Origin of the sequence: Pelomonas sp. Root1237, assembly GCF_001425055.1 — a bacterium.
Classification (GTDB): domain Bacteria; phylum Pseudomonadota; class Gammaproteobacteria; order Burkholderiales; family Burkholderiaceae_C; genus Pelomonas.
This window is the reverse complement of sequence record NZ_LMDK01000001.1, coordinates 1-54,049: the sequence shown is the minus strand read 5'-3', so window position 1 is coordinate 54,049 and position 54,049 is coordinate 1. Positions and strand designations below refer to the sequence as shown.

Sequence of the window (54,049 nt, the reverse complement as noted above, 5' to 3'; positions counted from 1 at the left end):
AGCCGGCAGGGTAAGCGATGTCCAGATGATCATCGGCCAACCAATGGAGATCGACGAGGCCGTCTCGCATGGACAGATGGTCGTCGACGGCCGAGCCCAGTGAGATGGCAAAGAAGCCGCGAGGTAGGGCTTGGGGATCAATGCGCCGCTCGGTCGTGGGGACGATGACCACCTGGCGCGAGAAACCGGTGGTCGCGCCGCAGTCGATTTCATAGACGATGGCCGTGAGTTTGCCGCTGGGCGATCGCACCTTGGTGAAGACCTCGGTTGCGCACAGATCGGCGGGGAACAGCTGATTCAGCAGCACCGAGCAGCCGCCGATCAGTGCGGCGATGGCCAGCGCCACCCAGGACAGTGCGCGCCTCCAGCGCATCAGCGGGTTCTCACCGCATCGTCTCGATCCGCCTCACCATCTCCTTGGCGAACTCGACAAAGGCCTGGGCCCCCTTGGAGCTGGGGTCGAACACCACGCCCGGCAGGCCGTAGCTTGGCGCCTCGGCCAGCCGCACATTGCGCGGGATGACGGTGTCGAAGACCTTGTTGCCGAAGTGAGCCTTGAGCTGGTCGCTGACCTGCTGCTGCAGTGTGATGCGCGGGTCGAACATGACGCGCAGCAGGCCAATGATCTGCAGGTCGGGGTTCAGGTTGGCGTGGATCTGCTTGATGGTGTTGACCAGGTCGGTCAGGCCTTCGAGTGCGAAGTATTCGCACTGCATGGGCACGATGACACCGTGGGCGCTGCACAGGCCGTTCAGCGTCAGCATGGACAGCGACGGCGGGCAGTCGATCAGGATGAAGTCGTAGTCCTTGCCAGCATCGAGCAGGGCGGCCTTCATGCGGGCCTCGCGGCGTTCCAGCGCCACCAGATCCACCTCCGCGCCGGCCAGTTCGCGGTTGGCGCCGAGCACGTCGTAGCCGGCCTTCTCGGCACGAGTCTTGGCCTCGGCCAGGGAGGCGGACTCCAGCAGCACGTCGTAGACCGTCAGCTCCAGCTTGCGCTTGTCGATGCCGGAACCCATGGTGGCGTTGCCCTGTGGGTCCAGGTCGACGACCAGCACGCGCTGGCCGATCTGGGCCAGGCCGGCGGCGAGGTTGACGGTGGTGGTGGTCTTGCCGACGCCGCCCTTCTGGTTGGCGATGCAGAAAATCTTGGCCATCTGTTGGTTTGTCGGGGCGTCGGGTTCGAGGCGCGAGGATAAAGGCGAACACAGCCACAGAGGCACAGAGACACAGAGGAGAGAAGCTGAATTTCTCCGTGCCTCTGTGTCTCTGTGGCTTTGTTTCTACTTAGGCCGCATCCAGATGATGCAGCGCTGGGCGTCCAGGCCCGGAACGACCAGTTGTTCCACGTGAAACACATCCACGTCGGCGGGCAAGGCAGCGATCTCGTCGGCCGGGTGCTGGCCCTTCATGGCCATCCAGACCGCACCTTCGGCCAAGTGTTGGCGGGTCAAGCTGGTGAAATCGACCAGCGAGGCGAAGGCGCGGGACGTGATGACGCCGAAGGGCTCGGTGCTCAGCGCCTCGACGCGGCTGTGCACACCGCGCAGGTTGGGCAGCTTCAACTCGGCTGCGACCTGCTGGATGAAGGTGGTTTTCTTGGCGACGGCATCGACGCAGCTCACATCGGTGCCGGGGCAGCAGATCGCGATGACGACACCGGGCAGGCCGCCCCCGGCGCCCACATCCATCAGCCGGGCCGGCACGCCGTGGCGTTTCAGCGGCGCGATGACGGACAGGCTGTCCACCAGGTGGTGACTCAGCATCTGCGCCGGGTCACGGACGGCGGTCAGGTTGTAGACCTTGTTCCACTTCTGCAGCAGGGCCAGGTAGGCCAGCAACTGGTCGAGTTGGGTGTCGCTGAGTTCGAGGCCGAGTTCGCGTGCCGCCGCTTGGAGCGTGTCCCTCATGCAGTCACCGCAACATCGGCAGCTTCCGTGAAGCCCTTGAACTTGCCCTTCTTCAGGTGCACCAGCAGCAGCGAGATGGCGGCCGGGGTGATGCCGGAGATGCGCGAGGCCTGACCCAGCGTCTCGGGGCGGTGGGTGTTCAGCTTCTGGCGCGCCTCGAAGGAGAGGGCGTGCACAAGGCCGTAGTCCAGCTCGTCGGGCAGTTTGAGGTGTTCGAAGTGCGCGGCGCGGGCGACGTCGTCGACCTGCTTGTTGATATAGCCGGCGTACTTGGTGCTGATCTCGACCTGTTCGGTGACGAGGTCGGCAAGCTCCTGGCCCAGCTCAGCGGTCAGTGTTTCACGTGAAACACCCGCCTCGGGGCGCGCGATCGCCGCGACTTCGGCGACGGTGTCGAACAAGACGCCGGGCCGGCGCAGCAGTTCGACCAGTGTGTATTCACGCTCCAGCGCCTTGCCGACCAGCCGCTCGGCGTCCGCTGCCGGCAAGATGCCGGGATGGACCCAAGTGCTCTTCAGCTTCTCCGTTTCACGTGAAACAGCGTCGCGCTTGCGGTTGAAGGCGGCCCAGCGCTCGTCGTCCACCAGGCCGAGCTGGCGGCCGGTCTCTGTCAGGCGCGCGTCGGCGTTGTCTTCTCGCAGCTGCAGCCGGAACTCGGCGCGGCTGGTGAACATGCGGTAGGGCTCGGTCACGCCCTTGGTGATGAGGTCGTCCACCAGCACGCCCAGGTAGGCTTGGTCGCGCGCGGGCGTCCAGGCATCGTCGCCGCGAACCTGCAGTGCGGCGTTCAAGCCGGCGAACAGGCCTTGCGCCGCCGCTTCCTCGTAGCCGGTGGTGCCGTTGATCTGGCCGGCGAAGAACAGGCCCTGGATGACCTTGGTCTCGAACGAGGCCTTCAGCCCGCGCGGGTCGAAGTAGTCGTACTCGATAGCGTAGCCGGGGCGCAGGATGTCGGCGTTCTCCAGGCCCGGGATGCTGCGTACGGCGGCGAGCTGGATGTCGAAGGGCAGGGAGGTGGAGATGCCGTTCGGGTAGAACTCGTGCGTCGTCAGGCCTTCGGGCTCCAGGAAGATCTGGTGCGAGTCCTTGTCGGCGAAGCGATTCACCTTGTCCTCGATGCTGGGGCAGTAGCGCGGGCCCACGCCCTCGATGACGCCGGTGAACATGGGGCTGCGGTCAAAGCCGCTGCGGATGATCTCGTGCGTGCGCAGGTTGGTGTGCGTGATCCAGCAGGGCACTTGCTGCGGGTGCATGGCTGCCTTGCCCATGAAGCTGAACACGGGCATTGGGTCCAGGTCGCCGGGCTGCGCCTCGCACTTGCTGAAGTCGATGGTGCGGCCGTCGATGCGCGGCGGCGTGCCGGTCTTCAGGCGCCCTTGGGGCAGCTTCAGCTCCTTGAGCCGAGCCGATAGCGACACGGCCGGCGGATCGCCCGCGCGGCCGGCGCTGTAATTCTCCAGGCCGACATGGATGCGGCCGTCCAGGAAGGTGCCGGCCGTCAGCACGACGGCGCGCGCGCGGAAACGGATGCCGGCTTGCGTGACGGCGCCCACGACGCGGTCGCCTTCCACCACTAGGTCGTCCACCGCCTGCTGGAACAGCATCAGGTTGGGCTGGTTCTCCAGCCGGCGGCGGATGGCGGCCTTGTAGAGGATGCGGTCGGCCTGGGCTCGGGTGGCGCGCACGGCCGGGCCCTTGCTGCCATTGAGGATGCGGAACTGGATGCCGCCTTCGTCGGTGGCCAGCGCCATCGCGCCGCCCAGCGCGTCGACCTCCTTGACGAGATGGCCCTTGCCGATGCCGCCGATGCTGGGGTTGCAGCTCATCTGGCCCAGCGTCTCGATGTTGTGGGTCAGCAGCAGCGTCTGCGCACCCATGCGCGCGGCAGCGAGCGCCGCCTCGGTGCCGGCATGGCCGCCACCGACGACGATGACATCGAATTCCTTGGGGTAGAGCATCTCGGTCCTGGAAAGAACAGCAGCCCGTGCGAGTGCTCGGGCAAACCCCGAATTTTAAGGAGTGGCTGTGGATAAGTCACTCGTCGGATTTCTCGGGCGCGAGCCTCACGCGCAGGCCGCCGAGGGTGGGCGAGCGGTCGGCCGACACGCCCCAGCCCTGCAGTGCCGCGATACGCAGCACGATGGACCAACCCAGGCCGCTGCCCGATGACGTGGCCTCGGCGCCGCGCTGGAAGCGTTGGCCCAGTCGCGCCAGCCCGCCCTCGTCCAGGCCAGGGCCGCCGTCTTCGACGCACAGCTGCCAGCCTCCTGTCGTGGCGTCCACGCTCAGCGTGACCGGGCTGCCGGGCGGGCTGTAGCGCAGCGCGTTGTCGAGCAGATTGCGCAGCAGCACCTGCGTCAGCAGCGGGTCGCCGCGGGCCGGGACCGGTCCGCGCGCATCGAGGGCCAGCGCATGGCCGCGCTGCTGCGGGCTCTCAGCGGCGTCCGCTACGGCTTGGCGGGCCAGCGCGGCCAGGTCCAGCGGCGCCCGCGGCGGCGCGGCGGCGGCTTCCAATCGGGCCAGCATCAGCAACTGGTCGACAAGGCGCGCGGCGCGGTCGCAGCCGGCCAGTGTGGCAGCCAGCGCCTGGGCGCGCTCGGCCCCGTCGCGGGCGCCCTGCGCGACCTGGGCCTGGATGCGGATGGCAGCGATGGGTGTGCGCAGCTCGTGCGCGGCATCGGCAGTGAGCCGGCGCTCACCTTGCAGCAGCGCCTCGATGCGCGCGAACAGCGCATTCAGCGTGCCCAGCAGCGGGGCCAGTTCCGCAGGCATGTCCGCCAGCGCCAGGGAGGCGAGCTGGTCGGGCTGGCGCGTGGCCAGCTCGGTGCGCAGGCGGCGCAGCGGTGCCAGCCCCCAGCGCAGCACGGCCACGGCCAGCAACAGCATCAAGACCAGTGCGGCGGCGCCCAGGCCCAGCAGCGGCCCGAGCATGGCCCACAGGATTTCCTGTCGCGCCGACTCGCTTTCGCCAACCAGCACAGTCACGTCTGCGCTGGCGCCGTGCGTGACGAAGACGCGCCAGCCCACGTCGCCGCGCGTCACGGCATGAAAGCCGTCCGCCAGCGGCGCCATCGGCTCGATAGGCGCCTGCGACGAGCGCAACGCCAGCCGGCCTTCGTGAAAGACCTGGAAGACGGCGCGCGGCGCATAGCGGTGCAGGCTGGGTGCGTCGAGCACCATGTCGTCGTCATGGGCCAGCTTGCGGCTGTGCTGCACGACGAGCAGGGCCGCGGCCTGGGTCAGGTGGGCGTCCAGCAATTCGTCGAGCTCGTGCTCGGCCTGGCGCAATGCCAGCGCGGCCGTCAGCCCACCGATGCCCAGGGCCACGGCCAGCACGCCGGCCAGCAGCCGCGCCTGCAGCGAGGCCAGCGCCTTCATGGCCGCGGCACCCGGTAGCCGACGCCGCGCACCGTCTCGATCAGCCCGGCGCCCAGCTTGCGCCGCAGATGGTGCACGTGGACTTCGATGGCGTTGCTTTCCACCTCCTGGCCCCAGGCATAGAGCTGGCCCTCCAGCTGCTCGCGGCTCAGCACGCGGCCGGCCTGGCGCAGCAGCAGGGCCAGCAGGTCGAACTCGCGCACCGACAGCGCAACCTCGGCGCCGGCCTGCGTCACGCGGCGGGCGGCTGGGTCCAGCAGCACGTCCTGCCAGGCCAGCTGCTCCTGCGGCTGGCCATGGGCGCGCCGCGCCATAGCGCGCAGCCGCGCGCCCAGCTCGAACAGGTCCACCGGCTTGACGACATAGTCGTCGGCGCCGCCATCCAGCCCGCGGATGCGGTCGGGCACGGCGTCGCGGGCTGTCAGCACGAGGACCGGCACCATGCAGCCCGCGGCGCGGATGCGGGCCAGCACCTCGAAGCCATCCAGGCGGGGCAGGCCCAGGTCCAGCACGGCTGCGGCATAGGGCGCGGCGCGCAGCTCGCGCTCGGCGGCCTCGCCGTCGCGCACCCAGTCCACCTGGAAGCCCTGCTGGCGCAGGCCGGCACGCAGGCCGTCGCCCAGCAGGGGGTCGTCTTCGGCGAGCAGGATGCGCATCTGGTCTAGGGTCAGTCGTCGTGGTCTCGTTCGTGATGATGCCGCCCTTCGCCATGGGCCGCCGTGTCGGCGTCCTGCCACGGCGAGGTCGGTCCCAGGCTCCAGGCCCAGAAGCCCAGCAGGGCGACCAGCACGGCCACAGCCAAGCTGCGGTGCATGACCCGCGTCGGCGGCGTGCCGGCCGGCACCGCCTTGCGCCCGGTCAGCATCGCCGGCACCAGGCGGTCGCGCGCCAGCCAGCTCGTCAGCAGCACCGCCGCCACGTGCACGCCGGCGAGCACCAGCAGCCCGTTGGCCAGGGCCTCGTGCACTTCTTCCCAGTCTTCGCCGCCCTGCCAGGCCAGCCAGCCGCTACCGGCGGCGAGCAAGCCGGTGCCAAGCAACGCCAGCACGGCCCAGCCGCCAGCCGGGTTGTGGCCGGCGTGGGGCCGCGCCCGGCCCGCCAGCAGCTCGCGCAAATGGGCGGCCACGGTCGCCGGCCCGCGCACGAAGCTCGTGAAGCGTGCGGGCGGCGTGCCGACGAAGCCCCACAGCAGGCGTAGCACCATGGCGCCCGCCAGCGTCAGGCCGAAGCTGATGTGCACGGCCCGCCAGCCGTCGGCCTCGGCGGTCAGCCAGGCGCCGGCCGTGCTCAGCGCCATCAGGGCGTGCAGCAGGCGTACCGGCGCGTCCCACAATGGCTGCGTGACAGTCGCGGGCGGGTTGGCGGATGGCGTGTCGTTCAGGGGTGTGTCCATGTTGGCCTCCTTGGGTGGCGCCATGCTGCCGGCGCCGGCTTAGGGTTTTCTGAAGCCGGCCGGACAATCGCGGCCATGGACTGCCGCCCTCACTGCGCCGCCTGCTGCATCGCCCCGTCGATCAGCTCGCCCATCCCTGGCCACCCGAATGGCAAGCCGGCCGGCGTGCGCTGCGTGCAGCTCGATGACGAGGACCGCTGCCGCATCTTTGGCCGGCCCGAGCGTCCGGCAGTGTGCGGATCGCTGCTGCCGCACGAGGAAATGTGCGGCGACAGCCGCGAGCAGGCGATGCGCTGGCTGGGCTGGATGGAGCGCGAAACCGCGCCGCCGGCCCCCTAGCAAACAGGTCGTAACGACTTGCGCGGGCTTGCGCCTCCGTCGGCCTCCTAGACTGCCGCGCCCGCGCTTGACGTGGGTTTGAAGTCAGGGAGAGACATGAGATCCGAACCACATCACCGTGCCACGGTGCGGGCTTCGCGCCGCCTGTTGGGCGCCATCGCCTTGCTGTTGAGCGTCGCCAGCGCCCAGGCGGCGGTCGACGAGCTGCGGCCCTATCCGCGCGCCAAGGCATTGGGCCGTTATGACAACCCGTTGGAGGCTGGCGCCCTGCCCATCAGCCCGCCCGAGCGTGCCAAGGGCGGCAACCGCACCAGCCGCGTGCGCCTGCCTTACGAGGGCGCGGTGAGCCTGGTGCAGTACAGGCACGAGGCCGACGACAGCCCGTTGTTGATTGCCCGCCACTACGCCGGCCTGCTGCGCGACCAGGGCTTCGAGCTGGTCACCATCTGCGACATACCCTGCAGGTCGCCCGATGGCGCCGAGGACGCAGGCGTCTACTGGTTCCACGAACTGGACCTGGCCAAGAAGCTGACGTGGAACTACTTCGGCGACCGCGGCATGTACCTGATCGGCCACCGCGCCGACGCCGTCGTGGCCATCCGCGTGGGTGCGGCGCACGCCGGCTATGCCTCCGTCATCAAGACCGTCAGCGCACCCCAGTTGGACCGCGGCCCGCTGCTGGCTTACATCGACGCCCAGCGCGCGCCAGCCGCCGACGCGCCGCTGCCGCCGCCACCTGGCCGCGTGGCCCCGAGCCCGCAACCTCCCGCATCGGCACCGGCGCCCAACCCCTTCGTCAAGGAGGTGGCGCCGGCCGAACTCGGCGCCTTCGTGCGCAACACGAAGGGTTGGGTGGTGTTGCAGCTGAGCTCCCATGAGCCGGGTTGCGGCTATTGCGTGAGGGCCAACCCGACCTTTAACGCGCTGGCCCAGCACGAGTCGCCCAAGGGCGTGAGCTTTGTTCGCGTGGCCTTCCAGCCCTGGACGTCGGTCAGCGGCAACGAGTTCGCCGTCCAGTACGGCGTCAGCGGCCTGCCGACCTTCTTCACGTTCCAGGACGGCCAACTGATGCGCCGCCACCAGGGCATTGCCGACGAGGCGACGCTGCGCAAATCGCTGCTCGATGGCCTGAAGTGACCGGCTGCGGCCTAGGGCGTTTACGCTCGCGCCCATGACGCCCTTGGACATGCCCCTGGACACGCCTGTTCCCGCCGACAGCCTGCTGGCTCGCCTCGCCGCCGAGCGTGGCGCCTTTGCCGATGCCTACATGCTGAAGTTCCCGCGCACCGTGACCCTCGCCGAGTTCGTCGAGGCTTTCTACACGACGCGCCTCTTCAAGGTCGAGCGCGCGCTGATCGCACTGTTCGGCCGCCCCTCCAGCGACGCGATGGCGCGCGCGGTGGCGCATGGCGAGGGCGAGCGCCTGGCGGTCTGGACCATCGAGGCGCGCAGGCCCGACGAGCTGCTGATGCACGAGGACAGCGGCGCCACGCGCTCCTGGTTCAAGGCCGAGGCGGGTGCGGCGGGTACCACGCTGTGGTTCGGCTCAGCCGTCGTGCCGCGCCGCCGCGAGCCTGGCGGCGAGCCGCGCTTCGGCCGGGTCTTCCACGCCCTGCTGGGCTTTCACCGCTGGTATTCGCGGGCCTTGCTCAAGGCGGCCGCTCGACAGCTGGGTTAGCGTTCGGTGCCCGGGCCAGTGAGCTTCTCTGTGACGACCTGCCCGGTCGCCATCTCCTCGATCCAGACTTCGCAGCGGTCGGCGGCGATGTGGCCGGCAACGGTGTAGCGCTTACCGTCCTGCGGCGTGAAGCTCACGTCACCCACGGTGCGGCAGCTCGGGTTCGACATCGCGACCAGCGGTGAGGCGTACTGGGTTGCGGCCTGCAGTCGCACCCGCGCGGACTGCGGCGGCAGTTCGTTGGTCAGCGCCACCGGCGCCAGCGTCATGGCGTTGCCCTGTCCGGCCCGCGCGCTGGCCATGCTGCTGCTGGAAAGTCGCCGCCCGTCGACCTCGGTCATCTCGAAGACGTGCAGCCGCTGTGGGCTTATTGCCGTGACCTGATCGGCGACGTTGACCGTGGGCCCGCTGTAGTCCGGCGGCGTGGCGGCTTCGAAGGCGGTGAAGCTTTTGAAGCTGGTGCAGCCGGACAGCAGCAGCGCCATGGCGGCGAGGGTGACGATGGGTTTCATGCGGCGCGCAGCTTAGCGCGCCACCGCGGCCCGCATCGAGCGGGCCACGTAAAGCAGGGCTACGGCCGCCAGCGCAAAACCAACGACGACGCCCGGCATGACCTGGCTCCAGCGCAGCGCCTCGCCCTTGAGCACGGCCATCATCAGCGTGTTCTGCGCAAGGCCTGGCACCCAGTAGTACCAGGCCGCCTCGCCACCCGGGTTGAGCAGGCTGACCATGGGCATCAAGGTGACGGCGGTGATGACCAGGGTGCTGCCGGCCTGGGCTTCCTTGAAGGTCTTGGAGCGGATGGCCAAGGCCATCAACAGAGCCGACAGGCCGGCGGCCAGCGGGATCTGCAGCAGCCAGAAGGCCAGCACCTCGGGCCCGCCAAAGCTGAACTGGGCCTGCAGCACGTCGCTCTTGAGCAGCCACTGCGCCGGCACGAAGCTCAACGAGGACAGCAGCGCCACCGCCATGCCCAGCAGCGCCACGGCGCCCCATTTGCCGGCCACGATGGCACCGTGTGGCGCCGGGTTCATCAAGAGCGGCTCCAGCGAGCCGCGCTCGCGCTCACCCGCCGTGCTGTCCAGCGCCGCGGTCAGCGCGCCGTAGAGCACGGCCATGATGATGAACATCGGGATGATGCCGGTCAGCCGCGCGGCGCGGGCCTGGGCGCTGGCGAGGTCGCGGTCCTGGATGTCGACGGGTTCGAGCAGCTCGGTGGACACGCCGCGCATCGCGAGGTTGAGCGTTGAGCGTTCGCGGTTGAAGCCCCAGAGCAGGCTCTTGATGGCACCAACGCCGGCATTGGCCCGCTGGTTGGCGCTGTCGCTCACCACCTCCACCGTCGGCGCCTCGCCGGCCAGCAGTTTGGCTTCGAAGTCCTTGGGCACGACGAGCACCGGCTCCAGCAGCGTGGTGGCGCGCAGCCGGGCCTCGTAGTCCTCGGGCGCGGCCTTGAGCGTGTAGGTCTGGCGCTCGATGAAGTTCTTCAGCGTTGGCGCGGTGTCGATGCCAACGGCCAGCACCTCGCGCTTGTCGGCGCGCTCCTCGAGCGACGCGATCAGGCCTGAAAGCGCCATCAGCAGCAGCGGCCCCATCAGAACCGCTGGGATCAGCAGACGCAGCAGCGTGCGCCGGTCGCGAAGCGCGTCGCTGAGCTCTTTGACAAAAACGATCAGTGCTTGTTTCATGCCGCCACCTCTTCCGGAAATGCGAGCTTGACGAAGGCGTCCTCGAAACGCGATTCGCCGGCCAGTTCCAGCAGCTGCGGCACGCTGCCATGGGCCACGCTGCGCCCCTTGGACACGACGACGACCTCGTCGCAGAGGTGTTCCACCTCCTGCATGATGTGGGTCGAGAAGACGATGCACTTGGCGCCGCCTTCGGGGCTGCGCAGCCAGCGCAGCGCCTCGCGCAAGGCGCGCGTGGCCAGCACGTCCAGGCCGTTGGTGGGCTCGTCGAGCACGATGTTGGCGGGGTCGTGCACGAGGGCACGGGCCAGGGCTGTCTTCATGCGCTCGCCTTGACTGAAGCCGTCGGCGCGGCGGTCCAGGATGCTGCCCATGTCGAGCAGCTTGGCGAGTTCCTCGGCACGCGCGTTGGCGGCATCGGGACTCATGCCCTGCAGGCGGCCGAAGTAGACGATGTTCTCGCGCGCCGACAGGCGCGGGTACAGGCCATGGGCATCGCCGAGGATGCCCATGCGCGACAAGGCCTTCAGCGGCGCGTCCTGCACGGCAATGCCGTCCACGCTGATGTGACCGGCGTCCGGCGGGAACAGGCCGGCCAGCATGCGCAGCGTCGTCGTCTTGCCGGCGCCATTGGCGCCCAGCAGGCCGGTGATGCGGCCGTTGGCGGCCTTGACGCTGACGCCCTGTACCGCGTGCACGACGCGCTTGCTGTCTTTGGAGTTCCGGCGCTTGAAGAGGCTGCCGCCGCTCTGGGCCGTGAACTGCTTGTGAACATCCTGGATGTCGATCATTGAGCGGCCCCTCCCTGAACCGGCTGGAAGGCGACGGGTCGCGGAATGCGCGTCGCGCAGGCGGCGTCCTGGGGCAGGGCGGCCTCGTCCTGCTTGGCGTCGATGAAGCGGAACATCAGGTCGCGCATGCAGCCCACGGCCATGACGCCGTGGCCCGCCTCGGCAACGACCACGTGCTGCACGCGCTCCGGATGGCCGGCGCCCAAGGCCTTGGCGACATGCTCGCCATGGCGTGGCGGCGTGGCGGGGTCGGCGCCGCCGCTCAGCACGAGGACCGGGCTGGGTGCAGGCGGCATCCTGTAGAAGTCCGCCGCCACGTCGCCGCGTGGCCAGGTCTTGCAGACGCGGGCGTACATCTCGGCGTCGATGGTGCGGAAGTCCGCGCCCGGCGTGTCCTTCGCCTCGGCTATGCGGGGCACGTCCTCCGCACACATGACCGAGAAATGCATGCCCATGGCCAGGCGCATGGAGGGGCTGGAGCCAAAGGCCGTCGTCAGGCCGAAGAGGCTGGCGAAGTTGCCGTCGCTGGCCGCCGCGTGGATGGCGGCGGGCAGGGCTGCCGCCAGGGCGGGCTGGTAGAGCGGCCCGCGCACGGAGCGCATCACCAACTCGCGGTCCACGGTGAAGCGCTCGGGCACGCCGGTCAGCGGTTGCTGCACATTGACCTGGCGCGGCAGCGAGGCAAGCAGCTTCTGCCAGTCGGCGCGCAGCTCGGGGTGGGTCTTGGCGTGGGCCTGGAAGAGCTTGTCCAGCGCCGCCTGGCCGTCGGTGGAGAAACTGGCCGGCAGGATCATGTCCGGCGGCGCGACGCCGTCGATGACGGTGCGGCGGACCTTGGTGGGGAACAGGCGCAGGTACTCCACCGCGGCGCGCGTGCCGTAACTGGCACCGACGAGATTCCACTGCGGCACCCCCAGCTGCTCGCGCACGGCGTCCATGTCCTGCATCGCGATGGTCGTCGTGAAGAAGCGCAGGCCGCCGTCCTTGCCGTAAGGCAGTTTTTCCAGCTCGGCGCGGCATTCGTCGATGCGGCGCATCTGCGCGCTGGGCTCGAGCTGCTCAGCGACGGAGAGCTTGCTGTCGTCGGGGCAGTCCAGCGGCGCCGAGCGGCCGGTGCCGCGCTGGTCGATGAAGACAAGGTCGCGGCGGTTGTTCAGCCTGGACAGGCGCGGCAGCACGCGCGCAGCCACCTTGATCGCACTCTGGCCAGGCCCGCCGGCCAGCAGCAGCACGGCGTCGGGCTGCTTGTTGCGCGCCAGCGCGGGCACCACGACGTAGTGGATGTCGATCTTCACGCCGTCCGGCCGGGCCGGGTCCAGCGGGCGCTGCAGGCTGCCGCATTGCAGCTCGTTGGGGATGCCGTCGATGCGGCAGGGCTTGAGCGGCCCTGCGGCCGCCACCGTGCACAGGCCGGCCATTGTCAGCAGGGCCAGCAGGCGTCCTCGCCAATCACGCATGCCAATCTCTTCTTGTCGTTGCAGTGGCGAGCAGTATCCGGCCCGGGCGGCGGCGTGGGGCAATGGGCCGGGATGAGTGGCGGTAGCAGCCGCGCGAGCGGCGGGAAAGCGCGCGTGGGTGGCTTCAGCCCCGGCCCACGCTGGCGACAACAAGGCGCGCCAGGGCCGCCGTCGCATCGACGACCGGCAGGCCGCAGGCTGCGGCGCCCAGCACGATGGGGATCTCCGTGCAGGCCAGCACGAGGACGGCCGCGCCGCGCTGGCGCAATGCGCGAGCCGCGTCGGCCAGCAGGGCCTGGCCGTCCTGCAGCCGGCCGGCCTTGACGGCCTCGATGCCGGGCATGACGCGCTCCAGCATTTCGGCGGCGGTCGGCAGCAGCCACTGCACCGGTGGCGCGTCGGCCAGGCGGCGGTTGATATACAGGCCCGAGGCGGTGGTCGCGTCGGTGGCCAGCAGGCCGATGCGGGCCTCGGGTCCGGCCAGGTCCAGCGCCTCGCGCAGCGCCGCGTCGACGAGGTGGAGCATGGGCCGCTGCAGCTGGGCCTGGACCTCGTCGAACCACAGATGGGCGGTGTTGCAGGGCATGACGATGAGGTCGGCGCCGGCCGACGTCAGCCGCCGGCCGCTGGCGACGATGGCCTCCAGCGGCGAGTCGCCCAAGCCCCGGAAGGCTGCGGTGCGGTCCGGGATCTGCGGCAGGCAGCTGACGATCATCGGCACGTGGTCCTGATCGCGCGCGGCCGATGTGGCGTCAAGCACCTTGCGCATGAAGTCGACCGTGGCCAGCGGGCCCATGCCGCCCAGCACGCCGATGACGTTCATGTCAGTTGTCCATTCCGCGGTCGTGGCACCCGCGACGCATGAAGGATTCTTCGGGCCGAGCGCCGGGCCGCCCCAAGCCGGCCCGGTGGGCGATGTGCTTGCCCGCGTTCAGCGCGGCAAGACTGGGCGAGGGGCGTACTTTCACTTCAGACGGCCGGCTTGTCGGACAGCTGCTTGAGGTTGTCGCGCAGCTCCGGGCTCATCGGCGCATTCAGGTTGATGCCGCGCGGCGCGATGGGCGACTGGAACCACTTCTTGTACAGCGCCTCGAACTCGCCGCTCTTCATCAGCCCGCCCACGGTGTCGTCGACGAGCTTCTTGAAGGCGGGGTCGTCCTTGCGCAGCATGATGGCGTAGGGCTCGACCTGCAGCGCCTCGCCGACGATGGCCAGCGAGGCCGGGTCCTGGGCGCTGGCGCGCAGGCCGAACAGCAGGATGTCGTCCATGCCGAAGGCGTCCGCGCGGCCTTGCTGCACGAGCAGGGCCGATTCGGCATGGTCCTTGGCTCCCAGCAGCTCAAAGCCCAGGTCGCGCTCGACGTTGAACCGGCGCAGCACCTGGACGTTGGTGGTGCCCGAGGTCGAGACGACCTTGCGTCCCTTCAGGTCGGCGAACCCCTGCACCGGTGAGCCAGCCTTCACGAGCAGCCGCGTGCCGGTGTAGAAGTAGTTGATCGAGAACGCGACCTGCTTGTTGCGCGCGCTGTTGTTGGTCGTCGAGCCACACTCGATGTCGATGGTGCCGTTGGTCAGCAGCGGGATACGGTTCTGCGAGGTCACGGCCTGCGCGGCCACCTTCAGGTCGGCGCGGCCGGTGGCTTTCTTCACCTGCTCGACGACCTTGGCGCAGATCTCCCAGCCAAAGCCCGTGGGCCTGGCGTCTTCGCCGAGGTAGGAGAAGGGAATGGACGACTCGCGGTAGGCGAGCGTGATCGTGCCCGAGGCCTTCACCTTGTTGAGCGTGCCGGGTTCGGCGTGGGCGCACAGGCATGTCAGGGCGGCGAGGGTGAGGGCGGCGGCGGAATGCTTCATGAAGTCCTCCATGGCGGGGCGTTGATCGATGGGCTGGATGCTAGGAAAACCGGCCCCGGCCGTGCATCGCGTTTGACCGCTATCTCATCAGCTGACCTAATGAAGCCCGCCATGAGAATCAAGCACGTCGAAGTTTTCCACGCCGTCATGCTGACCGGCAGCGTCGGCGCCGCCGCCAAGCTGCTGCACGTGACCCAGCCCGCCGTCACGCAGACCCTGCAGCACGCCGAGCTGCAGCTTGGCTACGCGCTGTTCACGCGCCAGAAGCGCCGCCTGGTGCCCACGCGTGAAGCCCAGGCCCTCTACCCCGAGGTGCAGGCGCTGATGCTGCAGCTGGAGTCGCTGCGCCGCATGGCCTCGGCGCTGCGGCAGGGCCAGGACCACCCTTTGCGCATCCTCATCGTGCCGTCGCTCGCGGTGCGTGCGCTGCCGGACGCACTGCGCATCTTCCGCAAGGCGCATGCGGGCATGCCGGTGTCGGTGCGCACGCTGCACTCCAACGACATCGCCCGCGCGATGGCGCTGCAGGAGGGCGATGTCGGCATCGTCTACGGCAAGCTGCCGCATCCGGCGTTGCAGGACGAATTCGTCGCGGCGGGGCGGCTGGTCTGCGTGTCCGCGCGCAAGACGCCGGCCGACAAGCGCACGACGGTGACGATGCAGGAGGTGCTGCGCGAGCCCTTCATCCGCATCGACGAGCGCGACCCGCTGGGCGCCGTGCTGGCCGATCACTGGTCACGCCTGGGCCTGGTCGCCAAGGCCGGCATGACGGTGCAGACGCACCATATCGCCATGGTCATGGCCGAGCAGGGCTTCGGTCCCGCCATCATCGACTCCTTCACTGCCCAGGCCGCCACGGGCGAGGGCCTGCACGTGCGCACCCTGCTGCCCGAAGTGCCGGTGGAGGTGCACGCCGTGCAGCCACAGGGCGTGCGCTCGCCGCGCGCCGTGGCGGACTTCATCGCCGCCTTTCGCACGGTCATCACGGCCTGACGCGGCCGTGGCGGCGTATGCTGGGCCGCAATCCCTCAGCCCGCCGGAACGCCAGCCATGACCCTCTGCCCGATCGCTGCCGTAGTCGGCTGCGCCAAGTGCCCGGCCTTCCGGGTCTGCCCACTCAAGACGGTCATCGGCGATGTGGCCAAGACGCCGCCCCCGCCGGCCAAGGCGCGCAAAAAATGATGCCTGAAGTCGCGGGCATGGCTTAGATTCCCATCCCACGACGGCGACCGTGCCGCAACGAAAGGCTGAGCGTGCAGACACTCGACGAGATGCGTGACCGTTGCCTGCTGACTGCCGAGCAGCATGCCGAGATCGGTGCCTGGGTCAGCCAGGCGCGCACCCCCGAGGCCATCCTGGCCATGCCCGAAGGGCTGTGGCGCACGCTGGAACTGGCCAGCGTGCTGATGGACGTGGACGCCGACCTGCGGCGCGACCCGCTGCTGTCCGATTCCTAGCGGTCAGGCCTTGCTGGTCGGCTTCATCAGTCCCTGGCAGGCCGACCTGGCCTTGGCATCGGCGGCATCCAGCTTGCCGCAGACGCCGTCGAGCTGGGCCTTGAGCCGGCCCACGGCGGCGGCTTGCGCCGGGCTCTGATTCCACGCGCCCAGCAGGGTCGCCACCTTTTTCAATGAACGCTCGCTGCGTTCGTAGAAGGCGCCGGGGTCCTTGTCTGCCTCGGTAAAGAGCTGGGCCGCCGCCTTCTCGATGCGCGGCGTGTCCTCGGGCGACAGCTCGACCAGCGCGCCGAGGTAGGTCGTGCCCCACTGCAGGCGCGTGGCCGGCCCCTCGCTCTTGTTGAAGGCCTCCTCGTACCAGCGCAGCGCGTCGGCCTTGCGGCCCTGTTTCTTCGCGTTGCCGCCGAGCTGGCTCATCAGGTAGTAGGGCGAGTGGCTGCGCGCCAGGGCTGACTTCAGCAGCTCGTCGCTTTCCTTCCAAAGGCCGGCGCGGCCGAGCAGGTGGGCGGCCTCGGTGACGACGGCCTGGCGCTCGTAGCCGTCGGTGATCTCGCGATTGGCTCGGCTGGCCTGTTCGCGCGCCTCGGCCAGCAGCGCGGCGGGGATGTTCTTCGGGTTCGGGTCGTCCTTGGGCGAGTCCAGCCGAGCCAGGTCGATGCGGCCCTGCAGCGCGTTCAGCCGGTCGGCGCGGGACAACGTGGCGTCTTCGTTGAGGCGTTTCAGCGCCGCGTCGAACTCGGCGACCAGCGCATTGCGCGCCTCACCGGGTTGCGGGGCGAGCGCCTTGACCAGGTCGGGCGCCTCGTTGGTCAGCACGTCCATGTGGGCACGGGATTGGGCTGCGTCCGCCAGCACGGCGCGCAGGCGTGGCAGCTGTGTGGGGTCGGCCGGCTTGCCCTCGGCCATCGCGCCGATGGACTTCAGCCACAGCCGCGTCGTCGTCTCGGCATCGGCACCTTCGCTGGCCTTGGCCAATTGGGACAGCGTCGCCGGGCGCTGCGCCACCGGCAGCAGTTGTTGCTCGTCGGTCTCCCAGCCATAGAAGCCCAGCAGCCGCCATTCATTGGCCGACAGCTTCTTGCCCGTGGATTTTGAATTGAGGGCATCGGCCAGCACCGCCTTGACCGGGCGGCCGCTGGACAGGCCGAGCTGCAGCACCTTCATGACCTGGGCCGCGTCGGCCTCGCCCGGCAGGCGGGTGATCTCGCTGCCGGCCGGGTTGAACAGGATCAGCGTCGGGTAGCCGCGTACCTTGAAGCGTGTGCCGAGCTTTTGCGCACCGGGCGCATCGCCGTCGATGCCCACGGCGACGAAAGCCTTGCTCTGCTCGATGAAGTCGGCGCGGTTGAACAGCGTCGCCTTGAGCTGGTTGCACGGCGGGCACCACTTGGCGCCCCAGTACAGCAGCACCGGCTTCTTCTCGGCCTTGGCCTGGACGAAGTAGCGGTCGATGTCGGCATCGGCCGCGGCGGCCTGCCAGGAAACGCCGGGGCCGGTGGCGGCGTGGGCGGGAGCGCAGCTCAGGGTCAGGGCCAGCGCAAGCGTCGAGAAGAGGGGTAGCAGCTTCATGGCAGGCGACGAGAAGGGGTGGCGCAATTGTCCTAGGCTTTGCGACAGGCCATGCGCGTTCGCCGAATGGGCTTATGAGCTGGCCGCATCAGTCATGGCCAGCGCCGCTCAGGGCGACCCGAGCACGCGGCAGGCGAGGTCGGTGTCCATGTACTCGGTCACCTCCTTGAGCCGGCCTGCCTGCAGGCGGAACACCATGCAATAGTGGTTGTTGTAGGCCTCGCCCGCGTGGGTCTGCACCTCGCCCTGGCATTGCACGACGACATGGTCGCCCTCCGCGATGAAGCGCTGGGCGCGGCTGCGGTAGCGCGTCGCAAAGCGCTGGAACAGCGGCTGCAGCAACTGCCCGCGCACCACGTCGCGGCCGGCCCAGCAGCGCGACCAGGGCGAGACGCCGGCGATGGTCCAGCTGAAGTCCTCGTCCATGGCGGCAACGAAGGGGGCGCCGTCGCCATCGGCCAGGGCGGCGTAGATGGATTGCAGCAGGGCCTTGTTGGCGGTGGGCGTGTCGATGTCGGTCATGGCTTGATTCCGGGGTTGAGGGGCTTGAGCGGATCACGGGCCGGGCGGTGTCCAGTGGCGATCCAGTCGTCATAAAAATCCAGCTTCTGGTCCAGCGCGGTCAGGGCCTCCTGCCAGCGCGAGATCGTCGCCAGCACGTCGGCGCGGTGGGCGGCGAGCATGTCGCGGCGCGCCGCCAGGCTCTTGCGGCCCTGGGTGACCAACTCGGTGTAGCGGCGCATCTCGGCGATGGACATGCCGGTGGTGCGCAGGCGTTCCATCAGCTCGAGCCACGCGACATGCTGCTCACGGTAGCGGCGCCGCCCGCCGGCGTCCCGCGCCACGCCGGGCACCAGGCCCTGGGCCTCGTACCAGCGGATCGCGTGGACGGATTTGCCGCAGCGCGCCGCCAGGGCGCCAATCAGCAGCAGGGGCGGGTCGTCTCGGGCTGGCATTAGGGCCTGTTCACACTACGGCAATGGGTCGCGAAGGCCCGCCGCCAGGGGCCAATCAAGGCGCAGCGCGCCGCCCGCACTCGCGTGCGGGCCAGCGACGCAACGCCGAGTGGCCCCTGGCGACGGGCCTTCCCGGAGGGTTGTGACCAGAAAGCCCGCATGCTGTGTTGCAGATCCTCGCTGGGTATGAACCCAGCTTGCGGTCTGCTGTCGTGCCTGCGACCTTTCTGGTCACAACGCGGCCCGTTGCCGTAGTGTGAACAGGCCCAGTGCCATTGGACGACCTAGAGTGCACTCGAAGTCAAGGACTCGTTTGATGAGCAGCAGCGACCGATTTGATCTCGCCCTCCAACGTTTGCGCGCGGCGGCCCGGCCCGAAGCGCTCGAAGCCATGGCCGGCTTCGGCCTGACCGGCGAGGGCCGCCTGGGCCTGGCCGTGCCGACGCTGCGCGCGCTGGCCCGCGAGTTCAAGCGCGACCACGGGCTGGCCCTGGCGTTGTGGGACACCGGCATCCCCGATGCCCAGATCCTGGCCGGCATGGTGGCCGAGCCAGCGAAGTTCACTCTGAAGCAGATGGACCATTGGGTCGCCGACATGCGCGCCTGGGATGTCTGCGACCAGGCCTGCACCAATGCCTTCGTCAAGAGTCCGCTGGCCTGGGATGCGATCCCGCGCTGGGCGGCGCGCGAGCCCGAGTTCGAGAAACGCGCCGGCTTCACGCTGCTGGCGGTGGCCGCGGTGCATCAGAAGCAGCGGCCGGATGCCGACTTCATCGCCCGCCTGCCGCTCATCGAAGCCGCGGCTGATGACGAACGCAACTTCGTCAAGAAGGCCGTCAACTGGGCGCTGCGGCAGATCGGAAAACGCAGCAAGGCGCTACGTGAGCCTGCGCTCACTGTGGCGGAACGGCTGTGCCAGCGTGATGAGAAATCGGCGCGCTGGATCGGCACCGACGCGTGCCGCGAGTTGAGCCGCTCGGCCTAAGCCCGGCCCAGCTGCTCCTCGATGGAGCGCGTCTTCTCGTTTGGCGAGTCGCCGCTGTGCAGCGTCGTCTTGCGCTCCACCAGCATCAGCAAACACTCCTCCTCGGCGACCGGGCAGTGCTCCACGCCGCGCGGCACGACGAACATCTGCCCGGCTTCCAGCGTCACGGGGCCGTTGCGCAACTCGATCCGCAGCCGGCCGCGCAGGATGTGGAAGAGCTCGTCCTCGTCGGGGTGGCGGTGCCAGCCGAAAGTCCCCTGCACCTTGGCGACCTTGACGTAGTTGTCATCGAAGGCGCCGATGACGCGCGGCGACCAGAGTTCGGTCAGACCGGCGGCGACGTCGACCGGGCTGACGGCGACGTGAGCGGAGGCGGGGGCGTTGGACATGGCGCGGGCGTCGGCGAAGAGAAGGGGCGCCAGCGTAGCCCGACGGCGCTGGCCGTGACCGCGAGGGGACAAAGACTGGGTCATAAATCGACTCTGACCCCAGTTTTGCTCCCTCTTTGGTGGGAGAGCCGGGGGATGTGCCGGGGTGGTCTCCCCCCTCGCTCCACCCTCCGGGTGATGTCCCCAAAAGGGCTGGGCGCCGATGCTGACGGCATGGCGTTGAACACCACGCCGAGCCTTCAGATCACGGAGCCCTCACCATGCAATTCTTCAGCTCGTCGCAGTCGCCCTGGTCCAACTCCAAGCTGCCCCTGGCCATGCCCGCTCGGTCGCGCACCGGGGTGGCAGGCGGCAAGCCGGAAATCTGCGGCTGGTATGACTCCAGCTTCGACCTGGCCACCGGCCTGGAAGTCTGCGAGCAGGACAACGACACGCTGTACCAGCTCTGGCAACTCTCCCAGAACTAAAGCGTGCAGGCCAGCTTGGTGCCCTGCAGGATGGCCCGTTTGGCGTCCAGTTCGCCGGCCTCCAGCGCGCCGCCGATCAGGTGGACGTTGACGCCAGCGGCCTTCAAGGGCGCCTCGAGTTCGCGCAGCGGCTCCTGGCCGGCGCACAGCACGATGGTGTCGGCCTCGATCAATTGGTTGTCGGCCCGCTTCTCGCCATAGCTGACCCATAGGCCCTCGGGCGTGATCTGCTCGTAGTTGACGCTGGCCAGCATGTCGACGTTCTTCATCTTCAGCGCCGCGCGGTGGATCCAGCCGGTCGTCTTGCCCAGGCCCGCGCCGGGCTTGCCGGCCTTGCGCTGCAGCAGCGTGATCTGGCGGGTGGGCGCCTCGGGAGCCGGCCGCAGCAGACCGGCACGCACCTGTTCCGGATCGCCCACGCCCCAGTGGCGGCGCCAGGCCGCCGGGTCCAGCGTCAGCGAATGGCCGGCTTCCAGCAGGTATTCGGCCACGTCGAAGCCGATGCCGCCCGCGCCGACGATGGCCACGCGCGCGCCCACCGGCTTGCCGTGCCTCAGCACATCGATATAGCTCAGCACCTGGCCGCGTGCCTGGCCTTCGTCCTGGCCCTTGATGCGCGGGTTGCGCGCGCTCACGCCGGTGGCCAGCAGCACCTCGTCAAAGCCCTTCAGGTCTTCGGCCGAGGCCCGACAGTTCAGCTTCAGTTCGACGCCGGTGATCTCGATGCGGCGGCGGAAATAGCGCAGCGTCTCGCCGAACTCCTCCTTGCCCGGAATGCGCTTGGCCATGTTGAACTGGCCACCGATCTCTGCCGCCGCGTCGAACAGCGTGACCGCATGGCCGCGTTCGGCCAACGTCGTTGCTGCGGCCAGGCCGGCAGGGCCGGCACCGACGACGGCGATGCGCTTTTTCGCGCCCTGCACGGGCCGCAGCACGATCTCCTGCTCGTAGGCCGCCCGTGGGTTGACGAGGCAGGTCGAGATCTTCTGCGCGAAGGTGTGGTCCAGGCAGGCCTGGTTGCAGGCAATGCAGGTGTTGATCTCGTCCGCCCTGCCCTGGCGCGCCTTCTTGACGAACTCGGCATCGGCCAGGAAGGGCCGGGCCATCGACACCATGTCGGCGCTGCCGTCGGCCAGCACGCCTTCGGCCACCTCGGGCGTGTTGATGCGGTTGCTGGTGATCAGCGGCGTCGCGATGCCTTCCTCGCGCAGCTTGGCGCGAAGCTTTGCCGTCACCCACGCAAAGCCCGCGCGCGGCACGCTGGTGGCGATGGTCGGGATGCGCGCCTCGTGCCAGCCGATGCCGGTGTTGATGAGAGTGGCGCCGCCCTTGGCGACGCGCCGACCCAACTCCACCACCTCCTCCCAGCTGCTGCCGCCCGGCACCAGGTCCAGCATGGACAGGCGGTAGATGATGATGAAGTCCGGCCCGACGGCCTCGCGCATGCGCGCCAGGATCTCCAGCGGCAGGCGCATGCGGTTCTCGTAGCTGCCGCCCCAGTCGTCGGTGCGCTGGTTGGTGTGTTCCACCAGAAACTGGTTGATGAAGTAACCCTCTGAGCCCATCACCTCCACGCCGTCGTAGCCGGCCTCGCGGGCCAGCTTCGCGCAGCGGATGAAGGCGCGGATCTGGCGCTCGATGCCGCGCGCACTCAGCTCGCGGGGCGTGAACGGGCTGATCGGGCTCTGGATGCGCGACGGCGCCACGCACAGTGGCGAATAGCCATAGCGGCCGGTGTGCAGGATCTGCAGCGCGATCTTGCCGCCCTCGGCATGCACAGCGTCCGTGATGATCTTGTGGCGCCGCGCCGCGCCCGACGTGGCCAGCGTGCCTGCGAAAGGCTTGGCCCAGCCTTCGATATTGGGCGCGAAGCCGCCGGTGACGATCAGGCCCACCTCGCCACGGGCCCGTTCGGCGAAGAACACCGCCATGCGCTCGAAATGCTTGCGCCCATCCTCCAGCCCGGTGTGCATGCTGCCCATCAGCACGCGGTTCTTCAGCGTCGTGAAGCCGAGGTCCAGGGGCGCGAGGAGATGGGGATAGTTCATGGCGGCGGATGCTAACCAGCGACACCCCCCAAGAATTGGAGTGCTCTCCTCACCTCAGCACTGGGGCAGACCCTCCCCTCAGCAACAGTTCTTCACCCACCGCTAGATGGTGGAAATCGTGACATCCTCGGCTTGAGTTCTAATCGCGATCCGCGTTCTTGGCCGCACTCTTGTCGATGAGTGCCCGGCGGTTTGGTTTTTTCGGAGAGTTCTCGATGCGATTCACCCCCTGGGCCACCCGGCTGGTCCTGACGCTGAGCCTGTCGGCCACTGCTTTCCTGACCGCCTGCGGCGGCGGTGGCGGCGGCAGCAGCGATACGCAGGTCCGCCTGCTCAACGCCACGCGTTCCTACAGCGCACTGTCGTTGTCGGTCAACGATGTCAAGATCAATACCGGTGTGGCTTATGCGAGCGTGGGCGAGTACGCCAAGGTCGACACCGCCAACACCGCGACCAAGGTGCTGGCCGACCCCGTGGGTACCAGTGTGTCGGCCCTGACGCCCACGCTGACTTCGGGCACCAACTACACCTTCATCACCTACGGCTTCGCCGGCGCCATCCGCACGACGCTGCTGCAAGAGGCTGAGACGGCGCCCGCCGCCAGCAGCGCCAAGCTGCTGGTGCTGAACCTGGCCCCCGATGCCGGCGCGATGGACGTCTACGTGACGACTGCCACCGACGACATCAACTCCGCCACCGCGCTGACGACCAACCTGCAGGGCGGCGCCGGCAGCGGTTACATCACGCTCAACTCGGGCACCTTCCGCGTGCGCGTGACCGGCTACAACAAGCGCACCGACCTGCGCCTGGACATCCCGGCCGTCACGCTCGACTCGGCCAGCGTCAACACGCTGATCCTGACGGCCTCCGATGGCGGCGTGCTCGTCAATGGCATCACGGTGGTCCAGAAGGGCGCCGTCAAGAACTTCGCCAACACCCAGAGCCGCGTGCGCACTGTCGCCGCCCTCACCGCGGGCGGCACGGTGGGCTCGTCCCTCAACGGCCAGCAGATGTTCAGCAGCGCCATCAGCCCGCTGATCAGCGACTACGTGACGACCGCCTCGGGCGCCAGCACGCTGTCCACCCAGGTCAACGGCGCCCCGGTCAGCTTCACCGCCCCGACCCTGGCCGCCGGCAAGGACTACACCTTGCTGGTCTGGGGTGACGCCGCCGCGCCCAAGATGTCGGTGCTGGACGACGACAACCGCCTGCCCACCGTCAACGGCAACGTGAAGATCCGCCTGGTCAACGCCCTCGCCGCCCAGACCTCGGGCGTGTCTGTGAACGTCGACTTCAGCGCCATCGCGTCCAATGTGCTGCCCGGCACGGCCTCGGTGCCCAACAGCATCTCGTCGACGACGGCTTCGCAGGTGGATGTGACGGTGCCGACGACGTCCTCGTCGATCTACACCAACGCTGCGCTGGCCTTCCCCGCCAACAGCGTGTGGACCTTCTTCGCGGTGCCCACCACGACGACGCCCGGCACGGCGACCTCGCCGGTGCCCTTCATGAGCGCCCTGCCCAAGCGCGAGCGCCCGTAAGCTCTCCCCGTGCAGAAAGCCCCCGCGGCCACCGGCCCCGGGGGCTTTTTACTTTTCGGCGCTTTCCGGCCCGCGCGAAGATGGCGCCATGTCCGCGCCGACCCGCCTTCACCTGCAGCGCCTGCGCCTGCTCTGGCGCAGTGCCGGCTGGCCCAGCCAGGACCTCGTCGAAGTCGAGCTGCTGGCCGCGGGCTGGGTCGAGCGCCTGCAGGAGCCGGGCGGCCGCGAGCGCCTGCGTGTGACCGACGCAGGCGTCGCGCTGATCGCCGATTCACTGACCCGAAACCGCACCGCCCGCGACGCCCACGAGACCCTGGTCGAGCGCGTTGCCCTCGAGATGCAGCGTGCCGGCCGCATCGCTTGGCGCGGCCTCACGCTGCGCGCCGGGCTGCCCGGCGAAGAGGGCAAGACGCTCTGGGTCAACGCCATGCCCGACGTCTATTCCATCCGCCACAGTACGGTGGAGGACTACCTCGAACCCGCCATCCACGAGATCAAGGTCAGCCGCGCCGACCTGCTCGGCGAGCTGCGCCGCCCGGCCAAGTCCGCGGCCTACCAGGCCCTGTGCGGCCAGTGCTGGTTCGTCATCAAGGCGGGCATCGCGGTGCCCGAGGAGATCCCGCCCGACTACGGCGTGCTGATCGGCCATGGCAGCCACCTCGAGCTCGCGCGGCCGGCGCCCAAGCGCGCTTGCAAGCCCGACTTCGCGACCTGGATGGCGCTGGCGCGCGCGACGCCGCTGGCGCCACCGGAAGACCCCCAGTCCCACCTGGCTTGAGGCCTGCCCATCATCCCGCCAAGGGAGGGAGACGCCCATGATGCGCGGATTGACGGAGGGGCTGGCCGTCCTGCGGGATAGCCGGTTGGGCGCTCGCCAGGAAAGCCCGCCCGGCGCGGCCCTCTACGGCCCACAATCCGCTTCATCCCCAACGGCCAGATGACCCGATGGCGACTGCCAAGAACACCGTCCCGACCGACGACAGCAGCGAGGCCCGCTTTGCAGCGCGGCCCGAGGTGCACATGGCCGATTACCGGGCGCTCGCCGCGCGGATGGCGCTCAAGGAATGGCATTCATGAGCGGCACCCTGCTCGACACGAACTGCCCACGCTGCGGCGGCGGCTTCGAGTGCGGCGCGGCATTGGGCCCGGCCGGCCACTGCGCCTGCTTCGGCATCCGGCTGACCGAGAGATTGCGCACCCAGCTCATTGAGCAATACAGCGGCTGCCTGTGCCTGACCTGCCTGCGCGAGCTGATCGAGGCCGACGGGCGCCGTCACCCCGTGATCGGCTCGGCCAAGGCCTCGGGCTGACCGGCAGCGGCCACCTCGGCCAGATAGCCCGCCAGCCGGGCCGTGTCGCAATGCACCGTCAACGCGCTGACGCGCCCCCAGCGCAGCTCGAACTCATGCATGCCGCGGTTGCTGCCCTCGCGGCCGCCGGGCAGCTGGAAACGGTCGCGCCAGGCCACGACGGCCCGCGTGCGCCAGGGCCAGCCGCTGACCCAGACGCCGTCCACCTCGAAACGCAGACCCGGCAGCAGGCGCTGCAGGCGTGAATACCAGCGTGTCGTCGCGGCCAGGTCACGGCGCTCGCCACCCAGCGCGTGGTTGCCGACCATGCTGTGGCAATGCTGCGCCGCGAACTGGCCCGGAATGCCCTCATAGCGCCCCGCGTTCAGCGCCGCAAAGGCCGCCAGCAGCTTGCGTTTGACGATGGCGTGGTACATGGCCGCTCTCCTTGTCAACCCGTCAGACCTGCATGATCTTGACGATGTAAAGATGATGGCAGTATCCCCCTTGATCTTGCTGGTGGCAAGATGCGGTGCATGACCAAGGCTGCGCCGACCCGACCGCCCTCCGGCAAAGACGAAACCAAGCCAGTGCGTGCGCCGCGGGCCGGGAAGGTCGCGGGCCAGCTCGACGCCGACCGCCCGCCGCGCCCGCGTGCGAAAGCGGCTGGTGCCTATCACCACGGTGAGCTGCGCGAGGCGCTGCTGGACGCGGCTGAGGCCCTGCTGGCCCAGCGCGGCGCAGCGGCGCTGAGCCTGCGCGACGTCGCCCGCAGCGCCGGCGTCTCGCATGCGGCGCCCTATCACCACTTCGCCGGCCTGCCGGAGCTGCTGGCCATGCTGGCGGCGCGCAGCTTCGAGCAGCTGGGTGCGGCCATGCAGGCGGGCGTCAACGCCCACCCGGCCGATGCGCGCGAGCAGCTTTTGGCCATCGCCACCGCCTATGTCGACTTCGCCCGGCGCCGGCCGGCGCGCTTTCGCCTCATGTTCGGCCCCGTGCTCGCGTCGCGCCAGCAGCACCCGGGTCTGGATCGCGCGGCGGAGGCGTCGTTCCGCGTGCTGCTGGACGCAGCCACCCGCTTCGACGCGTCGGCTGGCCCGCTGATCGCGCTGACGGGATGGAGCCTGGCCCATGGCCTGTCACATCTGAGCCTGGACGGGGCCTTCGCCGGCTTGCCTTTGCCCGGCCCGCTCCCGGAGCCGGTGGAACTGGTGAGACTGATGTGTGCAATGGTGTTAGCCCCTCGACCAGCCTCGCTGCGCTGAACGCGCGCGACCTGGTCGGTCCCCCGCGGGGACGGTGATGCTCGCGGCATTGAGCCGCGAGCACATCACCAAGCGGGCCGGCTCGGGAGCGGCCCAGCGCTCGGCCCGAACACGCCGTCGTTCGATGGGCGAGGCATGATCGGTCTCCCATGACCGCCCTCGACCGCCTCGCCCCACCCCTCTTCATCTTCATCTGGGCCACCGGCTACATCGTTGCCAAGCTGGCCGCGCCTTATGCCGACCCGCTGACCTTCCTGAGCTGGCGCTATGCCGGCGTGGTCGCGCTGATGCTGGGCCTGGCTTTTGCCGCGCGGGCGCCGTGGCCGTCGCGCCGCGACATGGCCCACCTGGCCATCGCCGGCCTGGGCATCCAGGCGCTTTACCTCGGCGGCGTCTGGGTCTCCATCCGCCAGGGCCTGCCGGCTGGCACGGCGGCGCTGATCGTCAACCTGCAGCCGGTGCTGGTGGCCGCCCTGGCGCCGCTGATCGGCGAGCGCGTCGCACCGCGGCAATGGGCCGGCGTGGCCCTGGGGCTGGCCGGCGTCGTCCTCGTCATCTGGCACAAGCTCAACCTGGGCACGAGCTACGGCCCGCCGCTGCTGCTGTGCCTGATGGCCCTGTTCGCCATCACCGGCGGCACGCTGTACCAAAAGCGCTTCGTGCCGCAGTTCGACCTGCGCACCGGTCAAGTCGTGCAGTTCGTGGCGGCTCTGGCCGTTACCTGGCCCCTGGCCTGGTGGCTGGAGCCGATGCGCATCGAATGGAATGCCCAGGTACTGATCGCCATGGCCTGGAGCGTCCTCGTGCTCACGGCGGGCGGCATCAGCCTGATGTTCTACATGCTGCGCCATGGCCGCGTGACGGCGGTGTCAAGCACCATGTATCTGGTGCCCTCTGTCACCTCGGTGATGGCGTGGTTGCTGTTCGGCGAGACACTCGGCGCACAAGCCATCGCCGGCATGGGTGTGACGCTGCTCGGCGTCTACCTCGTCGTCGCGCAGAGGAAAACGGAGACGCCCGCATGACCCCCCGAGCACATCACAAGTTCTGGCCCGTCCGCGTGGCGCATGCCATCGAGCCGCCGGCCACGGCCCTGCCCGACAACCTGGCGGTCAGTGCGCGCCGCTTCCCGCATCGGCCGGCGCTGGTCTTCCTGGGCCAGACGACCACCTACGCCGAACTGGCTGCCCAGGTGGCACACCTGGCGGCGTGGCTGGCCGAGCGGGGCATCAAGCGGGGTGACCGTGTGTTGGTGGGCCTGCAGAACTGCCCGCAGCTCGTCATCGCGCACTACGCCGTGCTGAGCGCAAACGCCGTCGTCGTGCCCGTCAACCCGATGAACAAGGCGGCGGAGATCAAGCATCTGATCGAGGACAGCGGCGCCGTGCTCGCCATCACCAGCGCCGACCTGAGCGCCGAGTGGCTGTCGGCCGGCATGCCGGCCCAGGATCTGCTCGTCACCCGACTGGCGGAGGTGCTGCCCGGCGGGCATTCCGATGGCGCTGGCCTGCCCACGGGTTGGGCCGACTGGCTCAACACCGACATCGCCCTGCCCGCCGGCACCACCGCCTGGGCCGACGCGCTCGCCTGCACGGCCGCGCCGCCGGCGCTGGAGGTGGGCGCCGACGACCTCGCGCTGCTGCCCTACACCAGTGGCACGACGGGCCATCCCAAGGGCTGCATGCACAAGCACCGCAGCCTGCAGCACAACATCTTTGCCGGCGGCCTGTGGGCCAATGTCAGCCACGAGGACGTGGTGCTCGGCGTCGTGCCGATGTTCCACATCACCGGCATGGTCGTCATCATGCACGGCACGCTGGCGGCCGGCGCCCGTCTGGTGCTGATGCCCCGCTGGCAGCGCGAGTACGCCGCCCGCCTCATCAAGGAGCACCACGTCACGCGCTGGACCAACATCCCCACCATGGTCATCGACCTGCTGGCCAGCCCGCAGGTGGACAGCTTCGACCTGAGCAGCATGGTCACCATCGGCGGCGGCGGCGCGTCCATGCCGCAGGCCATTGCCGAGCGGCTGTGGCAGCGCTGGGGCCTGCGCTACATGGAAGGCTATGGCCTGACCGAGACGGCCGCGCCCAGCCACACCAACCCCTACGACTCACCCAAGCAGCAATGCCTGGGCGTGCCCTACATCAGCTGCGACGCGCGCGTCGTCGACCCCGACACGCTCAAGGAGCTGCCGCCCGGTGAGGCCGGCGAAATCATCGTCCACGGCCCCATGGTCTTCGACGGCTATTGGCGCCGCCCCGACGCGACCGCGGCTGCCTTCATCGAGTTCGAGGGCAAGCGCTTCTTTCGCACCGGCGACATCGGCTATGCCGACGCCGACGGCTACTTCTTCATGACCGACCGCCTCAAGCGCATGATCAATGCGAGCGGCTTCAAGGTCTGGCCGAGCGAGGTCGAGAACCTGATGCATGCCCACCCGGGCATTGCCGAGGCCTGCATCATCTCGGCGCCCGACGCCTATCGCGGCGAGACCGTCAAGGCGGTGGTCGTCAAGCGCGCCGGCCATGAGTCACTGACAGCCGACGAGCTGCGCGACTGGTGCCGCGCCAACATGGCCGCCTACAAGGTGCCGGCCCTGATCGAGTTCATGGACAGCCTGCCCAAGAGCGGCGCCGGCAAGGTCATGTGGCGGGCGTTGCAGGAGCGCGAGAAGGCGCGCGGTGGCTGACCGGCTCCGGCGGCAACCCTGCCCCCGGGCTTTTGCCTAGTGTTCGTGGCGGCGGCGCCTAGGCATTTCGCCCCATGAGCGTTGGCATGCCTTAGACCCAGACTGAACGGCATCGATCACCGCAAGAGGAAGCGATGCCCAAGCCCACCGCCAACGCCCTGGCAAACACGCGGCGTACCGTGCAGTCCTACGAGGCGTATGCGCGCCAGTACGACACGCTCGTCGACGCCGAGCGCCCGCCGCACATCCAGGAGGCGCTGCAGCGTCTGGTGCACTGCTTGCCGCCCGGCGGGTCGGTGCTGGAAATTGGCTCCGGCCCGGGGCGCGACGCGGACTTCGTCGAGGCGCTCGGCGCGGTCGTCCGGCGCAGCGACGCTGCGCAAGCCTTCCTGCACCTGATGGCGGAGCGCGGCAAGGCGGCCGACCTGTTGAATGTCATCACCGACGAGCTCGGCGGGCCCTATGACGGCGTGTTCGCCATGGGGGTGCTGATCTACGTCGACCGCGAGCAGATCGATGCCGTGCTGCGCAAGATCCACGCGGCCCTGAAGCCCGGCGGGGCTTTCCTGGTCGCGATGCGCGAGGGCGAAGGCGAGACGGACGGCGATTGGCACACCGTGTGCTGGACCGGCGAGCGCTTCGCCGCGCGGCTCGCCGCGGCCGGTCTGTCGGTCGCGTGGCAGGCACGGAGCGTCGGCGGCGACGGCAACGACTGGGTCACTTTCCTGGCCAGGAGGGCGCCATGAGCCGGCGCGGCCTCGCCCTGTTCATCATGCTCAGCGTGCTCTGGGGCATGCCCTATCTGCTGATCAAGGTGGCCGTCGCGGAGGTGCCGGTGCCCTTCATCGTCTTTGCCCGCACGGCGCTGGGGGCGGCGGTGCTGCTGCCATTTGCGCTACGCGGCTCCGGTCTGGCGGCGCTGCGGGCGCACTGGCGCCCCATCCTCGCCTTCGCGGTCGTCGAGATGATCGTTCCCCAGGGCTTGATCGTGCATGGCGAGCTGCACATCAGCAGTTCGATGGCCGGCTTGCTGGTGGCAGCCACGCCCATCATCACGGTGGCGCTGAATCGACTGCGCCGCGATCACGACCGCCTCGGCGCGGGCCGTCTCGCCGGCCTGCTGTGCGGGCTTGCGGGCGTTGCGGTGTTGGCGCTGCCGGCACTCGGCGGTGATCGGCTGTCCGTGCTCGAGGTGCTGCTCGCCGCCGCCTGCTATGCGGGGGGATCGATGATTGCGGCGCGCTGGCTCGGCGATGCGCCCGCGATCCCGATGACGACGGCCTGCCTGGCCCTCACGGCGCTGGCCTATCTGGTCCCGGCCCTGGGCAGCTGGCCCGCGGCATGGCCCAGTACCCAGGCCTCCGTCGCGATCGTCGCGCTGGGCATCGTCTGCACCGCGGTCGCATTCGCGGCCTTCTTCCTGCTGATACGCGAGGTCGGCTCGGAGCGGGCTGTCGTGATCACCTACGCGTCGCCAGCCGTGGCTGTCGCCGCGGGCGTGGCACTGCTCGGCGAGCCGCTCGAGGGCCGCATCCTCATCGCCTTCGCCCTCATCCTCTGCGGCTCCTGGCTGGCCACCTCGCGCGGGCCGCGAGGCATGGCGACCGCGTCGCCCGCAAAAGGCTAGGCGGCCAAGCCCCAACGATCGATCAAGTCCAGTCAACCCAGGAGACAAGTCAATGCAGAACCACGACATCTTGTTTGTGCAAGGCGCGGGCGAAGGCGCGCACGCCGAGGACCACGCCTTGGCGAGCTATCTGAAGAACGCCATCGCGCCCGATCATGCAGTCCGCTATCCCAAGTTCTCCGGGCTTGAGAACGTGGTCTACAAGACATGGAAGGACGAGATGGCGGCCGAGCTGAAAAACTCCGGCGACCCGAGCATCGTGGTGGCGCATTCCCTGGGCGGTGCCGCGGTGCTGAAGTACCTGACGCAGGAGCGCCGGGACCTGTCGCTGGCCGGGCTGTTCCTCATCGCCACGCCCTACAAATGCGCCGATGGCGAATGGGGTGGCGACGACTTCGCGCTGCCCGTCGATTTCGCCGCGACCGTGCCCAGCATGGGCGCGATCGTGCTGTATCACAGCGCGGACGACGAGTGGGTTCCCTTCTCGCACCTGGCCCGGTGGGCCGAAAAACTCCCGGGCGCGACCTCACGTGCCTTCACCGATCGCGGCCATTCCTTCTCTGCGAAGGCATTCCCCGAACTGATCGCCGACATCAGGTCGCTGTAGCCGGCGGCCTCACACGGCGCTGACCAGGCCGAGCCGGTGCGCGGCCGCCGCAGCGGCGCCTCGCGACGGCACCTCGAGCTTGGCCAGGATGTTCGACACATGCACGCTCGCCGTCTTCACGCTGATGAACAGCGCCGCGGCGATCTCCCTGTTCGAGCGGCCCTCGACCAGCAGCGCCAACACCTCGACCTCGCGCGCCGTCAGGCCCTGGGGCGAGGCTGAGGGCGCACCGCCCTCGCCCGGCCAGAGCTCGACCCTGCCCCGACTGGCCGCGGTGGCGAGTTGCGCGATCAAGGGCTCGGCGCCCAGTTGCCGCGCGAGCTGCGCCGTGCGCCGCAGTGCCGCTGTGGCCGCGCCGCGCTGGCCGGCGGCAAGCCACGCGGAACCCTGGCGCATCAGCGCGTAGGCCAGCCATGGAAGGTTGCCGATCTCCTGCCAGGCCGCGACCGCGGCGCCCCAGGCGGCGGCATCCGAACCGCCGCCCAGGCGGCTGCGCTCGGCCAGCGATGTCAGGGCGCAAGCCCGCTCCACCGGGCCGGGCTTGGCCAGATGCTCGGACGATTCCACGAGCAAATCGCGCAGCGCATCGGCACGGCCCGACCCGATGCAGGCGCGCCACGCATGGGCGATCAGCGGCCAGAGCAGTCGTGGCGGCAGCCAGCCCCTGAGCGCCCCGATGCCATGGCCGGCCTCGACGGCGGCGGCCGTGTCGCCTTGAAGCAGGGCGATCGCCATCGACAGCTGGCGCTGTGCGGCGGCACGGCGAGGCGCGTCCTGCGGACTCTCTCCGGCGGCGGTCAGGGCTTTCAAGGCGCGCTCTGCCGCGGCCAGATTGCCTCTGCCGGCCGCGATGAGGCCATCCACCTGCGACAACTGCAGGCTGCCCAGAGGCGAGGGATCGAGTTCGSGAGCCTCTGCAATCAGGTCGATCGCGTCGTCCCAGCGCCCGACGGCCATCAGCGCGCGCGCAAGAAGCTGGGCGACTGACGCGCCCATATAGCGGGCCTGGCCGAGCTGGCGGGCCCGCTGCCATGCCGCGCTTGCCGCCTCGACGGCCGCTGCGTGCTCGCCGCGTGCATCGAGCAGATCGACCATCGCGACGCGGGCGATCATCTCTACGCGCCCTGATGCGCCGGCCTGCGCTTCACCCAAGGCGCGTTCAAGCCGCGTCATCGCGGCCATGTCGCCGACAGGCCGGGCGAGTGCACCGGACACCAGAGCCTCGACCGTCCACTCAGACTCGCCGAGTCGCATCGCCAACGCGTCCAACTCGTCCACCAGCGCCCGCATCTCATCGGCGCGACCGTGCAGGGCCAGCGCGCGGCAGATCTGGCCGAGCGCCGCCGCGCGTATGCGCGTCGGCCCAGGGGCAAGACGCAGGGCCTCGCGAAGGTCGCTCAGCTCGCCCGCATGCATGCCCTGCTGGCGCATCATGGCGCGCTCGAGCAGCAGCGCGGCGATGCGCTCGCCGTCGGTCGCCGGATCGAGTTCCGCGAGACCGGCTTCGACGATGCGCTGCCCACGCTCGGTCTCAACGGCCCAGCAGGCGGCATCGGCCGCGGCCTCCAGCAGCTGCGCCCGATCGATGCTTTGCGGGCGCTGCGTCGGCTCGACGCGGGGCCACAGGTCGAGTGCATGTTCGAGCATCGTCAACCGCTCGGCATAGGCCAGGCGGGCGGTGGCCTCGCGCGCGGCCTGCCAGGCTGCGTTGAGCGCCCGGGCCGGGTCGTCTGCCGCTCGCCAGTGCAAGGCGATGCTGGCCGCCACCCAGGCGTCGGCGCCCAGCGACGGATCGGCTTCCAGGGCCTCGGCGTAGGCGCGATGCAGGCGCTGTCGCTCGCCGGGCAGCAGGTCGCCGCCAATCGCCTCCTGGATCAAGGCATGGCGGAAGGCGTAGCCCTCCGCGTCGGCCGCGATGACGACATGCGATGTGACTGCGGCGCGAAGCGCTGCATCCAGGTCATCGGCGCCGACGACGGCGGCCAGCAGCCGATGCCCGACGCGAAGGCCACCCACCGCCATCGCGTGCAGGACTTCGCGTGCCCGCTCCGGCAACTCGTTCACCGCGCCAAGCAGCAGATCGCGCAGCGAACCCTGCAGCTGGGTTCGCACGGCACCCTCCGGCGTGACCAGGGCTTCGGTGAACAGCGGCACGCCACCGCCGCGGGTGTGGACGGCGTTGACGACATCGGGCGCCGGCTCATGGCCCAGCATGGCGCTCAGGTGCAGCGCCACGTCGGTGCGCGACAGGCGCGGCAGGGCGAGCGGGGTCACCCCTTCAATCCGGGCCAGCTCCGCCAATCCGCCACGCAGCGGATGCGCTCCTGCCAGCGCCTCGGTCCGGTACGACGCGACCAGCAGCAGGCGGGTGCCTTGCAGGTTGCGAGCCAGATAGGCGAGGAGGTCGCGCGTCGCGCGATCGGCCCAATGCAGGTCTTCCAGCACCAGCACCACCGGGGCCTGGGCGGCCAGACTCTGGAGCAGCAGGCGCAATGACTCGAACAGCCGCGAGCGCGCCATGCCGGGGTCGCCTTCCGATGGTGCCGGCCCCAGCTCGGGCAGCAGCCGTGCCAGTTCGCGCGCGCCGGAATGCCCCACGAGCGTGACGATCTCGGCAACGCCGCGCAGCTGCACCAGGCGCCGCACGGCCGAGACGAAGGGCGCGAACGGCAGCCCCGGCTCGCTTTGCTCGACACACCAGCCGCTCAGGACCAGGGACTGGCGGCCGAGGCGCTCGGTTGCTTCCCGGATCAGCCGGCTCTTGCCGCCACCACCCTCTGCGCTGATCACGACGGTGCGCACCGTTCCCGCGCAGGCTTCGGCGAACGCGCCCGCGAGCACATCCAGCTCGCTGTCGCGACCGACCATCAGGGGACTCAAGAGACGCTTCACGCTTTGGGAGGGACGGCCTGCCCAGGTCTCGGTTGTCGCGGGCGGCGCCGCGGCCATTATCCCGATGGTGTGTCCGAATACGGCGTCGAATGGTGCCGTGCTGATTCAGTGGTATGCCGAGACCAGATCGTCGTCCCGGGACTTTTGCGTCGCGGGCTGGGCCACCGGCCAGAGGGCTCGCAACCGTGACAGGGCAGCCGCTTCGTGCAGGCCTTCGGCGAGCAGGTGAGCCACGCTGGAGATGAACTCGGCCCGGGGCACGCCGTGGGGCCGGGAGGCATGCGCCGGGCTCATGCGCTCCGCGCGTGACGGAAGGGCGACGTCGGTCACGTCGATGCAGGCGCTGGCCCAGCGCTTTCTGACCGACATGGCGCAGGCTGGCAGGCCGGTCTCGACGACCAGGCCGTCCACGCGCCTTCCTCGCCGTGCATTCGGCAGCGCCAGCATCGGTCCTGCGGCGACGTTCAGGACCGAGCTGCGCGCTCGCTTGCGAAAGTGAGGCAACAGCGCGCCGGTCAGCTGCTGGACGCCCAGCTGATGGGCTTCCAGCTTCTCGTCGCTGTCGTCAGCGTCGAGCAGCGCATGCAAGCCCGGCAGATCCCTCACCGGGAAGGCGATCGAGATGTTGACGAGCATGTTCAGGTGGGCCCAAGTCGCTGCGATCTGCTCGCAGAAGCCAGCGACGCTCCAGGGGTTGGTCAGATCAAGGTCGATGGCCCGCATGCGGGGGTTGGCGCGCGCGGCGGCCTGGGCGGCGCCAGGCTCGCCGCCGAAGATGATGACCTCGTTGCCCAGCCGGCACAGCAATTCGGCCAGGCCGCGGCCGATGCCACGGGTGCCGCCGGCGACGAGAATGGTGTTGCCTTGCATCGTCATGTGGACCTCCTTGCGCGAAGGCCCGCATTGAATCGGCCGGCGGCCATTTCGAGCAGTCGATTCCGGTCATGTGATTGCACGATTCGCCCATCGTGCGGCCCGCTCGAACCGAGCCGGGCGGCCGCCCCAGGATCGATAGCCCAAAACCGCCAAGCTCTTGCACGATCCAGTCATTCCTGAGCGGGTCGTTCGCGCGCCTCTTGAGCCGCACGGGCGCAGCGGGTACGGTTGCGCCATGGGCTCACTCGAAGAATTGCAAAGGCTGATCAAGCGCCACGCCACCTCAAAGGGTGATCGCAATGCAGGCGACGTGTTCGCGGTGGCGGCCGAGGCTCCGACCGAGCTCCAGCATGTGGTGCTGGAGCCGACCTTCGTGGTCGTGGCGCAGGGCGCCAAGCGCGCCATGCTGGGCGACGAGATGTTCGAGTACCGCGAGGGCCAGTTTCTCGTGGTGAGCGTGGACCTGCCCATCGCCGGCTGCGTGATCCAAGCCAGCCCCGAACTTCCCTACCTGGCCGCGGGCTTGACGCTGCAGCTGGCAACCATCTCCTCCCTGCTGCTGGAGATGGACCCCGCGGAAGTGGCCGCGAGCGAACCCGCCGGCTTTGCGGTCAGCGACGCGCCCGAGGACCTGCTGGACACCGTGGTGCGCCTGCTGCGGCTGAAGGACTCGCCGCGCGACGCCGCCGTGCTGGGCCCGCTGGTGGAGCGCGAGCTGGTGTGGCGGCTGCTGCACGGCGCGCAAGGCGCCATGGTGCGGCAGATCGGTCTGGCCGACAGCCGGCTGTCGCAGATCGGGCGGGCCATCCGCTTCATTCGCAGCCATCACGCCGAAGCCATTTCCATCCCGATGCTGGCCGACATGGTGGCCATGAGCGAGTCGTCCTTTCACCGCCACTTCCGCGGCGCGACGACCATGAGCCCGTTGCAGTACCAGAAGCTGATCCGGCTGCAAGAGGCGCGGGCACGCATCCTGGCGGACGCCGGCGACGTCGCGGCCATCGGCTACAGCGTCGGCTACGACAGCCCCTCGCAGTTCAGCCGCGAGTACAGCCGCTTGTTCGGCGCGCCGCCCGGGCGGGACAAGCTGCGGCTGGGGCTGCGGGCGATGGGCGCGGGATCGTTGCCCGCCTGAAGCGGCCATCTTTCTCAACACACCCCCGGGGATTGCAGTCGTCACCCGGGGCCTATCCGTTCGGAGGGCTGGCAACGCGCGCGCCGCTGGGCATGATGCGGGGCATGCTGCCCCATCCCCTGGACGAACGTACGCGCCGCGCGATGCTGCTGTTGTTCTACGCCCAGAGCGGCGTGAGCCTGGTGGCGGCGGCGCTGCTGGTGCTGTTGCATGTGGGCACGCAGATCGACCGGGTGGCTCTGCCGGCGCTGCTGGCCTGGGGCGCGGCATTTGCAGCGCTGATCGTGTTGCGCGTGCTGTGGAAGCGCCAGGTGGCGCAGCTGCCGCAAGCCACTGAACCCGCACCGTGGGAGCACCGCGCCGAGCTGGGTGCGCTGCTCACCGGTGCACTCTGGGCGCTGGCGCTGGTGATGGCTTTCGACGCGCGGCAGGCTGCCACCCAGATGTACGCCGCCATGCTGGCCTGCATCACCTGCGTGGCCAGCATCAACGTGATGGCGCCGCAACCGCGCGCCTTCGTGATGCTGATCGCCCCCGTCGCCGTGGCATTGATCGCGCTCTTCCTGTCGCTCGGCAGTTGGAGCGGCGCCTACAACGCTTTGCTGGTGCTGTCGGCCGTGGCCCTGGCGATGGCGCTGACTTTGCGCCACACCCGACTGCTGCGCGAGAGCCACGCGCTGCGCTTCGAGCGCGAGGCCTTGCTGGCCCAGGCCCAGGCTGCGCGCGAAGCGCAGACGCGCTTCCTGGCCGCCGCCAGCCATGACTTGCGCCAACCCGTGCATGCGCTGGGCTTGCTGGCCGCACAGGCCGCGCACGAGCTGCAGGGCCGGCGTGCGGCGCAGACGGCGGAGCAGTTGCAGGCCATGGCGCAGGCGCTGGACGGGCTGGTGGAAAACCTGCTCGACGTGTCGCGCTTGGACAGCGGCGCCTTGCAGCCGCAGTGCCGCTCGCTGCCGCTGCAACCCTTGTTCGAGCGCCTCTCCACCGAATACGCGGTGCTGGCCGAAGCCAAGGGCTTGCAGTGGCGGCTGCGCCCGACGGCGCTGTGGGTGCGCAGCGACGCGCAGCAGCTCGAACGCCTGTTGCGCAACCTGCTGTCCAACGCGCTCACGCACACCGTGCACGGCGGCGTGCTGCTGGCGGCGCGGCAGCGTGCGGGCCGTGTGCAGGTCGCCGTCTGGGACACCGGCCCGGGCATCGCGCCCGAGCACCACGAGCGCATCTTCCAGGAGTTCGTGCAGCTCGCCAACCCGGGGCGCGACCGGCGCCGCGGCCACGGCCTGGGCCTGGCCATCGTCGCGCGGCTGGCCCGGCTGCTGGACCATCCGGTGGACCTGCGCAGCCGCCTGGGTCACGGCAGCTGCTTCGCCGTGAGCCTGCCCGAGGACGAGCCCCGCCTGCTGACCGAGCCTCGCACCGTGCCGCAGGGGCAGCCGCTGCAGGGCCGCTGTGTGGCGCTGGTGGAGGACGACGAAGCGGTGCGCGAGGCCACCGTGACCCTGCTGCGCACCTGGGGCTGCGAGGTCTGGGCCGAAGCCGCGGTGGCGCCGCTGCTGGCGCGCCTGCGCGCGGCCGGTGCCCGGCCGCAGCGCCTCATCAGCGATTGGCGGCTCGCGCAAGGCGATGGGCTGAGCGCCATCGAGGCCTTGCGCGAGGCGTTCGGCGACAGGCTGCCGGCGCTGCTGATCAGCGGCGAGACCCTGCCGATGAGCGCGAAGGCCTTGCGTGCGCTGCGCGTGCAGCCGGCGCGCAAGCCACTGCCGGCGGCGGCGCTGCGCGCCTGGCTCAGCGCGCCCTCAGAACCAAATTCAGAACCGCCCTCAGAACCGCATTGAGGCCAGCCGCGCCTGCCCGGCCAGCGCGGCCTCGGCGCGGTTGCGCACGCGCAGGATGCGAAAGATCGTCACCAGATGACCCTTGACCGTCGGCTCACCCATGCCCAGCTCGCGCGCGATCTCCTTGTTGCTGCGACCCTTCACCAGCTCGGCCAGCACCTCGGCCTGGCGCTGCGTGAGCGCTTCGTCGGGCAGGTCGGTGCTGCGCTGCAGCAGGAAGGGTGGCAGGTAGCAGCCGCCGGCCAGCACCAGCTCCAGTGCGCCGAAAAGCACACCCACGTCGGCGCTCTTGGGTAGCCAGCCGGCGGCGCCCCCGTCGAGGGCGCGCATGGCCAGCAGCGGGTCGCTGTCGGCCGACATCAGCAGCACCGGCAGCAGCGGCCACTCGGCGCGCAGCTGCTGGAGGGCCTGCAACGGCGCGAGTCCAGGCAGGTGCACGTCGAGCACGACGAGGGCCACGTCGGGCCGGCGTGCCAGCAGTACCTGCGCGGCGGGCAGGCTGTCGGCTTCGCTCACCTCGCAGCCCTCGCGCTGCGTGCGCAGCAGCTGCGCCATGCCGACCCGAACGACAGGGTGGTCGTCGACGATAAGGAGGTGCAATGGCGCGGTCATGCCGCGCCATCATGCCGTCAAACGTGGGGTCCGGGTCAGGTTCGGTCTGGATTCGGCAACGTGTGCCGCCCCCGCCGCCGAGCGCCCGCCGTGAGGGCGGCCAGCCCGATGCCGAACAGGACGACGGACGCCGGCTCCGGCACGCTGGCAACGCTGATGGCGCCACCCATGTGCGTCGAGGCGAGCTCCATCAGCGCCGAATCGAGCAGCACGACGTTTCCGAACGACAAACTGCTTTGTCCCACGGCTAGCGCGTGGAACGACAGGTGCACGACGAGGCCGTCGCCGCTGACGCCCGGCCCGGGACCGGCCAGGGTGTTGGCCGTGAATGACACCGTGCCGGCGCTGTTGTCGATGGTGCCGGGCAGGAAGAACGTCGCCCGGCCGCCGGCAGACAGGAAGTCCCCTTCCAGCACCGTGGTGGCCTGCACGATCGCCGGGTCGAAGGCGATGTCGAACTGGAAGGCGTACAGGTCCGGTGCGTCCGCAACGAGCACGTCCAGCGTGAAGGTGTCGCCCACCTGCACGGCAGGCGCGGGGGCAGCGAAGGACAGGGTCGTCGCCGACGCGGGCGCAGCCAGCAGCGCCAGGACCATCCCGCACAGACAAGTCAGTTTCGTCATCTCTCTCTCCTTGGATCGAATGCAGTTCGTTGACGGCCGCTCAGGGGCAGGTCGTGCCCGCGGCAAGCTTTTGCGCGATGAACGCCAGGTCCCGGATGTCGACCACGCCGTCGCCGTTCACGTCCGCTCTCGCGTCGAATCCGGGCATGCCGGCGCGCTTGCCGAACGCGGTCTTCACCACAGCCTGGTCGCGGCAGTCGATGGCGCCGTCGAAGTTCACATCGCCCGGCAACGCCACGACGGTGAAGGTGGCCGCACCCATGCCCGTGTTGCCGGCGACGTCGGCGGCGATGGCGCTGTAGCGGTGGCTGCCCGGGCCGAAAGAAGACGCCAGGCCGCGAATATCGGCACAGTTGGTCGACGCCACGCCGGACTCCTTGTCCATGGCCTCGCACGTGATATCGACGCTCTGCCCCGGCGCGTACGAGCCCAGGTTGCCGCGGTAGACGACGGCGGGGGGTGTCTTGTCGATCTTGACCGTGACGATGTTGCTGCTGTCGCTCTTGTTGCCCGCGACATCGACGGCGTACTTCGAGCCGGAGGACACGGTGCCCTGCTTGCTCAGGACCAGGTCGTCGGGGCAGACCGCGACGCCCGAGCCGCCCGTGTCGGCGCAAGTGAAGCGCACGACCACGTCGCCGGTGTACCAGCCCGCTGCGCCGGGTTGCGTCGTCGCGGCTGCCTTGATGGTCGGCGGCTTCAGGTCGACCCTGACGGGGCTGGTCGTGAAGCTGACGCTGTAGCCACCGCCCGTCAGGGTGTAGCTGAAGCCGTTGGGCGTGTCCTCCGACACGACCGCTCGATTGCCGATGCAGACGACGTCGCACTGGGGCGTGATGACGACCTGCCGGTTGGTCCAGGTACCGGGGGTGTAGGGCCGGCTGTCCGAGGTCACCAGGGTGTAGCCGAAGGTCGGGCGGTTGAAGGTGACGCCTGCGTTCACGCTGGCTACCGCCGTGATGAAGCGCGACCCTGGGAAGTCCGCGCGGATGATGCCGATGCGGCTGCCGGGGAGGTGGAACTGCGGACGCATCACATAGTCCGCGATCAGCGTGTTCATGCCCTCGTAGGAGATGGTGCACAGGCCGAGGGCGCAGGCGGTGCGCGGGAAGTCGGGAAAGGTGAATGCGTCGGCGGTGGCGCCGTCCACCAGCCCGGTCGACAGGCGCGGGGCACCCGTCTCGGCGCTGGAATGGCCGCTGGCGAAGAAATAGGGAAACCCGCCGTCAGAGCCACCACTGCCAACGTAGTAGAGCTGGCTGGTGCCGGTGATATTGGCTGCGTCTGCCAGATGGCTTTTGACGGGCAGCCAGAGCCGGTGATAGAGGTCCAGATTGCTGCGGAGTTTGTCGAACAGCACGGCCGTGTATCCCATCGAAATGATGGGCCGGTAGTAGTGGCGGGTGGACAGCGGACCCATGTATTGGTGGGTCAGCAGGACCTTGCCGCGTGCGTCACACGAGTTCGGATCGGGTTTCGAATTGAGCGGGGGCACCGGGCCCAAGGTCAATGTGGCCGGACCCGGGCAAGTGGCGGGCAGCAGATAGTCCGCATACTTTTGACCTGTGGCCACGCCATCGATGACGGCGGGTTGGTCCAGCAATGCGTCGAGCGCAGGCGCTGGGTCGCATTTGCAGTCGGCCGTCTCCATGACGACGCTCATGATGACCAGTTCCGACGGGTTGCTTTTCAGGAAGGCGACGGTCGGCTGCAGTACGCCGCTCTCGAAAGGCAGGAACATGTCGACACCGCCGTGAAACACCAGCAGCGCGCAGTTCGACGATTGGTAGTACTGGTTGCAGTCTTGAAGCGCAAGGAGGTCGTAGTACTTGAGCCGGATGTCCAGATAACGGATGCCCGAATCCAGCTGCTCCCGGATGGTCATGGTCTGCGTCTGCGCGATGGGGCCGCCTACACCGTGGAAGGTTCCGCTGTCATGCGTACCCGGCAGGGACAGCTCGGTGAGCTTCTTCGTGGCGCCGAGGGTCAGCATCCACTGGGGGTTGTGCGCCGCGGGCCCGGAGTCGTGCCAGTAGGCGCCGTCGTTGTGGGCCAGCGCGGGGGCGGGGCAGCACAGCGCGGCCCCGGCCAGCGCCAGCAGCGCGGCAAGGCGTCGACCGCTACGCGCAATCGAGGAAGTCAGCATGGAAATCTCCCTGTCAACTGGATCGGGCTGGCCGCCCATCCGCCGCGTCACCGGCTTTGGCCCGCTCGCAATCCACTCGTTGCAGGGCAGTCTAGGAAGCGCCACCCGGGTTGCACAGCCGACAGACGGATGGGATGGGGGCATCCGTTTGGATGAGCAGTGCTCCGACAATCCGCGCATGTCTCATGCCGTATCCCTTCTGCGCGCCGCGCGCCTGGCGAGTGCCACCAAGCCGTTCTCGGCTCGCGGCGGCTTCAAGCGCGAGCGCTGCGAAGGCTGCCGGCTGGTCTCCACGCACTGCATGTGCGCCTTGCGCCCGTCGGTGAACACGCGCGCCGCGGTGTGCCTGCTGATGGCCGACATCGAGCCGCTGAAGCCCACCAACACCGGTTGGCTGATCGCGGATACCGTCGCAGACACCTTCGCCTTCGGCTGGTCGCGAACCGAGCCCGACCCCGCGCTCCTGGCCCTGTTGAGCGAGCCGGCCTGGGATCCCTACGTCGTCTTCCCGGGCCAGTACGCCGCGCCGGAGCGTGTGGTGCATACCGTTCGGCCGCACGTCGCGGGCCAGGACGGAGCAGCCAAGCGCCCGCTGTTCATCCTGCTGGACGGCACCTGGTCCGAGGCGCGCAAGATGTTCAGCCGAAGCCCCTACCTGAACTCCATGCCGGTGCTCAGCCTGGCGCCCGCCGAGGCCTCGCAATACAGGCTGCGTCGGTCACGTTGCGGCGACCATTTCTGCACCAGCGAGGTGGCCGCGCAGTGCCTGAACCTGGCGGGTGACGAGGCCGCCGGCAAGACGCTTGACGCATACCTGGGCGTCTTCACGCATCACTACCTCCAGGCCAAGAACCAGCTGCCCGTCGCCTGGGAAGGCGCGGCGCATCAGCGTTTGGAAGAGGTGAGGGCTCAGCAGCCAGTGCGCGCCGCCTGACAGCATGTGCGCCATGGCGAAGTGGCGCTGGTGCCGCCATGGGTCCAGCGCCTGCGAGCAGCCCCGTCACGCGCTCGCCGCGATGGGTGCCGCGTCGGGCATCTGCGCTGGGCTGTCGCGCCGGACGCGGAACCAGGCGGCGTACAGCGCCGGGACGAAGACGAGGGTCAGCGCCGTGGCCACGACAAGGCCCCCCATGATCGAGATGGCCATCGGCCCCCAGAACACGCTGTGGGTCAGCGGGATCATGGCCAGCACCGCGGCGGCGGCCGTCAGCACGACGGGGCGCGAGCGCCGCACCGTGGCGTCGACGATCGCGGCCCACGGCGCAACGCCGCGCGCGATGTCCTGGTCGATCTGGTCGACGAGGATGATCGAGTTGCGCATGATCATCCCGCCCAGCGCAATCACGCCCAGCAGCGCGACGAAGCCGAACGGCGCATTGAAGAGCAGCAGTGCCGGCACCACGCCGATCAGCGCCAGCGGTGCCGTCATGAACACCATGAACAGCCGCGAGAAGCTTTGCAGCTGGATCATCAGCAGCGTCAGCATCACCGCGAACATCGCCGGGAACACTGCGAACAGCGCCTTGTTGGCCTTGTCGCTCTCCTCGATGGCGCCGCCTTCCTCGATGCGGTAGCCCGCGGGCAGGCTGTCGATGATGGGCTGCAACGACGGCCGGATCTGCGCCGTGGCGTAGGGGCCCTGCACGCCATCAACAACGTCGCTGCGCACGGTCAGCGCCATGTCGCGGTTGCGCCGCCACAGCACCGGTTCCTCGAAACCCGGCTCGACGCGCGCCACCTGGGACAGCGGCACGTTGACGCCGCTGCGCGTGAACAGTTGCAGGTCGCCGAGCTGGCCAATGTTCTTGCGCTCCTCGGGCGTCGCCCGCACCACCACGTCGACGAGTTCCTCGCCGCGGCGGATCTGCGTCACCGGCGCGCCGTCCAGCGTCGTCTGCACCAGGCCCCGGATGTCGGCGCTGGACAGGCCCAGCAGCCGCGCCTTGTCCTGATCGACGTGCACCTGCACCGAGCGGACCTGCTCGTTCCAGTCCAGTTGCGTGTCGCGCACCAGCGGGTTTTGGCGCACCGCGTCGCGCACCCGGTAGGCGATCTCGCGCACCTGCGCCTTGTCCGGGCCGATCACGCGGAACTGCACCGGAAAGCCCACCGGCGGCCCGAACTCCAGACGCGTCACGCGGGCGTTGACGTCGGGCAGGACTTCGTCCTTGGCGAACAGGTCCAGGAGACGGGCGCGCACCCGTTCGCGCTGTTCGATACCCGCCGTCTTGACGACGATCTGCGCGAACCCCGGGTTCGGCAGCTCCGGCTGGATCGACAGATAGAAGCGCGGCGTGCCCGCGCCGGTGTAGGCGGTGAAGAACTCGATGTCCGGGTCCTTCGCCAGGCGCGCTTCGAGCAGCTTCACTTGGGCGGAGGTGGCGGCGAACGACGCCCCTTCGCGCAGCCGCAGTTCCACCAGCAGTTCGGGCCGCGACGCGGTCGGGAAGAACTGCTGTTGCACCGCCAGCATGCCGGCGCCGGCGATGGCAAAAACCAGCACCGTGGTGCCCAGCACCCAGGCTCGGTGCTGCACGGCCCAGTCGACGATGCCGCGCAGCCGGCGGTAGACGGGCCGGTCGTAGGGGTCGTGGTGCGCACCAGCCGCCGCCAGGTTCTTTGGCAACAGCAGCACGCCGAGGTAGGGCGTGAACACTACGGCGACCACCCACGACAGGATCAGCGCCGCCCCGACGACCCAGAAGATGCCGCCCGCGTATTGGCCAGCGATCGACTTCGCGAAGCCCACCGGCATGAAGCCGGCGGCCGTGACCAGCGTGCCGGTCAGCATCGGAAACGCGGTGGACGTGTAGGCGTACGTGGCAGCGCGCATGCGGTCCCAGCCTTCTTCCAGCTTCACCACCATCATCTCCACCGCGATGATGGCGTCGTCGACCAGCAGGCCCAGCGCGATGATCAGCGCGCCTAGCGAGATGCGGTCCAGCGCCCAGCCGGCGGCGTACATGACGGCCGCCACCAGTCCGAGCACCAGCGGCACCGACGCGGCCACCACGATGCCGGTGCGCCAGCCCAGGAACAGGAAGGACACGGCCAGCACGATGGCCAGCGCCTCCAGGAACGAGCGCTCGAACTCCCAGACGGACTCCGCCACCACTCGCGGCTGATCCGCGTACTGCTGGATCTGCACGCCCGCCGGCAGTTCCTGCTTCACCTGCGCGAGCCGCTCGTCGAGCGCGCGCCCAAAGTCGAGCACGTTGCCGTTGGCCTGCATGGTCACGCCGATGGCCAGCACCGGCACGCCGTTGTGGCGGATGGTCATGCTCGGCGGATCTTCGTAGCCGGTGCGCACGGTGGCGATGTCGGCCAGCCGCAGCAGTTGGCCGCCCACCTCCAGCGTCACGTTGGCGACGTCCGCCGCGCTGCGCAGGCCGCCGTCCACCCGCACCTGCACACGATCGTGGGTGGTATCGGCCGAGCCCGCCGGGGCCACCAGGTTTTGCCGCGCCAGCGCGTCGAACACGGCGGTCGGGGCGATGCCCATCGCCGCCAGCCGCCGTGTCGAGATTTCAACGAACACGCGCTCGGCCTGCTTGCCCAGCACGTCGACCTTGCCGGCGCCGGCCACACTCTGGATGCGCCGCTTCAAGTCTTCGGTGACCGTCAGCAGCTCGGCCATCGACAGCTCGGGCGCACTCACCGCGTAGAGCACGCTGTAGCGGTCGTTGTACTCGTCGTTGAAGAACGGCCCACGCACGCCTTCGGGGAACTCCTGGCGCACGTCGCCGATCTTCTTGCGCACCTGGTACCAGGCGTTCTCCAGCTCCGCCTTGCTGCTGCCGCCCTTCATCCACAGCGTGATGCCGCCATAGCCCTGGCGCGCGAAGCTGCGCACGTAGTCGAAATGGTCCAGCTCCTGCAGCCGGCGCTCGATGCGGTTGAGCACCTCGTCCTGCACCTCCTGCGCGGTGGCGCCCGGCCACACGACGATGGCCGTCATCGTCGGCACGTCGAAGTTCGGGTCCTCCAGGCGGCCCAGCCGGCTGAAGGAGAAGCCGCCGACGATGAGCGTCGCGATGATCAGGAACAGCACCATAGGCCGGTGCGTGACGGCCCATTCCGACGGGTTGAAGCGTTTCATGAGCCGCTCCTGGTGACTGTGGCCGCACCGGCTTCGGCCGTGCGCTCGACGGCGCGCACGGTGATGCCGGCATCGAGCTTCTGCGCGCCGACGCTGACCACCCGGTTGCCGGCGGCCAGGCCGGTGACGTGCACTCGGGCGTCGTCCATGGCCACCACCTGCACGGGTGTGAACACCAGGCCGGAGCCTTTGGCGTTGAGCACCCAGACTCCCGCGGACGCGCTGGCCTTCACCAGCGCGGTGACCGGCACGGCGGTGGTCGCCGGCCCGGTCGCCTGCCCGGACAGGTTCAGCTGCATGGTGCTGCCCAGCGGCAGGGCGCCGACCTGCGCGCGCGATGTCGGGGCGGCGGCATAGCGCACGCGAAAGGTCCGGCCTTGCGCACTGGCCAGCGGCGAAAGCTCGCGCAGCACCAGCCTCAATGGTGACTTGGCGTCCTGCCAGGGCGTGGCCGTGGCGGCGAGCGTGCGCACCCGGCCGACCCACTCCTCGGGCAGTTCGGCAACGATCTCGCGTTCGCCTTCGCGGGCCAGCGACAGCACCGGCTGGCCCTCGGCCACCACCTGGCCGCGCTCGAAGCGCAGCGCGGTGACCACGCCGGCATAGGGCGCCACCAGCGTCGCGTAGCCCTCGCGATTGCGTGCCAGGTCGAGCTGGCGGCGCGCCTGCTCAAGCCGGGCGTCGGCTGCGTCGGCACGCGCCTTCTGACGCTCGTGATCGGCAGCGCCCACCGAACCGTCGGCCAGCAGGCGGCGCAAGCGCGCTTCGTCGGACGCGGCCTGCTGCGCATCCACCGACGCGGCCTGGACCTGGTTGGCGGCGGCACTCACCGCCAGTTGGTAGTCGGCCGGGTCCAGCCGCGCCAGCGCCTGGCCGGCCTTCACGGTGCCGCCCACCTCGACCAGCCTGTCCACCACCTTGCCGCCGGTGCGAAAGCCCAGCTCCGTCTCGACCCGGGCGCGGACCACGGCGGTGAAGCTGCGACTTTGCGACGACGCGGCGGGGCTGACGGTGGTCACGAAGACCGGCTTGGCGGCGGCGATCGGCGCGGGCGGGCCGCTGCAGGCGGCCAGGGCCAGGAGGGATACGGCGAAGAAAATTCTGTTCACTGGAATGCCCTCTCGGCAAAGGAAGTCATGGCACTGCCGGCACGGGTCGGCTCGAGACCGCCACCCAGTGCCTTGTAGAGCTGCACGTCGGCCAGCACCTGCTGCAGGCGGCTGTCCGCCAGGGTGAGCTCGCTGGACAACACCGAGCGCTGCACGTCGAGCAGCACCAGCAGGTCGATCTGCCCTTCGCGCTGCAGCGATTGCGCGCGCTGCAGCGCGCGGCGGCGATGCTCGACCGTGCTGGCCAGCGCAGTGGCTCGCTCGGCCTCCTGGGTGCGCACGAGCAGGCTGTCCTCGACCTCTTGCACGGCGACCAGCACCGCCTTCTGCCAGGCCAGCAGCGCCTCGTCGGCCCGCGCCGACTGCGCGCGGACGCCCGCATCGATGCGACCGGCGTTGAAGACCGGCATGGCAAAGGCCAGCGCCACGTTCGAGAAATGCACCGGCGCGAGATCGAGTGCATTCAGCCGCAGGTCCTCGCGACCGAACAAGGCACTCAGAAAGAGCTTGGGCCAGTACTGGGCTCGCGCCTCGGCGCCGCGCAGCGTCTCGGCCGCGACGCGCGACTCGGCAGCGATCAGGTCGGGCCGGCGCCGCAGCAGTTCGCTGGGCTGGCCGGTGCCGATCTCGCGCGCGGCAGGCCAGGCAAAGCCCGCGTTCTCGTCAACGACGCGTGCCGACGGGTTGCGACCCAGCAGCACGGCCAGCCGCGTCTGCGAGGTGCCCGCCAGCGTTCGCAACGGCGGCACTTGCGCGTCGAGCGCCCCGGCTTCGGCGCGCGCGCGATCCAGGTCGAAAGCACTGGCCTCGCCTTCGCGCAGGCGGCTGGCGACGCGGGTCGCCGTTTCGCGCTGGGCCGCCGCGAGAGCCTGCACGATGCGTAGACGCTCCTCGGCGCTGCGCAGCACGAAGTACTGCCGCGCCACCTCGCTGGCCACCAGCAGCCGCGCGCCCTGGACACCCGCCGCTGCTGCGGCCGCGTCAGCCTGCGCCGCGTCGCGTGCCGCACGCACGCCGCCGGCCAGGTCGATCTCCCAGGCCACGTCGACACCGGCGCGCAACGCACGCGTGTCGGGCATGCCTTGCTTCACGGCTTGGGGCAGCCCGCTGTCGCTGCGCGAGGCCGAGGCCTGTACGCCCACCGTGGGCCACAGACGCGAGGCCGCGGCATCGCGGCCGGCGCGGGCCTGAGCGACGCGTTGCAGCGCGACCGCCACGTCCTGGTTGGCAGACAAGGACGCTTCGATCAGCGCCGTCAGCACCGGATCGCCGTAGCCGGCCCACCAGGCGCCATCGAAGACCTGGACGGCGGCCGCAGCCGACCCGGCCTGCGCGAATGCCGCGGATAGCGGCACCGAAGGCGTCGGCGGCTGCACGGGCGGTGCCGAGCAGGCCGACAGGATCGTCAGCGCCGCGGCGGCCGAGACGAGGCGGGTCGGTCGGGCGCCGGGGTGGCGATTGCGATTCGGGGCGGGCTGTGTGAAAGGCTTCATATACTGGACTCTCTAGTCCAGTAAGTTTAATGGCATATATTGGACTGTCAAGTACAGAAAGCCGCGAATGCCCGAAAACGAGAAGCCAGTCGAGTCCCCACCGCGTCGCGGCCGGCCGCGCGACCCCGAGCGCTTGCGGCGCATCGTGGAAGCGGCGCACAGCCACTTCAACGCGCACGGTCTGGAGCGGGCCAGCGTCGATGCCATCGCCGCCGAGGCCGGTGTCTCGAAGATGACCATCTACAGCCACTTCGCTTCGAAGGAAGGTCTGTTCGAGGCGGTGATTCGCGATCGCACCGACCGCGTGATGGGCGGGGTCGCTGGCGTCGAAGCGCTGGACCCGACGCAGCCTCAGAAGGCTTTGCTGGCCGTCGGAGAGCAGTTCCTGGCGCTGGCGCGCGAGGAGGACGTGCTGGGCAAGTTCCGCTCGATCTATGGCGCCGCCGCGGTGCAGCGCGAGGCCTGCCTGGCCTTTTACAGGCAGGGGGCCGACAGGCTGATCGGCGACCTGGCGGCCTATCTGCGCCGCGCCGATGCGCAGGGCGCGCTGAACATCCGGCACCCGCGTCAGGCGGCGGATTTGTTCCTGTCGATGTTCCTGGGCGACGGCCACATCCGCGGACTGCTGATGCTCGACATGCCCGACGCGCGCGAAGACAGGGCACTGCTGCGCGAGGCGGTGCGTGTGTTCATGGCGGCCTACGCGAAAGCACCTTGACGCCGCGGCCCGACCGCGGACTTCGCGACTGGTAGAGCCGGTTCACGACGGCCCCCTCAAACCGGGGCGCGCTGCATCGCGAGAACCTGCCCAGCGGCTCTCTGGCGCTTTTCAAGGTGAGGCGGAGAACGGCGTGGCAACGCCGCGTCCTCGCTACGGATAGATGATGTGAATCTGAGCCAGGGCCCTGTCAACACCTTCGCGCCTGACCTTGACGTTGTACTCGTACTTCTTCTTCGTCGTTCCACCCGCACCGAGGTTGAAGTAGCACCTGGGCCCCAGCCCTTTTCTGGGAAGCTGCCCAGAAGGGCTGAGTGTGGCGAAGCGGTTGCGTAGCGCCTGCTTCAGGCGCCCCGGGTTGTACCTTTCCCTGGGATACAGCTCCTGCACGTTCAGGGACGGGCCCGCGTAGTCGAACGTGCTGCGGAACATGCTGAGCACCACGTCCACGATGTGGTCTGCGGCTTGGCCATAGTTGGGCGGCTGGCGTGGCTTGCGGACGCGAACCGGCGCGCTGACTTCCCGCCATTGGGCCTGCCGCTCCAGGAACCACTGGATCTTTGTCTTGACGATCTTGTTGACGAACTGGAGGGCGTCGACGAAGTCGTCATTCGATCGGGCCTGGTCCACCAACGCATACATGGCCTTGCGCTCGTCGTCGTCGATGTGTTCGCCCTCCTCGTAGAACGCGATGTCGTCCAGCGCAAGGTTCAGCGCATCCTCCAGCGCCTGCTGCGCCTTGCGCGCTTCTTCAATCCATGCGTGCACTTCTTCGAGCAGCCGCGCAGCCTGCGCCAGCGCCTCGTCGTAGTTGCGCTTGGCCGCCAGCCTGCGCAATGCGGCCAACTTTTCCTCGTGTGCCTCGCTGTACGTTCCGCTGGCCAGGTCCTCGTCTTCGATCAGCTGGGCTTGCTTCTCCAGCTTGGTCAGCGCCTCGAGGAAACCATCGCGCTGGGGATGCGTTTTGCGCAGCTGATTTTCCTCGGCATCGAGCAGTCCTTCCAAGGTGTCCAACGCCCAGCCAGCGTTGACGAAGGTCGATGCGTCGATGTCCTGCGGGACGGCTTCCGAGGCCCGTGAAATCGGATCGGGGAGCGAGCTGTCCTTCTGGAGCAACAGGCACCGCGCCGCCAGTTGGGTGGCCCGGGTGCGTGCCGCCAGTATCTGGGCCTGCTGCTGCTCGGCGATTTCGTCAAAGCGCTTCTGGCTGGCTTTGATCTTCTCCTTCAGCGTGTCGTTCTCGCGCAAGGCGTCTTCGTATTCCGACTTGACGGTGGCCAATTCCGCCAGCTTCGTCTCCAGCGCGCTTTTTTCCTGTTTCGCCGTGGTGATCCGCTCCCGGGTGTCCTGTTGCGTTTTCGGGATGGTCTGAACTTGCAGGTTCTTTTCCAGCGCCTCGATCTGCTTCTTCTTCGCCGCCAAATCCTTTTCCAGGTCGAACAGCCTCACCCGCTCGGCGGCCCTGAGCTTGTCCATGCGCACCCTGTCGGCGGCGGTCGAGCTCTCCTTGAGACCGGCCAGTTCGGTTTTGGCGGCCTCCGCCTGCTTGACCGGGAACAGCTCCAGGCCGCGTCGGAACAAGGGCTCCAGCTTGGCGATCTCCAGAAGGATCAGCGCGGGCGCCTTGGACTTCTTCTTGATGAAGCCGCCCACGGCCTGGTAGTGTTTGGCGTACTCGCTCAATGCCGGCAGGAAGGACGCGTCTTCCTTGTCCTTCTGAGGGACCGGCTTCTTCAGCCGCGCATGCTCGGCGTCGAGCGCGACCTGGCAGCTTTCGTAGGTGGGTTGCGGCACCTCGACCCGCACCACGGGCTCAACAGGCTCCCGGGGCTCGTCCGAGCCGACACTGCCCTCGCCCCTGAGAGACAGCAGGACTTCGCGCGTGCCGGACATGGACCGGGGTCGTGAAGGCGGCGAGTCTGTGTCCGGCAAGGGCTTGTCCATTGGCACTCCAGGTTCTGGCTGGGTTAGTGACCTTGACCCCAGGCCGGTTCCCTGAGCCGGCGCATCAAGGAAGGGATGGCGCGGCCGCTCATTCCCATCTCGCCTCATCCGCCCTGGGCGGGTTGCTGCCGGAGCGCGGCGCCCTGTGCCGGGGGCCGCCATGACGGGCGCCGCAAGGCCAGGCAAGGCGAAGACTCACAGCGACCCAGACCGCGTCGGGGATGCCCTGTTCACGCTGCGCTCGGGGTCGCGCGAAGACGGCCCTGCTCACTGCGGGCCGAGCAGGGGCGGCTCGTTCACCCGGGTGAATCCGCACTGGTCCGGCGGGGGATTTGAAACTTACATTCCCCATATCGCCGCCGCCTGACGCCACCGTACGGTGGGCGGTTCAGTCCAACAGGTTTATCCGCCGCCGCTATGCCAACACTTCTTCCAACCTCGCCTGGGCGGCGGATAAACGCTATTCGTTAGGCGTCACCTCGTGCTGTGCTCCCGTCGTAGCCATCTCACCATAGTGGTTTCGCTGTTGGCACTTGCCGCCTGTGCCGAGCGGTTCGAGGTGCTGGTCGTCAATCAGGGCAACGTTCCTGTGAAGATTGGCATCGGACAGTTCCATGCGCCAGACTTCACAGCCAACCCACCTGCGTCCTTCACAGAGAAGGAGCTAATCGGGCAGCAGATCGTGGAGCTTCAGCCCAACGAGCAGCGCAAGCTTGTCTACAACAGTGCCGCCGGGGGGTTCTGGCTTCAATGGAGAATGCTTGACCCTTTGCCCGAGCCGAATCCCTTGGTCCGGCTCGACCTCATTCGCGATGAGCGTCGTATCGTCATTCGTTAGCGGCTGCCGTGACGCCTAACCGCTCATTGCAGCCGACCTGCGCCAGCTTCGCTGGCTGGTCGGCTGAATTCAAACGTTAGAGGGCTCCCCGTTGCCACATCTCGCCATCAAGTTCTTTGAGCCTAGCCCCACGCCAAGTGTCCTCGTGGATGGTGCGCACACAGATCATCTCTTGCGTCAGTTCATCGGAGACGAGCTTCGGCCTTTGCCGGCGTGCCGGCATTTCATAGACCAAATGCGGGGAGTGAGAACTGCTGCTGCGTTTGATTTCGGATTTGGTAACGCTGTAGCGCTTAGCGTGCAGGATGGCTCCGCGCTTCTTGAGCATGTAATTGCCGGTGTCCCTGCCTACTCGCTTCCGCTGCCACTGCTGCTTGAAATCGTGGAATGCTGGTCTGTGGCGTTGGGCACCCCAGCGCACAAGTTCGCCGAGAGGACGTTCGCTATTCCATGAGTCAGCCCTCTCTCAAGAAACACCCACCAAATAGTTGATCTGCAAAGAGGTTTCAGGCGGTCTGGGCCACGGGCACGATCTGCATGCCGAGTTGCTGAGCCCGCTGCCNAGGGCCAGTCGGCCACGCTCGCCTAGCCCTGCACCCGCGCAGCCCCTCTCGCATCGCCCCCCTGAGGGCGAGCAGGCCCCCCCATGTTTAAGGTCTGTATCGTCGGCCTGGGGGCCATCTCTCAAGAAACACCCACCAAATAGTTGATCTGCAAAGAGGTTTCAGGCGGTCTGGGCCACGGGCACGATCTGCATGCCGAGTTGCTGAGCCCGCTGCCGCAGGTTCCTGAGCACCCGCTCCCGGTAGCGCTCCTCGAAGTAGTCCTGACCCGCATCGGTGTACTCCTGGCCTTTGCTGAGCATCGCGTAGATCAACCGCGCCAGCTTGTGAGCCGCTGCCGTCACCGCCTTGCCCTTGTCCATGCGCGCGCACAGCCGCCGGTAGTACGCCCCCAACGCCGACTTGCTGGCCCTGAGCGCTGCCGCCGCCAGCCTCAGCGCCTGCGCTGCGCGGTTGGCCACCCGCTGGGTCTTGCCGCTCACCACCTTGCCGCCCGTGATCTTCGTGCCCGGGCACAAACCCAGCCACGACGCGAAGTGCTTGTCGCTGGCGAAGCGGCTCATGTCGGTGCCCACCTCGCTGACGACGACCAGCGCCGTGGTCACGTCCACGCCATCGATGCGCGTGAGGTCCACACCGCACATGCGGAACAACTGGCCACGCAGGTCGAACCTGGGGGCGTTGCGAGCGCGCCCGCGCTTCTTGCCCTTGGCCGGCTCGCCTTCACAGCGTTGCAGCGCCTGGAGCTGGGCTTGGATCTCGGCGTCGCACTCGGCGAGCTGCGTGCCGCAGAAGTCGAAGGCGGCCAGTGCCTGCTTCAGCGCGAACAGGTGCTCCGCCCGCCAATTGCCCAACAGGCTGGCGGCAATCTCGTCGGCGCTGGCGTGGATGCGCGTGTTCTTCAGCGCTGCCAGCCGTTGGCCGTCCCGCTCGCCCGCGACGATGGCGCGCAGGATCTTCTGGCCCGTCTCGCCCACCACGTCGGCGATGACGTTGGCGAGTTGGATGTTCATCTGCACCAGCGCCTTTTGCATGTGCTGCACGCAGCGCGCCTGGGTGCGCAACGTGGTGGCGCGCTGGCGCGTGAGCGCGCGCAGCACGCACACCGCGTCGGCCGGGCGGAAGGCACCGCGCAGCAGCCCGAAGCTCATGAGCTGCTGCAACCACTGGCAGTCCAGCACATCGCTCTTGCGGCCCGAGACGTTCTTGACGTGCCGGGCGTTGACCAGCAGCACCGTGAAGCCGCGCCGCTCCAGCAGCTCGAACAGGGGAATCCAGTACACGCCGGTGGATTCCATGGCTACCGTGTCCACGCCGCAGGCGTCGAGCCAGTCGGCCAGCCGCGCGAGCTCGGCGGTGAAGCTCTTGAACTCACGCACAGGCTGGTCGTCGCGGTCGGGTGGGACGGCCACGAAGTGCGAGGCGCTGCCGATGTCGATGCCAGCAGCGTTGGGGTGGGTCAAGGACAGGGTGCTCTGCGAGCGAGCCCGATTGCGCGAAGCCATGTTGTCCTCCAAGATGAGTGGTGGAACGTGGCGCCGGATCGGGCGTGTCGTCTAGATCACTCTCTCAAACGGGATATCGCCGCGCGAGCCCAAGGCCCGCATGACGATTCACCAATGTCGATGACGCAGCCCATGACCACGCTAACCCGCGGGCAATGTGCACCATTGCTGCTTCGATCTTCCCCGGCGCCACGTTCCACCGTGCCACGATGCAGCGCACTGCGCCAGGTGTTTCTTCCGGACGATTTGCGGGCGAGGCGGGCCGATTACTCCGCTAACCC

At 69.0% G+C, this 54,049-nt stretch carries 53 protein-coding genes (1 of these 53 cut by a window edge); 23 read left to right on the top strand and 30 right to left on the bottom strand.

From position 1 onward, the window contains the following. From ASC91_RS00250 to ASC91_RS00220, 7 genes are all read right to left on the bottom strand, one after another. A protein-coding gene (locus ASC91_RS00250; protein ID WP_056190932.1) for a hypothetical protein crosses the window boundary here: on the bottom strand, positions 1-373 show its 5' portion. Its footprint begins 89 nt before the window's first position; only the first 373 of its 462 coding nucleotides appear in the window; it begins with the start codon at positions 371-373; its stop codon lies beyond the left edge, outside the window. 10 nt (positions 374-383) lie between these two features. Then, positions 384-1,157, bottom strand: coding sequence for a ParA family protein (locus tag ASC91_RS00245; RefSeq protein WP_056190929.1), 774 nt, complete (start codon positions 1,155-1,157; stop codon positions 384-386). A gap of 126 nt (positions 1,158-1,283) precedes the next feature. Continuing rightward, entirely contained in the window at positions 1,284-1,910 is a 627-nt protein-coding gene (gene rsmG / locus ASC91_RS00240; protein WP_056190927.1) for a 16S rRNA (guanine(527)-N(7))-methyltransferase RsmG, read from the bottom strand. Next, entirely contained in the window at positions 1,907-3,868 is a 1,962-nt protein-coding gene (gene mnmG, locus ASC91_RS00235) for a tRNA uridine-5-carboxymethylaminomethyl(34) synthesis enzyme MnmG (RefSeq protein ID WP_056190925.1), read from the bottom strand. The genes rsmG and mnmG overlap by 4 nt, the downstream gene beginning before the upstream one ends. 76 nt (positions 3,869-3,944) lie before the next feature. Continuing rightward, on the bottom strand, positions 3,945-5,288 hold the full coding sequence (locus tag ASC91_RS00230; protein ID WP_056190923.1) for an ATP-binding protein: 1,344 nt from the start codon (positions 5,286-5,288) through the stop codon (positions 3,945-3,947). Further along, positions 5,285-5,944 (bottom strand): response regulator, encoded by a 660-nt coding sequence (locus ASC91_RS00225; protein WP_056190921.1) that lies wholly within the window; start codon positions 5,942-5,944, stop codon positions 5,285-5,287. The genes ASC91_RS00230 and ASC91_RS00225 overlap by 4 nt, the downstream gene beginning before the upstream one ends. Before the next feature lie 11 nt (positions 5,945-5,955). Further along, positions 5,956-6,681 carry a cytochrome b/b6 domain-containing protein gene (locus ASC91_RS00220; protein WP_082532399.1) on the bottom strand — a complete coding sequence of 242 codons (726 nt, stop codon included), beginning with the start codon at positions 6,679-6,681 and terminating at the stop codon, positions 5,956-5,958. A 75-nt stretch (positions 6,682-6,756) separates the two neighbouring features. Here ASC91_RS00220 and ASC91_RS00215 point away from each other — a divergent pair, with 75 nt between their 5' ends. The 3 genes from ASC91_RS00215 to ASC91_RS00205 all read left to right on the top strand — a co-directional run bounded on the left by ASC91_RS00215 (position 6,757) and on the right by ASC91_RS00205 (position 8,698). Further along, complete coding sequence (locus ASC91_RS00215) at positions 6,757-7,020, top strand: YkgJ family cysteine cluster protein (RefSeq protein ID WP_056190918.1); 264 nt, start codon at positions 6,757-6,759, stop codon at positions 7,018-7,020. Between the two features lie 96 nt (positions 7,021-7,116). Further along, entirely contained in the window at positions 7,117-8,157 is a 1,041-nt protein-coding gene (locus ASC91_RS00210) for a co-chaperone YbbN (protein WP_056190916.1), read from the top strand. Between the two features lie 34 nt (positions 8,158-8,191). After that, a complete protein-coding gene (locus tag ASC91_RS00205) occupies positions 8,192-8,698 on the top strand; it encodes a hypothetical protein (RefSeq protein WP_200955194.1) in 507 nt (168 codons plus the stop codon). On the opposite strand, the gene ASC91_RS00200 is transcribed toward ASC91_RS00205, so the two are convergent. From ASC91_RS00200 to ASC91_RS00175, 6 genes are all read right to left on the bottom strand, one after another. Then, the gene (locus ASC91_RS00200; RefSeq protein ID WP_056190912.1) at positions 8,695-9,210 is read right to left on the bottom strand and encodes a hypothetical protein; all 516 of its coding nucleotides are present in this window, start codon (positions 9,208-9,210) and stop codon (positions 8,695-8,697) included. The genes ASC91_RS00205 and ASC91_RS00200 overlap by 4 nt on opposite strands. 12 nt (positions 9,211-9,222) lie before the next feature. Continuing rightward, positions 9,223-10,386 carry an ABC transporter permease gene (locus ASC91_RS00195; protein WP_056190910.1) on the bottom strand — a complete coding sequence of 388 codons (1,164 nt, stop codon included), beginning with the start codon at positions 10,384-10,386 and terminating at the stop codon, positions 9,223-9,225. After that, the gene (locus tag ASC91_RS00190; RefSeq protein ID WP_082532300.1) at positions 10,383-11,177 is read right to left on the bottom strand and encodes an ATP-binding cassette domain-containing protein; all 795 of its coding nucleotides are present in this window, start codon (positions 11,175-11,177) and stop codon (positions 10,383-10,385) included. Before ASC91_RS00190 ends, ASC91_RS00195 begins: the two co-directional genes overlap by 4 nt. Continuing rightward, a complete protein-coding gene (locus ASC91_RS00185; RefSeq protein ID WP_056190908.1) occupies positions 11,174-12,634 on the bottom strand; it encodes an alpha/beta fold hydrolase in 1,461 nt (486 codons plus the stop codon). Before ASC91_RS00185 ends, ASC91_RS00190 begins: the two co-directional genes overlap by 4 nt. 124 nt (positions 12,635-12,758) lie before the next feature. Continuing rightward, a complete protein-coding gene (locus tag ASC91_RS00180) occupies positions 12,759-13,457 on the bottom strand; it encodes an aspartate/glutamate racemase family protein (protein ID WP_056190906.1) in 699 nt (232 codons plus the stop codon). 146 nt (positions 13,458-13,603) lie between these two features. Beyond that, positions 13,604-14,488: an amino acid ABC transporter substrate-binding protein gene (locus ASC91_RS00175; protein WP_056192479.1), complete on the bottom strand. Its 885-nt coding sequence runs from the start codon at positions 14,486-14,488 to the stop codon at positions 13,604-13,606. A 111-nt stretch (positions 14,489-14,599) separates the two neighbouring features. Here ASC91_RS00175 and ASC91_RS00170 point away from each other — a divergent pair, with 111 nt between their 5' ends. From ASC91_RS00170 to ASC91_RS00165, 3 genes are all read left to right on the top strand, one after another. Beyond that, positions 14,600-15,481: a LysR family transcriptional regulator gene (locus ASC91_RS00170; RefSeq protein WP_162247716.1), complete on the top strand. Its 882-nt coding sequence runs from the start codon at positions 14,600-14,602 to the stop codon at positions 15,479-15,481. Positions 15,482-15,538: 57 nt separating this feature from the next. Then, positions 15,539-15,670: a hypothetical protein gene (locus ASC91_RS30590; protein ID WP_268795217.1), complete on the top strand. Its 132-nt coding sequence runs from the start codon at positions 15,539-15,541 to the stop codon at positions 15,668-15,670. A 71-nt stretch (positions 15,671-15,741) separates the two neighbouring features. Next, positions 15,742-15,945, top strand: coding sequence for a hypothetical protein (locus tag ASC91_RS00165; protein ID WP_056190902.1), 204 nt, complete (start codon positions 15,742-15,744; stop codon positions 15,943-15,945). A 3-nt stretch (positions 15,946-15,948) separates the two neighbouring features. On the opposite strand, the gene ASC91_RS00160 is transcribed toward ASC91_RS00165, so the two are convergent. From ASC91_RS00160 to ASC91_RS00150, 3 genes are all read right to left on the bottom strand, one after another. Next, on the bottom strand, positions 15,949-17,514 hold the full coding sequence (locus ASC91_RS00160) for a thioredoxin fold domain-containing protein (protein ID WP_056190900.1): 1,566 nt from the start codon (positions 17,512-17,514) through the stop codon (positions 15,949-15,951). A gap of 108 nt (positions 17,515-17,622) precedes the next feature. Next, positions 17,623-18,036 (bottom strand): nuclear transport factor 2 family protein, encoded by a 414-nt coding sequence (locus ASC91_RS00155; RefSeq protein ID WP_082532298.1) that lies wholly within the window; start codon positions 18,034-18,036, stop codon positions 17,623-17,625. Beyond that, positions 18,033-18,470: a MerR family transcriptional regulator gene (locus ASC91_RS00150; RefSeq protein WP_056190898.1), complete on the bottom strand. Its 438-nt coding sequence runs from the start codon at positions 18,468-18,470 to the stop codon at positions 18,033-18,035. The genes ASC91_RS00155 and ASC91_RS00150 overlap by 4 nt, the downstream gene beginning before the upstream one ends. 316 nt (positions 18,471-18,786) lie before the next feature. Between ASC91_RS00150 and ASC91_RS00145 the strand changes: the two genes are divergently transcribed. Next, entirely contained in the window at positions 18,787-19,455 is a 669-nt protein-coding gene (locus ASC91_RS00145) for a DNA alkylation repair protein (protein WP_056192475.1), read from the top strand. Here ASC91_RS00145 and ASC91_RS00140 read toward each other — a convergent pair. Further along, positions 19,452-19,844 carry a cupin domain-containing protein gene (locus ASC91_RS00140; RefSeq protein ID WP_056190897.1) on the bottom strand — a complete coding sequence of 131 codons (393 nt, stop codon included), beginning with the start codon at positions 19,842-19,844 and terminating at the stop codon, positions 19,452-19,454. The genes ASC91_RS00145 and ASC91_RS00140 overlap by 4 nt on opposite strands. A gap of 260 nt (positions 19,845-20,104) precedes the next feature. Between ASC91_RS00140 and ASC91_RS00135 the strand changes: the two genes are divergently transcribed. After that, the gene (locus ASC91_RS00135) at positions 20,105-20,311 is read left to right on the top strand and encodes a hypothetical protein (protein ID WP_056190895.1); all 207 of its coding nucleotides are present in this window, start codon (positions 20,105-20,107) and stop codon (positions 20,309-20,311) included. Here ASC91_RS00135 and ASC91_RS00130 read toward each other — a convergent pair. Next, positions 20,308-22,359, bottom strand: a complete 2,052-nt coding sequence (locus tag ASC91_RS00130; RefSeq protein ID WP_056190893.1) for an NADPH-dependent 2,4-dienoyl-CoA reductase — start codon at positions 22,357-22,359, stop codon at positions 20,308-20,310. The two genes, ASC91_RS00135 and ASC91_RS00130, sit on opposite strands and share 4 nt — an antisense overlap. A 215-nt stretch (positions 22,360-22,574) precedes the next feature. On the opposite strand from ASC91_RS00130, the gene ASC91_RS00125 reads away from it, so the two are divergent. From ASC91_RS00125 to ASC91_RS00115, 4 genes are all read left to right on the top strand, one after another. Then, positions 22,575-23,900, top strand: a complete 1,326-nt coding sequence (locus ASC91_RS00125; RefSeq protein WP_056190891.1) for a DUF4397 domain-containing protein — start codon at positions 22,575-22,577, stop codon at positions 23,898-23,900. Positions 23,901-23,988: 88 nt separating this feature from the next. Next, a complete protein-coding gene (locus ASC91_RS00120; RefSeq protein ID WP_056190889.1) occupies positions 23,989-24,678 on the top strand; it encodes a hypothetical protein in 690 nt (229 codons plus the stop codon). 167 nt (positions 24,679-24,845) lie between these two features. Continuing rightward, positions 24,846-24,977: a hypothetical protein gene (locus ASC91_RS30585; protein ID WP_268795216.1), complete on the top strand. Its 132-nt coding sequence runs from the start codon at positions 24,846-24,848 to the stop codon at positions 24,975-24,977. Next, complete coding sequence (locus ASC91_RS00115; RefSeq protein WP_235531757.1) at positions 24,974-25,210, top strand: cysteine-rich CWC family protein; 237 nt, start codon at positions 24,974-24,976, stop codon at positions 25,208-25,210. The genes ASC91_RS30585 and ASC91_RS00115 overlap by 4 nt, the downstream gene beginning before the upstream one ends. On the opposite strand, the gene ASC91_RS00110 is transcribed toward ASC91_RS00115, so the two are convergent. Continuing rightward, on the bottom strand, positions 25,174-25,626 hold the full coding sequence (locus tag ASC91_RS00110) for a nuclear transport factor 2 family protein (RefSeq protein ID WP_056190885.1): 453 nt from the start codon (positions 25,624-25,626) through the stop codon (positions 25,174-25,176). The genes ASC91_RS00115 and ASC91_RS00110 overlap by 37 nt on opposite strands. Positions 25,627-25,725: 99 nt before the next feature. Between ASC91_RS00110 and ASC91_RS00105 the strand changes: the two genes are divergently transcribed. The 6 genes from ASC91_RS00105 (at position 25,726) to ASC91_RS00080 (ending at position 31,380) form a co-directional block, all read left to right on the top strand. Further along, positions 25,726-26,454 carry a TetR/AcrR family transcriptional regulator gene (locus ASC91_RS00105; protein WP_082532296.1) on the top strand — a complete coding sequence of 243 codons (729 nt, stop codon included), beginning with the start codon at positions 25,726-25,728 and terminating at the stop codon, positions 26,452-26,454. A gap of 149 nt (positions 26,455-26,603) precedes the next feature. Continuing rightward, a complete protein-coding gene (locus tag ASC91_RS00100; RefSeq protein WP_056190883.1) occupies positions 26,604-27,479 on the top strand; it encodes a DMT family transporter in 876 nt (291 codons plus the stop codon). Next, positions 27,476-29,146: a long-chain-fatty-acid--CoA ligase gene (locus ASC91_RS00095; protein ID WP_056190881.1), complete on the top strand. Its 1,671-nt coding sequence runs from the start codon at positions 27,476-27,478 to the stop codon at positions 29,144-29,146. The genes ASC91_RS00100 and ASC91_RS00095 overlap by 4 nt, the downstream gene beginning before the upstream one ends. A gap of 134 nt (positions 29,147-29,280) precedes the next feature. Continuing rightward, positions 29,281-29,892, top strand: coding sequence for a class I SAM-dependent methyltransferase (locus ASC91_RS00090; protein ID WP_056190879.1), 612 nt, complete (start codon positions 29,281-29,283; stop codon positions 29,890-29,892). Further along, the gene (locus ASC91_RS00085) at positions 29,889-30,773 is read left to right on the top strand and encodes a DMT family transporter (RefSeq protein ID WP_056190877.1); all 885 of its coding nucleotides are present in this window, start codon (positions 29,889-29,891) and stop codon (positions 30,771-30,773) included. The genes ASC91_RS00090 and ASC91_RS00085 overlap by 4 nt, the downstream gene beginning before the upstream one ends. A 52-nt stretch (positions 30,774-30,825) precedes the next feature. After that, a complete protein-coding gene (locus ASC91_RS00080; protein WP_056190876.1) occupies positions 30,826-31,380 on the top strand; it encodes an alpha/beta hydrolase in 555 nt (184 codons plus the stop codon). A gap of 9 nt (positions 31,381-31,389) precedes the next feature. Here ASC91_RS00080 and ASC91_RS30735 read toward each other — a convergent pair whose 3' ends face one another. Next, entirely contained in the window at positions 31,390-34,248 is a 2,859-nt protein-coding gene (locus ASC91_RS30735; protein ID WP_056190874.1) for an AAA family ATPase, read from the bottom strand. Between the two features lie 129 nt (positions 34,249-34,377). Beyond that, positions 34,378-35,148 (bottom strand): SDR family NAD(P)-dependent oxidoreductase, encoded by a 771-nt coding sequence (locus tag ASC91_RS00070; protein WP_056190872.1) that lies wholly within the window; start codon positions 35,146-35,148, stop codon positions 34,378-34,380. A 235-nt stretch (positions 35,149-35,383) separates the two neighbouring features. On the opposite strand from ASC91_RS00070, the gene ASC91_RS00065 reads away from it, so the two are divergent. Then, the gene (locus ASC91_RS00065; RefSeq protein ID WP_056190870.1) at positions 35,384-36,283 is read left to right on the top strand and encodes an AraC family transcriptional regulator; all 900 of its coding nucleotides are present in this window, start codon (positions 35,384-35,386) and stop codon (positions 36,281-36,283) included. Positions 36,284-36,387: 104 nt separating this feature from the next. After that, entirely contained in the window at positions 36,388-38,118 is a 1,731-nt protein-coding gene (locus tag ASC91_RS00060) for a hybrid sensor histidine kinase/response regulator (protein ID WP_056190868.1), read from the top strand. Here the strand turns inward: ASC91_RS00060 and ASC91_RS00055 are convergent. From ASC91_RS00055 to ASC91_RS00045, 3 genes are read right to left on the bottom strand one after another with little or no spacing between them, the layout of a single operon-like run. Then, positions 38,104-38,730: a response regulator transcription factor gene (locus tag ASC91_RS00055; RefSeq protein ID WP_082532293.1), complete on the bottom strand. Its 627-nt coding sequence runs from the start codon at positions 38,728-38,730 to the stop codon at positions 38,104-38,106. The genes ASC91_RS00060 and ASC91_RS00055 overlap by 15 nt on opposite strands. Positions 38,731-38,765: 35 nt before the next feature. Continuing rightward, positions 38,766-39,353: a cohesin domain-containing protein gene (locus ASC91_RS00050; protein WP_082532292.1), complete on the bottom strand. Its 588-nt coding sequence runs from the start codon at positions 39,351-39,353 to the stop codon at positions 38,766-38,768. Between the two features lie 40 nt (positions 39,354-39,393). Then, positions 39,394-41,499 carry a dockerin type I domain-containing protein gene (locus ASC91_RS00045; RefSeq protein ID WP_056190862.1) on the bottom strand — a complete coding sequence of 702 codons (2,106 nt, stop codon included), beginning with the start codon at positions 41,497-41,499 and terminating at the stop codon, positions 39,394-39,396. 178 nt (positions 41,500-41,677) lie between these two features. On the opposite strand from ASC91_RS00045, the gene ASC91_RS00040 reads away from it, so the two are divergent. Then, positions 41,678-42,433 (top strand): tRNA-uridine aminocarboxypropyltransferase, encoded by a 756-nt coding sequence (locus ASC91_RS00040; RefSeq protein WP_056190860.1) that lies wholly within the window; start codon positions 41,678-41,680, stop codon positions 42,431-42,433. Between the two features lie 66 nt (positions 42,434-42,499). Here ASC91_RS00040 and ASC91_RS00035 read toward each other — a convergent pair whose 3' ends face one another. From ASC91_RS00035 to ASC91_RS00025, 3 genes are read right to left on the bottom strand one after another with little or no spacing between them, the layout of a single operon-like run. Continuing rightward, on the bottom strand, positions 42,500-45,598 hold the full coding sequence (locus ASC91_RS00035) for an efflux RND transporter permease subunit (RefSeq protein WP_056190858.1): 3,099 nt from the start codon (positions 45,596-45,598) through the stop codon (positions 42,500-42,502). Then, positions 45,595-46,707: an efflux RND transporter periplasmic adaptor subunit gene (locus tag ASC91_RS00030; RefSeq protein WP_056190856.1), complete on the bottom strand. Its 1,113-nt coding sequence runs from the start codon at positions 46,705-46,707 to the stop codon at positions 45,595-45,597. The genes ASC91_RS00035 and ASC91_RS00030 overlap by 4 nt, the downstream gene beginning before the upstream one ends. Continuing rightward, positions 46,704-48,200, bottom strand: a complete 1,497-nt coding sequence (locus tag ASC91_RS00025; RefSeq protein WP_056190854.1) for an efflux transporter outer membrane subunit — start codon at positions 48,198-48,200, stop codon at positions 46,704-46,706. Before ASC91_RS00025 ends, ASC91_RS00030 begins: the two co-directional genes overlap by 4 nt. A gap of 67 nt (positions 48,201-48,267) precedes the next feature. On the opposite strand from ASC91_RS00025, the gene ASC91_RS00020 reads away from it, so the two are divergent. Beyond that, positions 48,268-48,918: a TetR/AcrR family transcriptional regulator gene (locus ASC91_RS00020; RefSeq protein ID WP_056190852.1), complete on the top strand. Its 651-nt coding sequence runs from the start codon at positions 48,268-48,270 to the stop codon at positions 48,916-48,918. Between the two features lie 153 nt (positions 48,919-49,071). On the opposite strand, the gene ASC91_RS00015 is transcribed toward ASC91_RS00020, so the two are convergent. Beyond that, positions 49,072-50,811 (bottom strand): hypothetical protein, encoded by a 1,740-nt coding sequence (locus ASC91_RS00015; protein WP_056190850.1) that lies wholly within the window; start codon positions 50,809-50,811, stop codon positions 49,072-49,074. 577 nt (positions 50,812-51,388) lie between these two features. Between ASC91_RS00015 and ASC91_RS00010 the strand changes: the two genes are divergently transcribed. Continuing rightward, positions 51,389-51,700, top strand: coding sequence for a hypothetical protein (locus ASC91_RS00010; protein ID WP_056190847.1), 312 nt, complete (start codon positions 51,389-51,391; stop codon positions 51,698-51,700). Between the two features lie 76 nt (positions 51,701-51,776). On the opposite strand, the gene ASC91_RS29105 is transcribed toward ASC91_RS00010, so the two are convergent. After that, entirely contained in the window at positions 51,777-52,028 is a 252-nt protein-coding gene (locus ASC91_RS29105; RefSeq protein WP_157280961.1) for a hypothetical protein, read from the bottom strand. 396 nt (positions 52,029-52,424) lie between these two features. Further along, complete coding sequence (locus tag ASC91_RS00005; protein ID WP_056192469.1) at positions 52,425-53,768, bottom strand: IS110 family transposase; 1,344 nt, start codon at positions 53,766-53,768, stop codon at positions 52,425-52,427. Positions 53,769-54,049: the final 281 nt, after the last annotated feature.

Coding starts and splice junctions, on each gene's coding strand:
- ASC91_RS00245 (WP_056190929.1), bottom strand. CDS start 1,157: ATGGCCAAGATTTTCTGCATCGCCAACCAGAAGGGCGGCGTCGGCAAG.
- rsmG (WP_056190927.1), bottom strand. CDS start 1,910: ATGAGGGACACGCTCCAAGCGGCGGCACGCGAACTCGGCCTCGAACTC.
- mnmG (WP_056190925.1), bottom strand. CDS start 3,868: ATGCTCTACCCCAAGGAATTCGATGTCATCGTCGTCGGTGGCGGCCAT.
- ASC91_RS00230 (WP_056190923.1), bottom strand. CDS start 5,288: ATGAAGGCGCTGGCCTCGCTGCAGGCGCGGCTGCTGGCCGGCGTGCTG.
- ASC91_RS00225 (WP_056190921.1), bottom strand. CDS start 5,944: ATGCGCATCCTGCTCGCCGAAGACGACCCCCTGCTGGGCGACGGCCTG.
- ASC91_RS00220 (WP_082532399.1), bottom strand. CDS start 6,681: ATGGACACACCCCTGAACGACACGCCATCCGCCAACCCGCCCGCGACT.
- ASC91_RS00215 (WP_056190918.1), top strand. CDS start 6,757: ATGGACTGCCGCCCTCACTGCGCCGCCTGCTGCATCGCCCCGTCGATC.
- ASC91_RS00210 (WP_056190916.1), top strand. CDS start 7,117: ATGAGATCCGAACCACATCACCGTGCCACGGTGCGGGCTTCGCGCCGC.
- ASC91_RS00205 (WP_200955194.1), top strand. CDS start 8,192: ATGACGCCCTTGGACATGCCCCTGGACACGCCTGTTCCCGCCGACAGC.
- ASC91_RS00200 (WP_056190912.1), bottom strand. CDS start 9,210: ATGAAACCCATCGTCACCCTCGCCGCCATGGCGCTGCTGCTGTCCGGC.
- ASC91_RS00195 (WP_056190910.1), bottom strand. CDS start 10,386: ATGAAACAAGCACTGATCGTTTTTGTCAAAGAGCTCAGCGACGCGCTT.
- ASC91_RS00190 (WP_082532300.1), bottom strand. CDS start 11,177: ATGATCGACATCCAGGATGTTCACAAGCAGTTCACGGCCCAGAGCGGC.
- ASC91_RS00185 (WP_056190908.1), bottom strand. CDS start 12,634: ATGCGTGATTGGCGAGGACGCCTGCTGGCCCTGCTGACAATGGCCGGC.
- ASC91_RS00180 (WP_056190906.1), bottom strand. CDS start 13,457: ATGAACGTCATCGGCGTGCTGGGCGGCATGGGCCCGCTGGCCACGGTC.
- ASC91_RS00175 (WP_056192479.1), bottom strand. CDS start 14,488: ATGAAGCATTCCGCCGCCGCCCTCACCCTCGCCGCCCTGACATGCCTG.
- ASC91_RS00170 (WP_162247716.1), top strand. CDS start 14,600: ATGAGAATCAAGCACGTCGAAGTTTTCCACGCCGTCATGCTGACCGGC.
- ASC91_RS30590 (WP_268795217.1), top strand. CDS start 15,539: ATGACCCTCTGCCCGATCGCTGCCGTAGTCGGCTGCGCCAAGTGCCCG.
- ASC91_RS00160 (WP_056190900.1), bottom strand. CDS start 17,514: ATGAAGCTGCTACCCCTCTTCTCGACGCTTGCGCTGGCCCTGACCCTG.
- ASC91_RS00155 (WP_082532298.1), bottom strand. CDS start 18,036: ATGACCGACATCGACACGCCCACCGCCAACAAGGCCCTGCTGCAATCC.
- ASC91_RS00150 (WP_056190898.1), bottom strand. CDS start 18,470: ATGCCAGCCCGAGACGACCCGCCCCTGCTGCTGATTGGCGCCCTGGCG.
- ASC91_RS00145 (WP_056192475.1), top strand. CDS start 18,787: ATGAGCAGCAGCGACCGATTTGATCTCGCCCTCCAACGTTTGCGCGCG.
- ASC91_RS00140 (WP_056190897.1), bottom strand. CDS start 19,844: ATGTCCAACGCCCCCGCCTCCGCTCACGTCGCCGTCAGCCCGGTCGAC.
- ASC91_RS00135 (WP_056190895.1), top strand. CDS start 20,105: ATGCAATTCTTCAGCTCGTCGCAGTCGCCCTGGTCCAACTCCAAGCTG.
- ASC91_RS00130 (WP_056190893.1), bottom strand. CDS start 22,359: ATGAACTATCCCCATCTCCTCGCGCCCCTGGACCTCGGCTTCACGACG.
- ASC91_RS00125 (WP_056190891.1), top strand. CDS start 22,575: ATGCGATTCACCCCCTGGGCCACCCGGCTGGTCCTGACGCTGAGCCTG.
- ASC91_RS00120 (WP_056190889.1), top strand. CDS start 23,989: ATGTCCGCGCCGACCCGCCTTCACCTGCAGCGCCTGCGCCTGCTCTGG.
- ASC91_RS30585 (WP_268795216.1), top strand. CDS start 24,846: ATGGCGACTGCCAAGAACACCGTCCCGACCGACGACAGCAGCGAGGCC.
- ASC91_RS00115 (WP_235531757.1), top strand. CDS start 24,974: ATGAGCGGCACCCTGCTCGACACGAACTGCCCACGCTGCGGCGGCGGC.
- ASC91_RS00110 (WP_056190885.1), bottom strand. CDS start 25,626: ATGTACCACGCCATCGTCAAACGCAAGCTGCTGGCGGCCTTTGCGGCG.
- ASC91_RS00105 (WP_082532296.1), top strand. CDS start 25,726: ATGACCAAGGCTGCGCCGACCCGACCGCCCTCCGGCAAAGACGAAACC.
- ASC91_RS00100 (WP_056190883.1), top strand. CDS start 26,604: ATGACCGCCCTCGACCGCCTCGCCCCACCCCTCTTCATCTTCATCTGG.
- ASC91_RS00095 (WP_056190881.1), top strand. CDS start 27,476: ATGACCCCCCGAGCACATCACAAGTTCTGGCCCGTCCGCGTGGCGCAT.
- ASC91_RS00090 (WP_056190879.1), top strand. CDS start 29,281: ATGCCCAAGCCCACCGCCAACGCCCTGGCAAACACGCGGCGTACCGTG.
- ASC91_RS00085 (WP_056190877.1), top strand. CDS start 29,889: ATGAGCCGGCGCGGCCTCGCCCTGTTCATCATGCTCAGCGTGCTCTGG.
- ASC91_RS00080 (WP_056190876.1), top strand. CDS start 30,826: ATGCAGAACCACGACATCTTGTTTGTGCAAGGCGCGGGCGAAGGCGCG.
- ASC91_RS00070 (WP_056190872.1), bottom strand. CDS start 35,148: ATGACGATGCAAGGCAACACCATTCTCGTCGCCGGCGGCACCCGTGGC.
- ASC91_RS00065 (WP_056190870.1), top strand. CDS start 35,384: ATGGGCTCACTCGAAGAATTGCAAAGGCTGATCAAGCGCCACGCCACC.
- ASC91_RS00060 (WP_056190868.1), top strand. CDS start 36,388: ATGCTGCCCCATCCCCTGGACGAACGTACGCGCCGCGCGATGCTGCTG.
- ASC91_RS00055 (WP_082532293.1), bottom strand. CDS start 38,730: ATGACCGCGCCATTGCACCTCCTTATCGTCGACGACCACCCTGTCGTT.
- ASC91_RS00050 (WP_082532292.1), bottom strand. CDS start 39,353: ATGACGAAACTGACTTGTCTGTGCGGGATGGTCCTGGCGCTGCTGGCT.
- ASC91_RS00045 (WP_056190862.1), bottom strand. CDS start 41,499: ATGCTGACTTCCTCGATTGCGCGTAGCGGTCGACGCCTTGCCGCGCTG.
- ASC91_RS00040 (WP_056190860.1), top strand. CDS start 41,678: ATGTCTCATGCCGTATCCCTTCTGCGCGCCGCGCGCCTGGCGAGTGCC.
- ASC91_RS00035 (WP_056190858.1), bottom strand. CDS start 45,598: ATGAAACGCTTCAACCCGTCGGAATGGGCCGTCACGCACCGGCCTATG.
- ASC91_RS00025 (WP_056190854.1), bottom strand. CDS start 48,200: ATGAAGCCTTTCACACAGCCCGCCCCGAATCGCAATCGCCACCCCGGC.
- ASC91_RS00020 (WP_056190852.1), top strand. CDS start 48,268: ATGCCCGAAAACGAGAAGCCAGTCGAGTCCCCACCGCGTCGCGGCCGG.
- ASC91_RS00015 (WP_056190850.1), bottom strand. CDS start 50,811: ATGTCCGGCACGCGCGAAGTCCTGCTGTCTCTCAGGGGCGAGGGCAGT.
- ASC91_RS29105 (WP_157280961.1), bottom strand. CDS start 52,028: ATGCTCAAGAAGCGCGGAGCCATCCTGCACGCTAAGCGCTACAGCGTT.
- ASC91_RS00005 (WP_056192469.1), bottom strand. CDS start 53,768: ATGGCTTCGCGCAATCGGGCTCGCTCGCAGAGCACCCTGTCCTTGACC.